Origin of the sequence: Pseudomonas sp. PICF141, assembly GCF_002286815.1 — a bacterium.
In the GTDB taxonomy this organism is placed as follows: domain Bacteria; phylum Pseudomonadota; class Gammaproteobacteria; order Pseudomonadales; family Pseudomonadaceae; genus Aquipseudomonas.
Genome location: NZ_MUNM01000087.1, coordinates 56589 through 113290, shown reverse-complemented (window position 1 = coordinate 113290; position 56702 = coordinate 56589). Strand labels below are relative to the sequence as shown.

Here is a 56702-nt window from a genome sequence, read left to right as displayed (position 1 = left end):
ACCGATCTCTTGCTGAGTCGAACCACCGAAACGGATGGTGCCGGCCAGCGGCGTGTACAAGCCCAGCAGTAACTGCACCAAGGTGCTTTTACCACCGCCGCTGGCGCCGACGATCGCGACTTTTTCGCCGGGGGCAATCGACAGGTTCATTTGGTTCAAGACCAATTCGTCGCCGTAGCCGAAACTCAATCCCTGAACTTCGATGCCCACCGTGTCGCGCCCCTGGAACGGGTCGACACTGCCCCTGTATTGCGGCTCATCGGCACGGGCCAGCAACTCGTTGATCCGCGACAGCGCACCGCCGGCGGCGTAAAAGGCGTATTGCAGGTTGAGCAGTTGTTCCACCGGACCGATCATGAACCACAGGTAGCTGAACACGGCCAGCATCTGGCCGATGGACAGGTCGGAAAACAGCACGGTGAGCATGGCCGCGGCGCGAAAAATATCGATGCCGAACTGGAACAGCAAACCGCTGGCACGGTTCGATGCATCGGTTTTCCATTGCGAGCTGACTGCGTAATCACGCACTTCACGCGCTCGCTGGCCCAACCGTCCGAGGAAAAACCCCTGTCGATTACCGGCACGCACTTCCTGGATGGCATCCAGGGTTTCGGTCAAGGCCTGGGTGAAGCGCGAGGTGCTGTCGTTCTCGAGTTTCTTCAGGTGTTTAACCCGCTTGCCCAACTGCACCGTGGCATAGATCACCAGCGGGTTGAACAGCAGGATCAGCAGCGCGAGTTTCCAGTGCATCCACATCAGGATCGAGGCGGTGCCCACCAGCGTCAGCATGGCCACGAGGAAACGACTGAGGGTTTCGCCGACGAATTTGTCCACGGTGTCCAGGTCGGTGACCAGGTGCGTAGTCACCGTGCCGCTGCCCAGGCTTTCGTATTCGCCCAGCGAGATGCACTTGAGCCGTTCGATCAACCGCACCCGGATCCGGTACACGATGTCTTTGGCCAGCGCCGCAAACAATTTCGCCTGCACCACGTTGAACAACAACGCCGCGCAGCGCAGTGCCAGAGTCACCAGCAGCATCAGGCCAATGTAGCCCGCGGCTTTCTGCCAGACATCGGGCAGCGCGTGGTTCATGATTTTCAGCGCAGTGTCACCATGGCCCAGCAGTACTTCGTCGACCAGCAACGGCAACAGCAAAGGGATCGGTACGCTGCACAGCGTTGCCAATACCGCGACGCCGTTGGCGATCCACAGGGATTTTTTATGGTGAAGGGCCAGACGACGGATTTCTGCCCAGCTCAGACGGTCGACACGTGCAGGGGCTGGAACGTCGTCGGGCAGGTCATGCACAGGCTGCGCGCTCCAGCCAGCGGCCGAGCAACGGTGACAACACATTCAACGGTTGATACCCATTGGTCAGCAACGCCAATTGACCATCACGCTCTGCCAGCAAGGTCGGGAAACCGGCAATGCCCAGGTCCTGGACCCAGGTGAAATCGGCAGCGGTGGCGGCGTGTTGATCGGCACGGTCGAAGGCGGCGGCGAACTCGATGCGTGGCAAACCGGCCTGCTCCGCCAGCTCCACCAACACGCTGGCATGAGTGACGTCGCGACCTTCAGCGTAGAAGGCCTGCTGGATCAACCCGAGCAGTTTCCACGCGCAATCCGGTGCCAGGCTGCGCGCCGTCACCAGCGCCCGACAGGCAGGCTCGGTGTCGTAGACAAAACCGTCGGGCAACGCGCCTTCAAACTTGAACGGTTGGCCGGTGGCCTCGTGGACCGCCTGCCAGTGCTCAAGGATATAGCGTCGAGTAGTCGGCTCCAGCGCCGAGCCGCTGCCGGTGCGCAAACCGCCGACCACCAAATGCACGTCCACCCCCGCTGCCTGCGCCTGCTCGACCAGCGCCTTGGCCACTGGCGCAAAGCCCCAGCACCAGGAACACATCGGATCCATCACATAAAGCAGGCGACATGCTGACATGGTTCAAGCCTCGGAAGGAGTTTGCTTGTAGTTGTAACCAATCGGGTGCGGCAGGTTGCGCGCCTTGGCCAGTTCGATCTGCTTCTGCCGGTCGATGGCGCTGCGACGGGTTTTCTCACTCAGCTTATCCCAGCAATGCGGGCAACTGATGCCGGCCACATAATGCTCGGACGCGCGGTCTTCGACGCTGACAGGCGTACGGCAGGCATGACATTGATCGTAGTCGCCCTCGCTCAGGTCGTGGCGCACGGTCACGCGGTTATCGAACACGAAGCAGTCGCCCTGCCATTTGGTTTCTTCCTGCGGCACCTCTTCGAGGTACTTCAGGATGCCGCCCTTGAGGTGATAGACCTCGTCGAAACCCTGGCTGAGCATGTAGCTCGAAGCCTTCTCGCAGCGAATGCCGCCGGTGCAGAACATCGCGACTTTCTTGTGCACGGCCGGATCGAAATTGGCTTTGATGTAGTCGGGGAACTCGCGAAAACTGGTGGTCTTCGGATCGATGGCGCCTTCGAAGGTGCCGATCGAGACTTCGTAGTCGTTGCGGGTGTCGATCAGCAGCACTTCGGGATCGCTGATCAGCGCGTTCCAGTTCTGCGGATCCACATAGGTGCCGACCTTTTTGTTCGGGTCCACGCCTTCAACGCCCAGGGTGACGATTTCTTTCTTGAGTTTGACTTTGGTGCGGTAGAACGGCTGCTCGTCGCAGTACGACTCTTTGTGATCGATGTCGTCCATGCGCGGGTCGTTCTTGAGCCAGGCCATCAGCCCGTCAATGCCTTCGCGGCTGCCGGACACGGTACCGTTGATGCCTTCTTCGGCGATCAACAGCGTGCCTTTGATGCCGTTGTCGACCATCGCTTGCAGCAGCGGCTCGCGCAGGGCGACGTAATCTTCCAGGGTGACGAACTTATACAGTGCCGCCACGACAATCTGTTGTGTCATGGGTGATTCTCCAGGTGGCTACCCTCGTAAGGGGTGAACCGGATGCGAAAAAAAACGCGCCGGGTGAGCGGCGCGTTGCGGATTCTAGCAAAACGGCAGCCTCAAGCGGCAAGCTTCAAGCTGCAAGTTCGAAGCACGCCTCTTTAACCTTGTAGCTTGCGGCTTGCGGCTTGCGGCTGCTTCTCTCCGCCCGCACAGGTCGGCGAGGCCGGGGCTGCGTCGATCTGTGCCCATTCCTGCGGCGTGTAGGTATGCAGCGCCAACGCATGGAACTCGCCCATCAGTTCACCCAACGTGCCGTACACCTTCTGGTGACGCTTGACGCGACTGAGGCCTTCAAACTGCTGGCTGACCACCACGGCCTTGAAGTGGGTCTGCAACCCACGGCTGTGCATGTGGCTTTCATCCAGCACTTGCAGGTGCTCAGGCTGTAACAACCCGAGCGTCGATTCGATGCGTTGTTGCATGGTCATCCCTAACTCCGCTCAAGGATTCTTCTTGGCAGGAGCGGCGCCTTTAGGCTCCAGCTCGGCCGTCATGTCAGCCAGCAGTTTGTTGACCACAGGCACCGCGCTTTCCAGCTTGGCCTGGGTCATCTGGGCCGATTGCTGAGTCAGCTGCGGCATTTTTTCCAGGACTTTCTTGCCCAGTGGCGACTTGTAGAACGCGACCAGGTCTTTCAGCTCGGATTCGCTGAAGTTGGTGGTGTAAAGCTTGACCATGTCCGGCTTCAGCTTGTTCCAGCCAATGGCTTGATCCAGAGCGGCGTTGGCCTTGGCCTGGTAAGTTTCCAGCAGGGCTTTTTTCGATTCAGGGGCTTTGGTTTGGGCAAAGCGCTGAGCGAACATTTGCTGCACTTGCATGTACACCGGAGTGCCCAATTTGTCAGCGTGCGCCAGGGTCAGGAAAGCTTCGGCACTGGCGTTGTGGCTGGCGGTATCGGCAAAAACCTGGCCGCTGGCGCAAACCAGTGTAACCGCGGTACAGATGGCACGAAGACGAGTCATCGAGTTTCCTTTTCTAGCAGGCGAGGCAAAACCTCAAGGGCGACCATTCTGCACCTAAAAAAGTGTGTCACTCAACCCCAAGCCTTGTCGCACCTGATTTAGAGGGGCTGAACGGTCAAATTCCAGACTGATGGAACCACGGCCGGCGATCAAGGCCTAAACTGCGCTATCAGACCGACAGGAGTGTGCATGATGAGCCGTATCGAAACCGACAGCCTGGGCCAGGTGGAAGTCCCGGACGACGCTTACTGGGGCGCTCAGACGCAACGCTCGCTGATCAACTTCGCCATCGGCAACGAGCGCATGCCGCTGGCCGTGTTGCACGCCCTGGCCCTGATCAAGAAAGCCGCGGCGCGCGTCAACGATCGCAATGGCGACCTGCCCGCCGACATCGCCCGGCTGATCGAACAGGCCGCCGACGAAGTGCTCGACGGTGACCACGACGAGCAGTTCCCGCTGGTGGTCTGGCAGACCGGCAGCGGTACCCAGAGCAACATGAACGTCAACGAAGTGATCGCCGGTCGCGCCAATGAACTGGCCGGCAACCCGCGCGGCGGCAAGACGCCGGTGCATCCCAACGATCACGTCAACCGTTCCCAGAGTTCCAACGATTGCTTCCCCACGGCCATGCACATCGCGACGGCTCAGGCGGTGCAGCAGCATTTGCTGCCGGCGATCAGCGAATTGTCGGGCGGGTTGGCGGAGTTGTCCGCGCGGCACATGAAGTTGGTCAAGACCGGTCGTACCCATATGATGGACGCCACGCCGATCACCTTCGGCCAGGAACTTTCGGCGTTCATCGCGCAACTGGATTACGCCGAACGGGCGATCCGCAGCGCCCTGCCGGCGGTCTGTGAGCTGGCGCAGGGTGGCACCGCGGTCGGCACCGGATTGAACTCGCCCCACGGTTTTGGCGAAGCGATCGCTGCTGAATTGGCCGCCCTTTGCGGCCTGCCGTTCGTTACGGCCCCCAATAAATTTGCCGCCCTGGCCGGCCACGAGCCGTTGGTTACGCTCTCCGGCGCCCTGAAAACCCTTGCCGTCACCCTGATGAAAATCGCCAACGACCTGCGCCTGCTGGGCTCCGGGCCGCGAGCGGGGTTTGCCGAAGTGAAACTGCCGGCCAATGAGCCCGGTAGCTCGATCATGCCCGGCAAGGTCAACCCGACTCAGTGCGAAGCCCTGTCGATGCTGGCCTGTCAGGTCTTGGGCAACGACGCTGCCATCGGGTTTGCGGCGAGTCAGGGCCACCTGCAATTGAACGTGTTCAAACCGGTGATCATCCATAACCTGCTGCAATCGATCCGCTTGCTCGGCGATGGCTGCAGTAACTTCCAGCAGCATTGCATCGCCGGGCTGGAACCGGACGCCGAAAAAATGGCCGAGCATCTGGAACAAGGCTTGATGCTGGTGACGGCGCTGAACCCGCACATCGGCTACGACAAGTCGGCGGAGATTGCCAAAAAGGCTTACAGCGAGGGGCTGACCCTGCGTGAGGCGGCGTTGCAGCTGGGCTATCTGACCAATGAAGAGTTCGATGCGTGGGTGCGGCCGGAGGATATGCTGGAGGCTGGCAAGCAGGGGTAAATCTGAAGTGATTGAGTGCCTGGCAGTCAGCCATCGCGGGCAAGCCACGCTCCCACAGTTTTGTGTCGATCCTCAATATTTGTGATCGACACCAAACCTGTGGGAGCGTGGCTTGCCCGCGATGAACGATAACGCGGTCTACCGTGTGACTGCCATCCGCACCCGCCGGGCACGAAGCCCGGCTATCAACGACGGCCCCAACGCCACCAGCGCCGACCCCAACACCACCAGCACCGCCCCGCCATACCCCAGGCCGTTGATCTGCTCTGCTTGCACATACTCCGGCCATAACCATGCGGCCACAGCCACGGCAGCAAAGGTCACCAGCGGCGTGATCGCCAGCGTGGCGCTGACCCGCGAGGCTTCCCAATGGGCCAGGGCTTCGGCGAAGGCGCCATAAGCGATCAGCGTATTCAAACAGCACGCCAGCAACAGCCAGCCTTGCAGCGGACTCAATTGCAGCGCTTCCAGCGGATGCACCCATGGCGTCAGCAACAGCGCACAGAACAGGTAAATCACCATCATCACCTGCAGCGAATTCCACACCGTGAGCAACTGCTTCTGGCCCAAGGCATAAAAGGTCCAGACCGTGGACGCCAACAGCACCATCAGCACGCCGGCGGTGTAATCGGTCAGGGAGGTGAGCAGTTCACTCAAGCGCTGATTGAAGAACAGCGCAAAGCCGATCAGCAGCACCAACAGGCCAATCCCCTGCCCCACGCTGAACCGTTCCTTGAACACGAACACACTGGCGACCAGCAACATGATCGGGCCCATCTGCACCACCAGTTGCGCGGTACCGGGGCTGAGCAGGTTCAGGCCCATCAGGTACAGCACGTAGTTGCCGACCAGTCCGAATACCGCCATCAACACCAGCCAGCCACCGCGCGGGCCGAGGACTTTGCGACTCGGCAGGCGTTTGCTCGCTGCCAGATAAATGAACAGGCAACCGCCGGACACCAGCAGGCGAAACCAGGTCACCGTCACCGGGTCCATCACCAGCAGCACTTGCTTGAGCTTGATCGGCAGGATTCCCCACAGCAAGGCGGTCAGCAAGGCCAGGCACAGACCATAAACCCAGCGACCCGATGAAATATGCATGCTGACCCCGAAGCCGATTGGCGAAAACGCTCATTCTAGGCTCAGATCGGAGTGCGACACAGGGACAGTTGCCGACAGGCCGCGAATGAAACTGTGCAGGTCGCCCCCTAAAGTTGACGATATGCCGTCGATCAGCTGCCCAGGCATGGCCAGTGGTTCATGCATAAGCTCATTGAAACCGTCACCCGCAGGAGATCGCCCATGTACGGCATGCGCGCCCAAGACAACGCCCCCGCCACCCACTTTCGTTGTGACCGCTTGTGTCGGGTGAATGGAGAGCTGTATTTCACCACGCGGGAACGCACGCTGGAGGGGCCGTTTGAAAACCGGGAAGCAGCGGCGCGTGAGATTCAGGCGTATATCGAGCGGATGCAGTTTTTGTGCATGGGCCGGTAACCGCGGCGCCTGCATCGCGGGCAAGCCCGCTCCCACAGGTTTTGTGGCGTTCGCAGGATTTGTGATCGCCGCTAATTACTGCGGGAGCGGGCTTGCCCGCGATAGCAATGCAACAGTCACTACAAAACCAGGGTACTTACCGCACCGCCTCAAACAACCCCGTCGCCCCCATCCCGCCTCCCACACACATGGTGACGATGCCGTAGCGCAAGCTACGCCGCTGCAATTCACGCACAATGTGCCCGACCTGCCGCGAACCGGTCATGCCGAATGGATGGCCGATGGCAATCGAACCGCCGTTGACGTTGTACTTGTCGTTATCGATTTCCAGCCGATTGCGGCTGTACAGGCATTGCGAGGCGAACGCTTCGTTGAGCTCCCACAGATCGATGTCGGCAACCTGCAATCCCTTGGCCTTGAGCAACTTCGGCACCGAAAACACCGGGCCGATGCCCATTTCGTCCGGCTGACACCCGGCCACGGCAAAACCGCGGAAGAAGGCTTTGGGCTTGAGCCCCAGCGCCAGGGCTTTTTCCAGGCTCATCACCAGGGTCATCGAAGCGCCGTCGGACAGCTGCGACGAGTTGCCGGCAGTTACCGAACCGTCTTCGGCAAACACCGGTTTCAACCCGGCCAGGCTTTGCAGCGTGGTGTCCGGGCGATTGCAGTCGTCGTGATCGACGGTGCCCTCGAGAATCTGCACTTGCCCGGTGGCCTTGTCTTCAACGCGATACTTCACCGTCATCGGCACGATTTCATCGTTGAACAACCCGGCGGCCTGCGCCAGGGCAGTACGTTGCTGGCTTTGCAGGGCGTACACATCCTGCTCCTGGCGACTGACAGCGTAACGACGCGCGACGATCTCGGCAGTCTGGCCCATGGGGAAATAAATACCCGGCACCTGCTCTTTCAGCAGCGGGTTGATCAGGTTGTCGGTGTTGACGCTTTTCATGGTCAGGCTGATCGACTCCACGCCACCGGCGACGATGATGTCGCTGCAACCCGAAGCGATCTGATTGGCGGCAATGGCGATGGCCTGCAAGCCCGATGAACAGAAGCGGTTAAGGGTCATGCCACCGGTGCCGATGCCCAGGTGCGACAGCACCGCGACGTTGCGGCCGATGTTGAAGCCCTGAGCGCCTTCGTTGGAGCCGGCGCCGACGATGCAATCCTCGACGCTGGCCGGGTCGACGTCATTGCGCGTGAGCAGCGCATTGACACAGTGAGCCGCCATGTCGTCCGGGCGGGTCATGTTGAACTTGCCACGAAAGGATTTGGCCAGGCCGGTCCGTACGCTGTCGACGATCACCACTTCACGCATGGCATACACCTCATTGTTGTTGTCAGTCAGGAGTGGGACCGAGCATAAGTCCACCCTATGACTGACCGCGACAATCATTCACCTCGCGTATGCGCCGCCATCGGTTCAGCGCTTGCGTTTTCGCAGTTTCTTTTCGCGTTTGTCGGACTTTTCGAACGCTTCTTCCAGCGCCTGGTTAAGGGTGCGCAGGACCTTGACCCGCGCCCAGCGCTTGTCGTTGGCTTCCACCAGGGTCCACGGTGATACCTCGGTGCTGGTGCGATCGACCATGTCGCCGACGGCGGTGCGGTAATCGTCCCACTTGTCGCGATTGCGCCAGTCGTCGTCGGTGATCTTGAAACGCTTGAAGGGGATTTCTTCACGCTCCTGGAAGCGCTCCAGTTGGGTCTGTTTGTCGATGGCCAGCCAGAACTTGACCACAATCACCCCGGCGTCGGCGATCTGTTCTTCGAAGTCGTTGATCTCACCGTAGGCGCGCAACCAATCCGCCTTGCTGCAATAACCTTCGATGCGCTCCACCAGCACCCGGCCATACCAGGAACGGTCGAACACAGTGAATTTGCCCCGGGCCGGGATATGCCGCCAGAACCGCCAGAGATACGGCTGGGCCCGTTCTTCCTCGGTAGGCGCGGCGATCGGCACGATGTCGTACTGGCGCGGGTCGAGTGCCGCGGCCACCCGACGGATCGCGCCGCCCTTGCCTGCCGCGTCATTGCCTTCGAACAATGCAATCAACGCGTGGCGACGCATGCGCTTGTCGCGCATCAACCCGGAAAACCGTGCCTGTTCGGTAATCAGTTGTTCCTCGTAATCGTCCTTGTCCAGGCTCAGCGTCATGTCCAGGCTGTCGAGCAAATTCACCTGATCGACGCTGGGGAACAAGGGCGCGGCGCTGACTTTGTCCGGGTGAATCCTGGGTCTTTTCAGTGCACTTTGCAGGCCATCGAGCAGAATCTTGCCGACTGCCAGGCTTCGATAATTCGCGTCCACGCCTGCAATCACATGCCACGGCGCATAGTCGCGGCTGGTGCGGCGCAGCACCCGTTCGCCGTATTTGACGAATTTGTCGTAGGTCTGCGATTGCTGCCAGTCCAGCGGGCTGATGCGCCAACTGTGCAACGGGTCATCAGCTAGCGCCTTGAGCCGCGCTTTCATTTGTTTTTTGGAGAGATGAAACCAGAACTTGAAGATCAGCGCGCCTTCATCGCACAGCATCTTCTCTAGCCGCTCGGCCCCGTTGATGCTTTGATCGAGTCGCGGATCCTTGAACAAGCCATGAACCCGTCCTTGCAGCATCTGGCTGTACCAGTTGCCGAAGAAAATCCCCATGCGGCCCTTGGCCGGGAGCATCCGCCAGTAGCGCCAGGCCGGCGGTCGCGCCAGTTCTTCGTCGGTCTGCTGGTCGAAGGTGCGAACCTCGATCGAGCGCGGGTCCATCCATTCATTGAGCAACTTGACGGTCTCGCCCTTGCCGGCCCCTTCAATGCCGTTGATCAAAATGATCACTGGAAAACGCTGTTGCTGCCGAAGTTCGAACTGCGCTTCGAGCAAAGCTTCACGCAGGGCCGGCACTTCGGCGTCATAGGTTTCTTTGTCGATGGTATGACCGATTTCGGCAGATTCGAACATGGAGCAGCTCCTTGGGGATTGAGCAAGACTAGCGGATTGGGCAGGTCGTCATCAGAGAAATTCCCAGGGGCGTTTTTTGTGGCGAAGGGGTGCCGCACCGCTCGCTCCTACAGGATTTTGGATCAAGCACCGCGGCAGCGATCGGCTAGAATGGCCACCTTGTCGTTGCCGAGCCTGCCATGAAACCTGTATTGCCCCACGCCCAACTCGATTGGGACGCTCAAGGTCGTCCGCGTTCGCGGGTGTTCGATGATGTGTATTTTTCCGACCAGTCGGGCCTTGAAGAAACCCGATACGTGTTTCTGCAGCAAAACGATTTGCACGAGCGTTTCGCCGCCTTGCCGGCGGATGGACGACTGGTGATTGGCGAGACCGGATTCGGCACCGGGCTGAATTTTCTCTGTGCCTGGCAGTTGTTCGAACAACAGGCGGTGGCCGGCGCGCGACTGCATTTTGTCAGCGTCGAAAAGTACCCGCTGAGCGCGCCCGATCTGCAACGGGCCTTGGCGTTATGGCCGGAACTCAAGCCGTTTGCCGATCAATTGCTGGCGCAATACGTCGCGATCCATCAAGGCTTTCAGCGCCTGGTGCTGGACAACGGCCGCGTCACCCTGACCTTGCTGATCGGCGATGCACTGGAGCAGTTGCCACAACTGGATGCGCAGATCGACGCCTGGTTTCTCGACGGTTTCGCCCCGGCGAAAAACCCCGACATGTGGACCGCCGAATTGTTCGCCGAACTGGCGCGCCTGGCGGCACCCGGCTCGACCATCAGCACCTTCACCAGCACCGGTTGGGTGCGCCGCCTGCTGAACGCGGCAGGTTTCAAGATGAAGCGCACCCCGGGCATCGGCCATAAATGGGAAATTCTGCGGGGCACGTTCCTCGGTTGGCCTGAAGAGACCGCTAAACCAGCCATGGCAAAACCCTGGTTCGCTCGCCCACAGCCGCTGACCGGCGAACGCCGCGCCTTGGTGATCGGTGCCGGGCTGGCCGGTTGCGCCAGTGCCGCCAGCCTGGCCGCGCGGGGTTGGCACGTGAGCTTGCTGGACCGCCACGCAGCACTGGCGCAGGAAGCCTCGGGCAATCCTCAGGGCGTGTTGTACCTCAAGCTTTCGGCCCACGGCACAGCGTTGTCGCAATTGATCGTCAGCGGTTTTGGCTACACCCGCCGTCTGCTGGAACAACTGCAGCGTGGCGTCGACTGGGACGATTGCGGGGTCTTGCAACTGGCCTTCAATGCCAAAGAAGCCGAACGTCAGGCGCAATTGGCCTCGGCCTTTTCACCGAGCCTGGTGCACCTGCTCGATCAACCCCAGGCCCAGGCCCGGGCCGGCATCGAATTGGCCCACGGCGGCTTGTTCTACCCTGAAGGCGGCTGGGTTCATCCGCCCGCGTTGTGCCAGTGGCAGGCGGGCTCAGCGAACATCCAGTGGCTGCCCCATCGCGACGTGCTGGAACTGCGCAAGGTCGATGATCAGTGGCAAGCCTGGAACGGCGATACGTTGCTGGCCAGTGCGCCGGTGGTGATACTGGCCGGCGCCGCCGAGATCAAGCGTTTTCCTCAAAGCGCCGATTTGCCCCTCAAACGCATTCGCGGCCAGATCACCCGACTGACGCAAACCCCTGAAAGCCAGCGCCTGGCCACCGTGGTCTGCGCAGAAGGCTATGTAGCGCCCGCACGCCTGGGCGAACACACCCTCGGCGCCAGTTTCGATTTCAAAAGCGATGAGCTCGCCCCAACTGTCGCCGAACACCTCGGCAACCTGGCGTTGCTCGAGGAAATTTCCACTGACCTGGTCGCCCGTCTGCATGCTCCAGAACTGGACCCGCAACAGCTTGAAGGACGCGCGGCATTTCGCTGTACCAGCCCGGACTACCTGCCGATCGTCGGACCGTTGGCCGACCAGGCTGCCTTCGTCCAAGCCTATGCCGCGCTGAGCAAAGATGCCCGGCAAGTGCCCGATGCGCCCTGCCCATGGCTTGAGGGGTTTTACGTCAACAGCGGTCATGGTTCTCGCGGCTTGATCACCGCGCCATTGTCTGGCGAGTTGTTGGCGGCATGGCTTGAAAATGAGCCGCTGCCCTTGCCCAGAACCGTGGCCGAGGCCTGCCATCCCAACCGTTTTGCCTTGCGCCAGTTGATTCGCGGAAAAGCCTGATCCATGGGCATATAACTTATCGGTCTAAAACTCCAGGGGTTCAGCTGGGTCAGTTTCCGGGTACCCGCCGTTTTTGGCGAGGTATCGATTGACCCTCCCCAACGGAAAAACCGGTAAGGACTTATGTGCGGATTAGCTGGAGAATTACGTTTCGACCATCAACCTGCGGACCTCGCAGCCATTGAACGAATCACCCATCACCTGGCCCCTCGTGGCCCCGACGCATGGGGTTTCCACAGCCAGGGGCCGATTGCCCTGGGCCATCGGCGCCTGAAAATCATGGACCTGTCGGACGGCTCGGCCCAGCCGATGATCGACCACCAACTGGGCCTGTCCCTGGCCTTCAACGGCGCGATCTACAACTTCCCGGAACTGCGCACTGAGCTTGAAAACCTCGGTTACGCCTTCTACTCCGATGGCGACACCGAAGTGCTGCTCAAGGGGTATCACGCCTGGGGCGAAGCTCTGTTACCCAAACTCAATGGCATGTTCGCCTTCGCCATTTGGGAGCGCGACGCCAAGCGTCTGTTCATTGCCCGCGACCGTCTCGGCGTGAAGCCGTTGTACCTGTCGCGCACCGGTCAACGCCTGCGCTTTGCCTCCTCCCTGCCGGCCTTGCTCAAGGGCGGCGACATCAACCCGATCCTCGACCCGGTGGCGCTCAATCATTATCTGAATTTCCACGCCGTGGTTCCGGCCCCGCGCACCTTGCTGGCGGGCATCGAAAAGCTGCCCCCGGCGAGCTGGATGCGCATCGACGCGGACGGCAGCACCGAGCAGAACACCTGGTGGACCCTGCCCTACGGCCCACATGCCGACGAAGTGAACCTGACCCTCGAAGACTGGCGCGACCGCGTACTCGACAGCACCCGCGATGCGGTGGCGATCCGTCAACGGGCGGCGGTGGATGTTGGCGTGCTGCTTTCCGGCGGCGTCGATTCAAGTCTGTTGGTAGGCCTGTTGCGCGAAGTCGGGGTCGAAAATCTGTCGACCTTTTCCATCGGTTTCCAGGATGCCGGCGGCGAGCGCGGTGACGAATTCCAGTATTCGGACCTGATCGCCAAACACTACGGCACGCAACACCATCAACTGCGCATCGACGAAAAAGAGATCATCGAGCAACTGCCCGCGGCGTTTCGCGCCATGAGCGAGCCGATGGTCAGTCATGACTGCATCGCGTTCTATCTGCTGTCGCGGGAAGTGGCCAGGCATTGCAAGGTGGTGCAAAGCGGCCAGGGCGCAGACGAGTTGTTCGCCGGGTATCACTGGTATCCGCAGGTGGATGGTGCGAGCGATCCGTATGCGGCGTATCGCGATGCGTTTTTCGACCGCAGCTACGCCGATTACGCCGCCACGGTGCAGCCGAAGTGGCTGACGGCCAACGACGCGGCCGGCGACTTCGTGAAGGAGCATTTCGCCCAGCCCGGTGCCGACGCAGCCGTGGACAAAGCCTTGCGCCTGGACAGCACCGTGATGCTGGTGGATGACCCGGTCAAACGCGTCGACAACATGACCATGGCCTGGGGTCTGGAAGCGCGTACGCCGTTTCTCGACTATCGCCTGGTGGAGTTGTCGGCGCGGGTGCCGGGCAAGTTCAAACTGCCCGATGGCGGCAAGCAAGTCTTGAAAGAAGCGGCGCGGCTGGTCATTCCCAGTGAAGTGATCGACCGCAAAAAGGGTTACTTCCCGGTCCCCGGCCTCAAGCATTTGCAGGGCGACACGCTGAACTGGGTGCGCGAACTGCTGCTCGATCCGAGTCAGGATCGTGGCCTGTTCAACCCCGCCATGCTCGACCGTCTGCTGACCGATCCACAAGGTCAACTGACCCCGTTGCGCGGCTCCAGGCTGTGGCAATTGGCAGCCCTGAACCTGTGGCTCAGTGAACAAGGAATCTGATCGATGAAACCTCACGCCACGGCTTATAGCCAACGCTTGTTGCGCGGTCAGACGCCCTCTTATGAACGCCTGCAAGCGCGCCTGGCCGAAGACGGCAGCGAATTGGGCGCCGCGCCAATCGCGGTGCATTGCGGTTGGGGCCGGCTGCTGATCGGCCACACCTTTCCCGATGCGGCGAGCCTTGCCCAAGAGTTGCTCAATGAGCAACCCGGTGAGCGGGACATCGCCTTGTACGTTGCCGCGCCCCAGCAAGTGTTGGGGCTGGAGCCGGCGCAACTGTTTCTTGACCCCTCCGACACCTTGCGCCTGTGGTTCAGCGATTACCGTCAGGCCACCCGAGTGTTTCGCGGCTTTCGCATCCGTCGGGCGCAAAGCGAGGCGGACTGGCAGGCCATCAATCAGCTGTATCAGGCACGCGGCATGCTGCCCATCGATGCGAATTTGCTGACGCCCCATCACCAGGGCGGCCCGGTTTACTGGCTGGCCGAGGATGAGGACAGCGGCACCATCATCGGCAGTGTCATGGGCCTGAATCATCACAAGGCCTTCAATGACCCGGAAAATGGCAGCAGCCTGTGGTGCCTGGCGGTCGATCCGCACTGTTCGCGCCCAGGCGTCGGTGAGGTGCTGGTGCGGCACTTGATCGAACACTTCATGAGCCGTGGCTTGAGTTACCTGGACCTGTCGGTGCTGCACAACAACCGTCAGGCGAAATGTCTTTACGCCAAGCTCGGTTTTCGCAATTTGTCGACCTTCGCCATCAAGCGCAAGAACGGCATCAACCAGCCGTTGTTTCTTGGCCCTGGCCCGCAAGCCGAGTTCAATCCGTATGCGCGGATCATCGTCGAGGAGGCGCATCGGCGCGGCATTGATGTGCAGGTGGATGACGCGCAAGCCGGCTTGTTCACCTTGATTCACGGCAGTCGTCGGGTACGTTGCCGCGAATCCCTGAGCGACCTGACCAGCGCCATCAGCATGACGTTGTGCCAGGACAAAAGCCTGACCCACAAAGTGCTGAAAAACGCCGGTCTGGCACTGCCCGCCCAACAACTGGCGGGGAGCGTGGACGATAATCTGGCGTTTCTCGACGAGCACCAACGGGTGGTGGTCAAACCGCTGGACGGTGAACAGGGCCAAGGGGTGGCGGTGGATTTACGGACCATCGAAGAGGTCCAGCAAGCCATCGAAAACGCCCGCACCTTCGACAGTCGAGTGCTGCTGGAAAGCTTCCATGAAGGCCTCGACTTACGGATTCTGGTGATCGGCTTCGAAGTGGTCGCCGCCGCCATTCGCCGACCGGCGGAAGTGGTGGGCGATGGTCAGCATTCCATCGGTGCGCTGATCGAGGCCCAGAGCCGTCGCCGTCAGGCAGCAACCAGCGGTGAAAGCAAAATTCCGCTGGACCACGAGACCCAGCGCACCGTGCAGGCGGCAGGTTACGACTACAGCAGCATTCTGTCGGCTGGTGAGCATCTGTTCGTGCGGCGCACGGCCAATCTTCATACCGGCGGCATTCTGGAAGACGTCACGGCGATTTTGCATCCAACCTTGGTGGACGCGGCGGTGCGTGCGGCGCGGGCGCTGGATATTCCGATGGTCGGGCTCGACCTGATGGTGCCGGCCGCCGACCAGCCGCAGTATGTGTTTATCGAAGCCAATGAACGCGCCGGGCTGGCCAACCATGAACCGCAGCCGACGGCCGAGCGGTTTGTGGATTTGTTGTTTCCGCATAGTCATCCGGCGGCCTCTTAGTAATGCAGTGCCTGGACGGGCGTCTTCGCGGGCAAGCCTCGCTCCTACAGATATGAGGCGACGATACCAATTCTGTAGGTGCGAGGCTTGCCCGCGAAGGCGGCCTGACAGGCAACGTAGATTTCCTTTCATGATCATTCCCACGCTCTGCGTGGTAATGACTCCTCGGACGCTCCGCGTCCACTTGGGACGCAGAGCGTCCCTGGCTGCATTCCCACGCAGAGCGTGGGAACGATCAGCTCTCAACCCATCAGGAGTTTCCATGACCCGCAAGATTCCCGAACCGGATCTCGATTATCTGCAAAAAGTCCTGCTGGAAATGCTCGCCATTCCCAGCCCCACCGGCTTCACCGACACCATCGTGCGTTACGTCGCCGAGCGTCTCGAAGAGCTGGGCATTCCCTTTGAGATGACCCGTCGTGGCACCATCCGCGCCACCCTCAAGGGCAAGAAAAACACCCCGGACCGTGCCGTCTCCGCCCACCTGGACACCATTGGCGCGGCGGTTCGCGCGATCAAGGACAACGGTCGCCTGACCCTGGCGCCGGTCGGTTGCTGGTCCAGCCGTTTTGCCGAAGGCAGCCGTGTCAGTCTGTTCACCGACAACGGCGTGATCCGCGGCAGCGTGTTGCCGTTGATGGCTTCCGGGCACGCATTCAATACTGCCGTGGATGAACTGCCGATCAGTTGGGATCACATCGAATTGCGCCTGGACGCCTACTGCGCCACCCGCGCCGATTGCGATTCGCTGGGGATCAGCGTCGGCGATTTCGTCGCCTTCGACCCGTTGCCGGAGTTCACCGAAAGCGGCCACATCAGCGCCCGTCACCTCGACGACAAGGCCGGCGTTGCCGCACTGCTGGCGGCGCTCAAAGCCATTGTCGACAGCGGCGAAGAACTGATGATCGACTGCCATCCGCTGTTCACCATCACCGAAGAAACCGGCAGCGGTGCAGCGGCTGCGCTGCCTTGGGATGTCAGTGAATTCGTCGGCATCGACATCGCGCCGGTCGCGCCCGGCCAGCAGTCCAGCGAACACGCGGTGAGCGTGGCGATGCAGGATTCCGGCGGGCCTTATGACTATCACTTGTCACGCCACCTGCTGCGGCTTGCCAGCGACAACGAACTGCCGGCGCGTCGCGACCTGTTCCGCTATTACTTCAGCGATGCTCACTCTGCCGTTACGGCCGGCCACGACATTCGCACCGCCCTGCTCGCTTTCGGTTGCGATGCCACCCACGGTTATGAACGCACCCACATCGACAGCCTCGCCGCCCTCAGCCGCCTGCTCGGCGCCTACATCCTCAGCCCGCCAGTGTTCGCCAGCGATGCACAACCGGCCAAGGGCTCACTGGACCGGTTCAGTCATCAGCTCGAACACGAGACGCAGATGGAAAGCGATACCCGGGTGCCGTCGGTGGACAGCTTGATCGGGCAGCGTTCAGACGGTTGATTGTTTCCTACGAACGTTCCCACGACGCAGCCCGGGTCGCTCCGCGTCCCTTCCGAGAGCTGGAACGCGGAGCGTCCCCTGAGGCATTCCCACGCAGAGCGTGGGAACGATCAAGACGCAATATCCCGCACGACGCGTACCTGTAGGAGCGAGGCTTGCCCGCGAAGGCGGTAGATCAGGCGCCACGTGAGCCCCAGGCTAGCCGCAATCGCCCATTCGCCGTAGCATCGCGCCATTGTTTAGCCGAGGTGCCTTATGCTGATTCCCCACGACCAACTTGAAGTCGACACGCTGACCCGCCTGATCGAGGATTTCGTGACCCGCGACGGCACGGACAATGGCGATGACACACCGCTGGAAACCCGCGTGCTGCGCGTTCGTCAGGCATTGACCAAGGGCCAGGCGTTGATCGTCTTCGATCCGGAAAGCGAACAATGCCAATTGATGCTCAAGCACGACGTGCCCAAGCATCTGTTCGACTGAGACCTTTAACGGGCTTTGGCTTTGGCCTGTTTGATCTGGATGCGCTCATAGACTTCGGCGCGATGTACGTTGACCTCCTGCGGCGCTTCGACACCGAAGCGCACGCTGCTTCCGTTGACGGCGAGAACCCGCACGGAAATGTTGTCACCAATGGAAATCAACTCGCCCACAACGCGACTCAGTACAAGCATGGCCTTCATCCTTCAGGGTTACCGGCCCTTGAAGATGCCCGGCGCGTAGCGGGTCTTCAATGCAACGGCAGCAAAACAGTCTTGCCCTACAACCCAAAAGGCTTTGCCCTGACGGACGCGTCTGACAACCGGTTGAATGAAGGGCCGATTCTTCAGGAAGCGGAAAAGCGCGGGCCAAACAGAATGACGCCCGCCCCCATCACACACAACGCCATGCCAATCCAGTCCGAGCCCAGCGGACGAATCCGCTCGACCACCGCCAGCCAACCGATTGACGCAATGATGTAGATGCCACCGTAGGCGGCGTAGGCGCGGCCGGCGTAGCTTGCTTCGACCCGGGTCAGCAGCACCGCGAACAGGATCAGGCTGACCAGCGCCGGGACGATCCATAAAGCGCTTTTACCCTGGCGCAACCACATCCAGAAGGCGAAGCAGCCGGCGATTTCGAACAGCGCGGCGAGGAAAAACCACAGGTAATTGAGCATGCAAATGTCTCGTGAGGATGGCCGGTTGCGGCCACCCTAACGACGGTCTTGCGCACGGGCAAGTTCAGCCTGCGGATTGTTTGGCCTTGGCGCGCATTTTGTCCGCCATGACGGTCATTTCGTTGTAGAGCAATTGCGGATCTTTCTGTTTGATCGCCCAGGCCATGCGGCCCTGCTCGTGAGGCAGAATCAGGAATTGGCCGACGGCGACTTGCTGATAGATGTAATCGGCAATATCGGCAGCGGTGATCGGCGAGCTTTCCAGCAACTTGCCGACCTGGGCTTTCATGGCTGGAGTCGGGCCGCGAAAAGAGTCCAGCAAGTTGGTCTGGAAGAATGACGGGCAGACCACATGCACGCTGACTTGCTCATGGGCCAGTTCGATCAACAGACTTTCGGACAACGCCACCACACCCGCCTTGGCCACGTTGTAGTTGCTCATGGCCGGGCCTTGCATCAGTGCGGCCATCGAGGCGATGTTGATGATCTTGCCTTTGCTTTTCTCCAGCAGTGGCAGGAAGGCCTTGCAACCCTTGACCACACCCATCAGGTTGATTGCGATCTGCCAGTCCCAGTCTTCCAGCGACAATTCACTGAAGAAACCGCCCGAGGCCACGCCGGCGTTGTTGACGATGACATCGATGCCGCCGAACTTCTCTTCACAGGCTTGGGCGAATGCCGTCAGTTGGCTGTAGTCGCGCACATCACAACGCTGAATGAAACCATCACCGCCGGCTTCGCGAACCCGCTTCAGGGTTTCTTGCAGGCCGGGTTCACTGACATCCGACAAGGCCAGCTGCCAGCCTTCACGCGCCCAGCGCAGCGCGATTTCGCGACCCAGGCCTGAGCCCGCGCCAGTGATCATCATGCGATTTTGCATAGCAAACAGCCTTGTTGTTCCGGGGAAGATGCACCGAGTGTAGCGAAGGATAATGCGCGACCCACGCTCCATCAGATTGCTGAATGGCCAGCGATGAACCACGGCGCGGTCCGGTTGTTTCAACTTTGAGACGCAATAAAAGAAATAAACGTACTTGCCAAATACATTAAAAAAACCTGGAATTTTTCTTCATATCCATGAGTCGGATTTTGTAAGCAGCTAGGATTAATACAAGTCCTGCTGATGGCTCAAACGCCAGGTCAAATCCACAACCAACAAGGAAATAGACATGGGCACAATTCTTATCATTATTCTTATCCTGTTGCTGTTAGGTGGTCTGCCGGTCTTCCCATACTCCAGAAGTTGGGGTTACGGCCCGTCCGGTATCATCGGCGTGGTGTTGGTGGTGCTATTGATCCTGCTGCTGCTTGGCAAGATATAAAGGTTTTGCCGGCAAAAAAAAGAGGCCCTGCGAAGGGCCTCTTTTTATTGCACCGAAACTTAATCCGGCTTGCCGTCAACGACACCGGCGGTGTTATCAATCAGGCTTTTGGTAGCCGTCTGGATGAACGACTCGAGCTTTTGCTTGAGCGCCGCTTCGTCAGCCGATGCCGGGATCACTTCACCTTTGGGATTGGCGCCCAGTTCATATTGATACAACTTCGGCGGCATTTCCTTGGGCAATACCAGCACACGATCCCCGGTGAGCAATGCAACCGTCTGATCGCTGCCCGACGGCTTGATCACGCCAAAACCCTTGTCGCCTTCCGGCAGGTTCAACAAGTCTCGACCCCAGCATTGATGAGCCACCTCTCCACCAATACGGCCCATGATGGTCGGCACGATGTCGATCTGGGTGCCGACGGTGTGGTCGACCTGGCCGAATTTTTCCTGGACGCCCGGCCCGATCAGCAACATTGGAACGTTGAAGCGACCCAAGTCCATTTCAGTGATCTGCTGTTCGTTGCCAAAACCGTGGTCGCCGACCACTACAAACAGGGTTTCCTTGAAATACGGCTCTTTGCGGGCCTGTTCGAAGAATTGACCCAACGCCCAGTCGGAGTAGCGCATGGCGGTCAAGTGGTCGTTGAGGTTGCCGCGATCGGTCACAGGCTTCACCGGCAATGGCGTCGGCAAAGCGTACGGCGTGTGGTTGGACAGCGTTTGCAGCAAGGCATAGAACGGTTTCTTGTCCTTGCCATCACGGGCCTTCAACTCTTCCAGGCCACGGTTGAACATGTCCTGGTCGGACACGCCCCAGGTTGCATCGGAAAACACCGGGTTGACGAAGTCATTACGCCCGATGAAGGTGGTCATGCCCTGGTTGCTGAAGAAGCCCGACTGGTTGTCCCAGGCGAAGTCGCCGTTGTAGACGTACACATCATCGTAGTCCCGGGCGCTGAGCAATTGCGGCAGGCCGGACAGTTTGTGACTGCCTTCGGGTGTCTGCATCAGGTATTCGAAACCCGGCAAGTTCGGGAAGCAGGCCATGGTGGCGAACATGCCCTGGTGGGTATGGGTGCCGTTGGAGAAGAAACGATCGAACAACAGGCCTTCTTTCGACAGTTTGTCGAAGTACGGCGTGATGTCACCCGGACGACCCAGGGCGCCCACCGAGTGACCGGCGAAGCTTTCCATCAGGATCACCACGACGTTCTTGATCGGCAGTGTCTTGTTGGTGTCGGGGCTGAAATTGCGACGCACCGCGGCGGTCTCGGTATCGATCAGCTTGTCACTTGGGGTCAACAACAAATCGCGCACAGTCTGCTGGGCCTGAGGCTGTGGCAATGTGGCCTTCCAGACATTGTCGCGATGTTCGGACAGCCGGCTTTTGGCCGCTGCAATCAACGACAGCGTGCCATTGAGGCCCAACTGATTGGCGAAGTTCGAATCGGTGGTGTACACGTCACCCCAACGCATTGGCGGCCCTTGACGCAGGGTGCCACGCGCAGCGACCACGCAAATCAGCAGGCAGACCAGGAACACCGCGCCACGCGTATACCACGGAGCAACCTGTCGCGTACTGATGCTGCCACCGCTGAACGGCCCGCGAGGACGCGTGGCACGGTCGGCGCCCTTGAACGCAAGCGTCAGAATCAAGGTGCCCACGCCCCACGCCAGCAGGTAGCGAACCACCGGAAAACCGTACCAGAGCATGCTCATCACGGTTTTCGGGTCTTCCTTCACGTACTGGAAGACCAGACCGTTGAGGCGCTGGTGGAACTCGCGGTAAAAGTCCATCTCCATCAGGCCGAGGAACAGCGCGATGCTTGAGACAACGGTCAGCCACAGCCGGAAAAACCCGCGGGCGGCCATCGCCCTGGCGCTGAACAATGCCAGCAGCAGCGGAATGCTGAGGTAAACCACCAGACGCAAGTCGAAACGCAGGCCGTTGGCGAACGCTTCCAGAAAGGTCGAAGCCGGTGTATCGAGGATCATCGAGCTGTTGTAGACCAGCAGCGCCACGCGCAGCAGGCTCAACATGACCATCATGATCACCGCACACATTAGCGTGTAGGCCAGATGCGATTTGACGGTCGGTTGCAGCAGGCGACTAGAAGCTCGCTGCTGACTCAGGGCGTCCGGGTTTGCCATGTCGTTTCAGGACCCATTGGAAGTTGAAGTTTCAAAAAATACAGCGGCGCCTTGCCTGAGGCTGGTCGGTTAACTGGGATTGCGTTTAACTGACCGGCACCCGCTGTCTTGCCCTCTGTTGGCCACCTTCGGCCCCGGGGCTTGCGCGGTGCGCAAATGTTGCACGATCAACCGCGGATTACCATGGATTACTGGCCCACGGCCCCCGAGTGTCGCTTGCAGCGTTGTGGGACAAGAGGCGTGGCGTAAAGTTGCGCAGGCTTACGGGTTGGCCGCGGGCGAATTGTCTTGGAGGCTTTGTGAAAATTTCGTTCAACGCATATCCAGAAACAAAATAAAGCCCCCGCCAGGACCTATGGAAAGAGTACGCGGTTACTTCTCGGCGCGTTCTTTCAGGGCTTTGAGGGTATTGAACGGCGCGTCGACCACAAACTTGTTGGCCAACCACGACGGCACGCTGCCACCGGGTTCGGTATGGGCCTGATAAGTCACTTCGACTTGATCGCCTTTAGGCACGAGCTTCCACAACCCTTTGACCTGAGCGACCCGAACAAAACCTTTTTCTTGCGCAAAGTACTGGGGTTGCCCTTCCAGCTCACGGGTCAGGCTGCCATCGGCGCCTTCAACGGTGGTGATATGCAACACGGAGTCGCGAGGGGTGACCGGCCAAGGGGTATTGAACTGGGTGTAGGTCCAGCTCTGGTTACCTTCATGTTTAAGCAACTTCTGAGTCTTGCACTCGTGAATCCATGCACAGGCACCCGGCACGTCTTCCTGCAATGCACGCAGTTTGGCCATGGTGGTCTTCATGACGGTCACGCCACGGTATGCCTTGTATTGGGAACCGGCCACTTCACTCAACGATACCTTGATGCCCTGTTCTTCCTTGGCGGTTTTCCATTCTTCGGCCTGGGCCGTGGAGGCCAGTAGAACCGTCAAACCACACAGCACAGCCATACGATGCAGCGAACCCATAGTCTTTTCCTTATTGTTGAAGTTCCATTCGTCGAACACATCACGCGGCCGTCATTTGCTCCCACCAGCCCAGCAACTTGATCGCTTCGTCGCTGCTGCTTCCGCAGACTTCGACATCGGCTTCAAATGCCGAACACACCGCAGGACGCTCCGGCTTGCCGAAAATGCTGCACAGGTTATCGGCAGACAGCTGGACGCAACGTTCTCCGGCGGCTTTGCCATTGGGCATGCCGGGGATCGGCGAACTGATGGAAGGGGCAATGCAACAGGCGCCACAGCCTTCACGGCATCTCATGACGACAAGCTCCTCGCGACGGGTAAAGGGACGTGGCACAGAGTAACGGCTAAAACGGCTGTTTAAAATTACCTGAGCCCGGGTTTTTTCATTCAAACGAAGGTGACCGACCAGTCTCCGACAAAGCGTCTGGTCCACGGGTCACGATGGGGAGGAAATTACTGCTTGAACTCGAATTCCAGCGCCGCGCCTTCAACTTCCCGCCGCTCTTCATTGCGCAGTTGCAGCTGCATTTCGTTGCTGAGCAGGCGACCGTTGAGCTGGAACGGGCTGCTCTTGTCGCCAAACATTTGTGGCAACAGCGTATCGCGTGGGGGCAAGGTGACCGTGCCGACCGGTTTCAGTTCTTCGACCATGTCCTTGGGCAGGCTCAAGTCGAGATCTGCCGAAGGGAGTCTGGTTTTCACGACCTCACTGGCCGGTTTCGACTTGGCGGCAATGGGGGAACGCTTCTTTACCGCTGCTGCCTTCTTTTTGGCCGGCGCAGCTTTTTTGACCGGTGCGGCTTTTTTGACCGGTGCCGCTTTTTTCGCAGGGGTACTGGCTGTGGGTTTTTCCTGAACGGAAGCCGCCATGACGCCTTCCGGGTGACAGGTCATTAGCAGGCAGATCAACAACCAGATGGCAGGAAAAATCGGCTTCATGGACCCAACGGCGTGAACGGCAGAAGTCTGTATGCTCGCCTGTTGGAGACGACAAGACAAGCGGGCCGTTCACCACTGCCCGACCGGTCAAAAACCGCTTGCCGTCTCCTGACAAAGTTGCGTCGCCAGCAACCCCAGCGTCATCAATGCACGCTCGGCCTCGCGGTTCCAGGGGATGCCACAATTCAGGCGAATGCAGTGATTGAACTGCTCGGTATTACTGAAAATCAGCCCCGGCGCAATGCTGATGCCCTGCTGCAACGCCCGCACATGCAGTTCTTGCGTATTCACCCGCCCCGGCAGGCTGACCCAAAGAATGAAGCCGCCGGTGGGCCGGGTCATCTGCGTACCTTCCGGGAAGTACTGCTGCACCGCCAATTGAAAAGCGCTGAGGTTCTTGCGGTACTCCTGACGGATGTAACGCAAATGCCGGTCGTAGCCACCGTTTTCCAGATAGGCCGCGATACCCATTTGCGTGACGCTGCAGGCCGAATGGGTGCTGAAAGTCTGCAAACGCTGGATTTCCTGCTGGTACTTGCCGGCAATCATCCAGCCGATGCGCACACCGGGCGAGAGGGTTTTGGAGAAGCTGGAGCAATAGATCACCCGATCCAGCCGGTCGTAGGCCTTGAGCGATTTGGTGCGCCCCTGCTCGAACATCAGTTCGCCGTAAATGTCGTCTTCGACGACCTGGATATCGAAATCCGAGGCCAGGCGCAGCAATTGTTTCTGCCGCTCTTCGGGCATGGTGCCGCCCAGGGGATTGCTCAGGCGCGTGGTCAGCACCAGCGCCTTGATCGACCACTGGTTGGCCGCCAGTTGCAGGGCTTCAAGACTCATGCCGGTGGCTGGATCGCTGGGAATTTCGATGACTTTGAGCCCTAGCAGGTCGGCCAGTTGCAGCAAACCGTAATAGGTTGGCGACTCGGCGGCGATCAGGTCACCCGGTCGGGTCAACACGCGCAAGGACATTTGCAGCGCATCGACGCAGCCGTGGGTGATCACCACTTCCGACGGGTCGACCACCACGCCGGCGTCGCGCATGCGGATCGCCACTTGCCGACGCAAGGGCTCGAAACCGGGGCTGAACATGTAGCTGAACGCCCGCGGACTATGGAAACGGGTGACTTTGGCCAATTGCTGATGCAGCGCCCGCACTGGCAGATAGTCAACGCTCGGTACGGCGGCGCCCAACGGGAAGACGCCTTCGCGGCGCGATTCGACCAGGACTTGCTGAATAATGCTGCTGCGGGTGACAAGGCCTGGTCGTTCGACCCGGGCAATATCCGGGGTTGGCGCCGTGAGCGCCGGCGTCTGGTGCACGTAGTAACCGGATTGCGGCCGGGCTCGAATCAGCCCCTGATCTTCAAGGTTGGCATAGGCCTGCAACACCGTTGCATGGCTGACGTTGAGCTGCGAGCTCATCTTGCGCACCGAAGGCACGCGCTCCCCTGGCTGGTAAACACCGCGGCGGATGTCTTCGGCCAGCTGCTGAGCAATACGTTGGTAAAGCAAGAGATTGGTCATGACGCAGCACTCGATTTCACGGGCATTTTATTCTTGTGTGAAACAATACCGGAACAGTTTGGAAGTGTACTGGGACAGTTATCACAATAGTCGACCGTACAGTGCATTGTCAGCAAAAAACTGTACTGTTTTTTGGCAGGCGTTAAGGATTTGGCAGGCACAAAAAAACCCGGCGCTGCTGACAGGCCGGGCTTTCCAGTAACGCAGCCCTTTAGCGGGCGGCGCCGAGCTGGCCTTTTTCGTCGGAGAACACAATTTCTACCCGACGGTTCTGCGCACGACCACGCTCTGAGGCGTTTGCATCTACCGGGTATTCATCGCCGTAGCCTTCGACCTTGATACGTTTGTCGTCGATACCCAGGTCCATCAACACATCCGCCACCGATTGCGCACGGTCGCGGGACAGCTTGAGGTTTTCCTGTTTACCGCCAGTGCTGTCGGTATAGCCCTCGATCCGCACCACTCGCTTGGGGTTGAGCTGCAAAAACTGGACGATCTTCAGCACCACACGGTTTGCCGAGCTTTTCAGCTCTGCTTCACCGGTATCGAACAGCACATCGCCCAAGGTCATCACCAGACCCCGGTCGGTTTGGGTAGTGGCCAACGCCACGATCTGCTCTTCGAGCCACTTGCCCTGTTGCTGCACGCTGAGCAACTTGGACTCACGCAGGGCCAGTTGCAGGCGCTGACGCTCGAGTTCGAGCTTCGCCGCGCGCTCCTCGTTGAGCACTTGATTGGTGTGTTCCCGGGCGATTTCGCTGTAGCGCCGGCTCAGGTAGGCGTAATGCACAACGTCCGAACCGCTGCCCCAGTAGCTGGACAGACGATCGGCCCGGGCCAGCGACTCGCCGGCGCGGATCACGTCCTTGGGCGCAATGCGCAGCACATTGGAGTCTTCCTTGACCTTCTGAAAGTCAGTGCCCGCCTGCTGGATTGCGGCTTCGCTGTGTTGACCGGCGCAGCCATAAAGGCTTGCACAACCGGCCAGGATCAAGCCGCCGAGTGCTTTGGTTTTCAGGCTCATTGGGCATCTCCCAGTTGCTTGCGCAAACGAGTGATACGGGTATTGAGCACGTTCAACTGCTCCTCACTCTTGAGGGTCAGAACCCGGGCTTCGGCCAGACGCGCGTCCAGCTCGGCCTGCTCGGCCCGCATGCGCGCATGCTTGAAGGACTGGTCGGCCATGTTGCCCTTGGCCCGCTTGAACTTGTCTTCAGCCAGTTTCAGCTCCGGCACTTCGTCGGCGGTAGCACCCACGGCCTTCGCTTGTTCAAGGGCTTGCTCGGTCAAGCGTATTTGTTCATTCGGCGCCGGATCGGCTGCACAACCCGCCAGAGCCAGAACGGCCAGGGCAGCGAAAAGAGGTCGAATACTCACTAAGAATCCCTACTGTTTTGGGGTACTGACAGGTTGTGGCTGCGGTTGTGAGCGCTGTGCCTTCCAACGCTCGATATTGCGCAGCAGCGCAGCTTCTGTCAGTCCGGACGCGGGCAATTCTGTCATCTTTTTGGCCAGCTGTCCGCGCAACCAAGGATCGTTGCAGGCAGAGTTATGGGAAACCGCAAGATACAGGCCCGGTTTATCGATGGGGTGTGGGTGGGCCATCAAGTCATTGGCCATCCCCAGCGTTTGCACCATGGCCATGCCCGAATAGCGGCCGGCGAGAACAAATTCCACCTCGTTCAACAGCAATTTCTGAAAGGCCTGGGTCAGATTGGGCGTACGCAACAGGGTCAATTGCTGTTCGGCAAAAATACCGAATGCGGGGGTTATACGAGCCTTTTCCGACAACGCGCCGGAATGACCGCGAAGGTCCTGGGCTTCGTTGTAGACCAGTAACGAATCGTTGCGAGTCCAGACCAGGTAATCGTTCTCCAACAGCGGTGGATGGACGTAATCCAGATTTTCCAGCTCACTGACCAACAACGGCGCATCGGCCAGCATGTCCATTCGTCCGCTGCGCACTTCCTCCAGGGCCTGGGAGCGTTTACCTGCGTAAAGCAGCTCGACCTTGATGCCCAACTCCCCCGCCACGTGCTGCAACAGATCAGCGCTGGCGCCCATCAGATGCCTGGGGTTTTGCGGGTCTTGCCACAGGTACGGCGGCGCGTCCGGGCTGCCGGTCACTACCAGGCGCTCGCATTTGCCCGCAGCTATGGACAGCCCCGGCAACAGCGTCAGGCCCAGCAGCAGTGACCAGCCACACACGTGGCGTAAATCCATGGCGAAACACCCCTCAAAAAACAAAAAAAAGCCCGACCAAAAGGTCGGGCTCTTTATAAGTCAAGCCGCCGGATTAGACCAGCTTCTCGAGCTCGGGGATGGCTTCGAACAAATCCGCCACCAGGCCGTAATCGGCCACCTGGAAGATCGGCGCTTCTTCGTCCTTGTTGATCGCCACGATCACTTTGGAGTCTTTCATGCCGGCCAGGTGCTGGATCGCGCCGGAGATACCGACGGCGATGTACAGCTGTGGCGCAACGATCTTGCCGGTCTGACCGACCTGCATGTCGTTGGGTACGAAACCTGCGTCGACCGCTGCGCGGGAAGCGCCGACGGCAGCGCCCAGCTTGTCGGCCAAGGCGTACAGGTGCTTGAAGTTGTCGCCGTTCTGCATGCCGCGACCGCCGGAAACGACGATCTTGGCAGCGGTCAGTTCCGGACGATCGGACTTGGCCAGTTCTTCGCCAACGAAGCTCGAAGTGCCAGCGTCGTGAGCAGCCGCAACGGCCTCAACAGCCGCCGAACCACCTTCAGCGGCAACCGGATCGAAACCGGTGGCACGCACGGTGATCACTTTGACCGCCGCGTTCGATTGAACGGTAGCAATGGCGTTACCGGCGTAGATCGGACGCTTGAAGGTGTCAGCGCTTTCGACCGAAATGATCTCGGAGATCTGGTCAACGTCCAGCTGCGCGGCAACGCGTGGCAGGATGTTTTTGCCGTTGGAAGTCGCAGCAGCCAGGATGTGGCTGTAGCCCTTGCCCAACTCGGCTACCAGCGGAGCAACGTTTTCCGGCAGTTGATGAGCGTAGGCAGCGTTGTCGGCTGTCAGCACTTTGGATACGCCAGCAATTTTTGCAGCGGCTTCAGCTACGGGGCCAGCGCCCTGACCTGCAACCAGAACGTGGATATCACCACCGATCTTGGCGGCAGCAGCCACAGTGTTCAGCGTGGCCGGGGCCAGCACTTTGTTGTCGTGTTCAGCAATAACCAAGATAGTCATTTAGATTACCTTCGCTTCGTTCTTGAGTTTTTCAACCAGTTCAGCCACCGACTTGACCTTGATACCCGCGCTGCGTGCAGCCGGCGCTTCGACTTTCAGGGTCTTGTTGGTGGAGGCGGTGGAAACGCCCAAAGCGTCCGGAGTCAGCACTTCGAGAGGCTTCTTCTTGGCTTTCATGATGTTTGGCAGAGACGCGTAGCGCGGCTCGTTCAAACGCAGGTCGGTGGTGACGATGGCCGGCAGTTTCAGGGAAACCGTCTGCGCGCCGCCGTCGATTTCGCGGGTCACGGCAACGCTGTCGCCGGACACTTCGACTTTAGAGGCGAAGGTGCCCTGACCGTAGCCGCTCAATGCCGCGAGCATCTGGCCAGTCTGGTTGTTGTCGCTGTCGATGGCTTGTTTGCCGAGGATCACCAGCTGAGGCTGTTCCTTGTCGACAACGGCCTTCAACAGTTTGGCAACGGCCAGGGAAGTCAGATCTTCTGCGGATTCGACGAGGATGGCGCGGTCGGCACCCAGAGCCAGCGCGGTGCGCAGTTGCTCCTGAGCGGTGGACGGGCCGATGGAGACGACGACGATTTCAGTCGCAACGCCTTTCTCTTTCAGGCGTACGGCTTCTTCCACTGCGATTTCGCAGAACGGGTTCATCGACATCTTGACGTTGGCGAGGTCGACGCCGGAATTGTCCGCCTTGACACGAACCTTGACGTTGTAATCCACAACGCGTTTGACAGCTACAAGAACCTTCATGGATTCCTCGTTACTCTCCGGTGAAAAGAAAGTCGCCTAGGCGAACCTGGCGGTTGATGCTCATCGGCGCAAGGGCACCTCTAAAAACGCTGGCAGGTGTAAAGGGTGAACCTTGCTCACGAGGCGGATAACCGTTCGTCAGTGGTGACTGACGAGTCATTCATTATCGTGGCGTGTAAACTGCGCGAAAAACCTGCGCGGCGCATCACCTTGTACTGCCATCGCCCTGTCTTTAGAGGTGCTCTTGAAACCAACAGTAAGCCTACGGCGAGCGCAAAACCGCCCGTATCTTGACCGGAACGCCTATTCCGGTCAATACGGCAAAATGACCACTCATAAGCCGCGGTGACTTTGATTTATCTGGCTTTGAGCCAATTCAAACAAACGTTTGTATTGGACGCTAGGAGTGGTGTAGATATAATGCGCCACCTAGAGAGAAAGGTGGATCATCCATTGTCCCTTCCGGCTTGCCGGAGGAAATAATGGATGCAACGCCAAACCTCCAATTAGAAAAAAAACTGTTGAGCCTTGAGTAGGAGATAGCCTGTGGAACGCGAATACATGGAATTCGACGTGGTCATCGTCGGTGCCGGCCCCGCTGGCTTGTCTGCCGCCTGCCGCTTGAAGCAGAAGGCCGCCGAAGCCGGTAAGGAAATCAGCGTCTGCGTGGTCGAAAAAGGCTCCGAAGTCGGTGCTCATATCCTGTCCGGTGCCGTGTTCGAACCACGCGCCCTGAACGAACTGTTCCCGGACTGGAAAGAACTCGGCGCGCCGCTGAATACGCCCGTCACACGCGATGACATCTTCGTTCTGAAAAACGCCGACAGCGCGCAGAAGATTCCTGACTTTTTTGTGCCCAAGACCATGCACAACGAAGGCAACTACATCATTTCCCTGGGCAATCTGTGCCGCTGGCTGGCTCAGCAGGCCGAGAACCTGGGCGTGGAAATCTACCCGGGCTTCGCTGCCCAGGAAGCCCTGTTCGACGAGAACGGCGTGGTTCGCGGAATCATCACCGGTGATCTGGGCGTTGACCGCGAAGGCAATCCGAAAGAAGGCCTGTACACTCCGGGCATGGAACTGCGTGCCAAGTACACGCTGTTCGCCGAAGGTTGCCGCGGCCACATCGGCAAGCAACTGATCAAGCGCTTCAACCTCGACAGCGAAGCCGACGCCCAGCACTACGGCATCGGCCTGAAAGAAATCTGGGAAATCGACCCGGCCAAGCATCAGCCAGGCCTGGTGGTTCACACTGCCGGTTGGCCGCTGGACATCATGGGCACCGAAAACACCGGAGGCTCGTTCCTCTATCACCTGGAAAACAACCAGGTGGTGGTCGGTCTGATCGTCGATCTTTCCTACAGCAACACCTTCCTTTCGCCGTTCGATGAGTTCCAGCGCCTCAAGCATCACCCGGTGCTCAAGCAATACCTGGAAGGTGGCAAGCGCATCAGCTACGGCGCACGCGCTATCTCCAAAGGCGGCTTGAACTCGCTGCCGAAGATGGTCTTCAAGGGCGGCGCACTGATCGGTTGCGACCTTGGCACCCTGAACTTTGCCAAGATCAAAGGCAGTCACACCGCAATGAAGTCCGGCATGCTCGCCGCTGATGCCGTGGCCGATGCGCTGTTCGCTGACCTGGACGGCACGCAAGAGCTGACCCCTTACGTCGACGCCTTCAAGAAGAGCTGGCTCTATGACGAACTGTTCGCCAGCCGCAACTTCGGCCCGGCTATTCACAAGTTCGGCGCCATCGTTGGCGGCGGTTTCAACTGGCTCGATCAGAACATCTTCGGCGGTAAACTGCCGTTGACCTTGCACGACACCAAGCCGGATTACGCTTGCCTGAAACTGGCGGCCGACTGCAAGAAAATCGATTACCCGAAACCGGACGGCAAGATCAGCTTCGACAAACTCAGCTCGGTGTTCATCTCGGGTACCAACCATGAAGAAGAACAGCCTTGCCACTTGAAGCTGACCGACCCAAGCATTCCGATCGCCAAAAACCTGCCGATGTACGATGAGCCCGCCCAGCGTTACTGCCCGGCCGGCGTGTACGAAGTGGTGACCAAGGAAGACGGCGAAAAGCGCTTCCAGATCAATGCCCAGAACTGCGTTCACTGCAAGACCTGCGACATCAAGGACCCTGCACAGAACATCACCTGGGTGGCGCCGGAAGGGGCTGGCGGCCCGACTTACCCGAACATGTAAGTTCAATTGCTGAACATCAAGGCTCCCGATACGGGGGCCTTTTTGTTGCCCGCAATCTTGTGGGAGCGGGCTTGCCCGCGATGAGGATTTATCATTCAACATTGAAGTCGACTGACCCACCGTAATCGCGGGCAAGCCCGCTCCCACAGGGATTCATGGTGTATCACGCGACGCGCTCATCCCCCGGATTACGTTCGAAGTAGCGCTTGTACTCACGGCTGAACTGCGACGTGCTCTGATACCCCACCCGATGCGCCACCTGAGCCACACCCAAGCCTTCGCCCACCAACAACTGCTGGGCCCTGAGCAAGCGCAAACGCTTCAAATACTGCACCGGCGACAACAACGTGCAGCGCTTGAAATGCTCATGAAATGTCGACGCGCTCATGTTCGCGCAACTGGCCAGGGTCTCGACATTCAGCGGCTCGGTGTAATGCCCATGCAGATGACTCAGGGACGCCGCGATCCGGGCGAACTGCCCCTGTTGTTCCACCAGCGCCCGCAACACATCCGCTTGCGGCCCGCGCAACGCCACAAACAACAATTCACGCAAGCGCGCCGGGCCCATGATCTGGCATTCCAGCGGATCGTGCAGGCAGCGCAACAACCGCTCCACACAACCGCGCATGGCATCGTCGAGCACTGCCGAAGTCATGGACTCGGGCGTCTGCGCGGGAACAGTGCGCCCCGGCGACAGCCCCATGGCCAGCACCAACTCACCCAGCATTACCCGGTCGATGGCGATGGAAACGCCCAGCATCGGGCCATCCGGCGCCGAAAACGTCTCGCACTCGAAGGGCACCGGCAACGCCTGAATCAGGTAATGCCCGGCACCGTATTCCAGCGTACGCGGGCCCAGATACGCCAATTTGCTGCCTTGGGCGATGATGACCAGGCTCGGCTCGTAGATTTGCGGGCCGCGGGCGACATCACAATTGGCGCGCAAAACCTGCACCCCAGGCAATGCGGTGGGCGCGAAACCATCGCGAAGGGTCAGCGGCTGGATCAGCGAAACCAGCGTGGCGTTGGCATCGAGATGACGGGTCAACAACATGAGGGAGCTCTTCAAAAGAAGTCGCGAAAAAAGTCGCAAAAAAAGGGATGAAAGCATCATCGCAGGTCTGCACGCCATTGCGACCAATCAACGATGCATGCCGGAGGATTAGGCATGACACCCGGAGGAATCGCCATGGCCGGTCACCCGTGCGGCGCCCAGAATGGCTCGCCTCACCTGTCACCGCTTTTGCGAGGTTCACCATGTACACCGCCATCGGATACGCCGCTCAGTCAGCCACCACTCCCCTCGCCCCAATGAAATTCGAACGCCGCAGCCCACGGGCCGACGACGTTGCGATCGACATCCTCTACTGCGGTGTCTGCCATTCCGACATCCATCAGGCACGCAACGAGTGGGGCATTGCTGTTTACCCGCTGATGCCCGGCCATGAGATCGTCGGAAAAGTCACCGCCATCGGTGCGAACGTTACCCAACACAAAGTCGGCGATCTGGTCGGAGTCGGTTGCATGGTCGACTCATGCCGTCACTGCGAAGCCTGCCAGGCGGATCTGGAGCAATACTGCCTGGAAGGTCCGACCATGACGTATGCCACCCCGGACCGGGTCGATGGCAGCAACACCATGGGCGGTTACTCCGACAGCATCGTGGTCAGCGAGCACTTTGTCGTGCGTATTCCGGAGCAACTCGACCCGGCCAGCGCCGCGCCCATTCTGTGCGCCGGCATCACCACTTATTCGCCGCTCAAGCACTACGGCGTCAAGGCCGGTGACAAGGTCGGGATTCTCGGCATGGGTGGCCTCGGTCACATGGGCATCAAGTTCGCCAAGGCGATGGGCGCTGAGGTGACGTTATTCACCCGGTCGGCGAGCAAGGCTGAAGAAGGTCGTCGTCAAGGCGCGGACCACGTGATCGTGTCCACCGATGCCGAGCAGATGAAAGCCGCCGCAGGACATTTCGACTTCCTGCTGGACACCATTCCGGTGCAGCACGACCTCAATCCCTACCTCGATACCTTGCGTTTCGACGGCGTACACATTCTGGTGGGCTTGATTGAACCGATCGAGCCACCGGTGCACGCTGCCAAACTGGTATTGGGTCGTCGCGTGTTGGCCGGATCCCTGATCGGCGGCATCGCCGAAACCCAGGAAGTGCTGGATTTCTGCGCCGAACACGGCATTACCTGCGACATCGAAATGCTCGACATCCGCCAGATCAACGAGGCTTACACCCGCATGATTGCCGGTGACGTGAAGTACCGCTTCGTAATCGACATGGCGACGCTGAAGGTTTAAACCTTCAAGCCAAGCTCCGCCGACAGCCGGGCTGTGACCCCTTTGATCAGGGGAATCAGCTCGGCCATTTTTTCCAGTGGCATGTACGGCACGGTGCTGGCGATGCTGATACCGGCGACGATGCGCTTGCTGGCATCGCGAATCGGTGCCGCCACGCAGCGGATCGACGGTTCGTTGTCTTCCAGGTCGAAGGCGTACCCGCCAGCCACGTACTCGATCATGCGCTGCTGGAACTGCTCCCAGGATTGCTCCGGGTGCTGCGGCCAGAACTGATTTTTCCCACCCACCGGCAAGCTGATTTCGTACAGCCGTTGCCACTCTTCCTGTGTGTCATCGAGCATCAGCGCCTTACCGATCCCGGTACGTGCCAATGGCATGCGATGACCGACCCGCGAACGCATTTCCGGACCGTTGCGCCCCGGATTCTTGTGCAGGTACAGCACCTCATCACCCTCACGAATCGCCAGGTGAATGGTGTCGCCGGTCAGCGCCGATAACTCATCCAGATACGGCCCGGCCAGTGTGACTAGCGGCAGCTCTTCACGTGCCTGGAAACCCAGCTCGATCAGTTTCGGCCCCAGCAGGTAACCGACTTGCGGCACCACCCGCAGATAACGCTCGTCCACCAGGCAACTGGCCAGACGATGAGTGGTGCTGCGTGTTGTGCCGATCAGCCGGGCGATTTCCTTGAGATCGCGGGCGCCACTGGCCACGGCCTGAACCACGCCCAAACCACGAAGCAGTGTCTGGGTGCCAGTCGGCGCGGCGTCCTTGGCGATTTTTGGGGCGTCTTCCTGCATATCCAGCCTTTACCGTTGAGCGAGTGAACGGACGGCATTATGGTCGCCCGATGGCTGCGACTACAACTTGATACGCTCGACCTTGCCCACCAGCAACACGTAGGAAAGCGCCCCCAACAACGCCAGAACCGAGATATAGGTTATCGCCGGGGCAAACGAATCGCCGGAAGCGAGGAAGCCGATGACGATCGGCGTGGTAATCGCTGCCAGGTTGCCGATGAAATTGAACACCCCACCGGTCAATCCAAGCAAACGCGCCGGGGCCAGGGTCGATACCAGCGACCAGGTGATCGAGGCCAGGCCATTGCCGAAGAAGGCCAGCGCGAGGAAGGCAATCACCAGTGGCGTCGATTCGACGAAATTGGCGCCGATGATCGAGGTGGAAATCAGCAAGCCACCAATGATCGGCAACTTGCGGGCGAAACCCACCGTGTAACCGCGCCGGATTAAAAAGTCCGAGAAAAAGCCCGAACACAGCACGCCGACGAAGGCCGCCAGAAACGGTAGCGACGCCAGCAAGCCCGACTTGATGAAGTCCATGCCGCGATATTTCACCAGGTAGGTCGGGAACCACGTCAGAAAAAACCACAACGTCGAATTGAGGCAGAACTGACCGAGGTAAATGCCCCACAACTTGCGTTTGCTCAGGACAATCCCGAGGTCGATCCAGCTGAATTTCGCCTTGGCCTTCGCGGCTTCAGCCTGGATATCCACCAGCCCGCCGCCCTCGCGAATCAGCTCGATCTCAGCGTCATTGGCGCCCTTGAAATCCCGGGGCTCGCGATACACCGCGTACCAGATCACCGCCCAAATGATGCCCACCGCGCCGGTGCTGATAAACACCATGTGCCAGCCATATTGATGTTGCAGCCATGCAAGTACCGGCGTCAGGAACGCCAGCCCGACGAACTGCCCTGAGGTGTAGAAACCGATGGCTGTGGCGCGTTCACGCTCGGGGAACCAGGTCGTCACCACACGGCTGTTGATCGGGTACGCCGGTGCTTCCAGCGCGCCGACGGCCATGCGCAGCACGAACAGCGCGATGAAACTGGCAGCGAAGCCAAGCATCACCGTGGCCAACGACCACAGCAGTAATGCGACGCTATACAGGATGCGCGGCGGCACCCGGTCCACCAGCCAGCCGCCGGGGATCTGCATGGCGGCGTAGGTCCAGCCGAACGCGGAAAAGATCAGCCCGACATGGATCGGATCGATGCCCAGATCACTGGTCAGCGCCGGGGCGGCAATGGACAGGTTACTGCGGTCCAGATAGTTGATCACCACCGTGATGAACAACAGGACCATGATGAAAAAACGCTTGCGGCTCGGCGTCACCAAAGACGCCTGCCCGGTGAGGGTTTGCGGTTGCATGGGGGGTGCCTCTTTTTATGTTTATTGAGGTCAATGGACGAAACGCAACAAAATCTGTAGGAGCGCGGCTTGCCCGCGAAGGCGTCAGTGGGAACGCCGATGAGAATCAAGCAGACCGAGGCGTGGCCTTCGCGGGCAAGCCTCGCTCCTACAAGGACGGTGTCAAATCACCACTCGGCAAAGCTGCCATCGGCATGGCGCCAGATCGGGTTGCGCCAGCGATGGCCGACGGCGGCGCGTTCGATCACGTATTGCTCGTTGATCTCGATACCCAGGCCCGGGCCGTTAGGGATCTTCACGAAGCCTTTGTCGTAATCGAATACCCGTGGATCTTTCACATAATCGAGCAGGTCATTGCTCTCGTTGTAATGGATGCCCAGGCTCTGTTCCTGGATGAATGCGTTGTAGCAAACCGCGTCCAGTTGCAGGCATGCCGCCAGGGCAATCGGGCCCAACGGGCAATGCAGCGCCAGTGCCACGTCGTAGGCTTCGGCCATGTTGGCGATCTTGCGGGTTTCGGTGATGCCGCCAGCGTGGGAAGCATCCGGCTGGATGATGTCGACGTAGCCTTCGCTGAGCACCCGCTTGAAATCCCAGCGCGAGAACAACCGCTCGCCGAGGGCAATCGGTGTACTGGTCAGCGGTGCCAGTTCTTTCAGCGCTTCGTAGTTTTCGCTGAGTACCGGCTCTTCGATGAACATCAGTTTGTACGGGTCGAGTTCCTTCATCAGCACTTTGGCCATGGGCTTGTGCACCCGACCATGGAAGTCCACGCCGATGCCGACATTCGGGCCGACCGCATCGCGGACGGCGGCGACGTTGGCAAGCGCGAGGTCGACCTTGTCGAAGGAATCGAGAAATTGCAGCTCTTCGGTGCCGTTCATTTTCACCGCCGTGAAACCACGGCTCACCGCTTCTTTCGCAGCGCGTGCGGTGTCCGCCGGGCGATCACCACCGATCCACGAATAAACGCGAATCTTGTCCCGCACCTGACCACCCAACAGATCGCTGACTGACACACCCAGAGCCTTGCCCTTGATGTCCCACAACGCCTGGTCGATGCCGGCCAGAGCGCTCATGTGGATCGCGCCGCCTCGGTAAAAACCGCCACGGTAAAGCACGGTCCAGATGTCTTCGATGTTGCGTGGGTCTTTGCCGATCAGGTAGTCGGACAATTCCTCAACCGCTGCAGCGACCGTGTGCGCGCGGCCTTCGACCACGGGCTCACCCCAACCGGTCACGCCCTCGTCGGTTTCGACCTTGAGGAAGCACCAGCGCGGCGGAACGATGAAGGTAGTGAGTTTGGTGATTTTCATCTATTGCCTCTCTTATTAGATGCAGCGCTCGCAGCGCCAAGAAGTCTTACTGCAATGCATTCCAGGCAGCGACATACGCCTTGGCGTTCACTGCGACCTGTTCAGGTGTCATGCCCGGTTTGAACAACCCGGAACCGAGGCCGAAACCTTTGACCCCGGCCTCGATAAACACCGGCATGTTGTCTGGCGTAATCCCGCCCACCGGCACCAGCACCGTCCCTGCCGGCAACACCGCCAGCCAGGCTTTCACAACGGCGGGGCCCATCTGTTCGGCCGGGAACATCTTCAGCACATCCGCGCCCTCGGCCAATGCAGCAAAGGCTTCGGTTGGCGTCGCCACGCCCGGTGACAGGAACAGCCCCGCCGCTTTCGCCGCGCGCAACACCTTGGCATCACTGTGGGGCATGACGATCACTTGGCCGCCCGCCGCTTTCACTTGCTCGACCTGTTGCGGCGTCAACACCGTGCCCGCACCGATCAGGCAATCGGCGGGCAAGCTACTGCGCAGGATGCGGATACTTTCGTACGGCTCGGGGGAGTTAAGCGGCACTTCGATGACGCGAAATCCCGCCGAATACAGGACTTCGCCGACGGCTGCCGCTTCCTGCGGGCGCAGGCCACGCAGGATCGCGATCAGTCCGTTTTGTGCCAGTGCTTGCTTGAGCATGTCAGACCTCCAGTCAGGTTTAACGGGATGGGGGTGTGGTGATCAGTCCGGCGGCGAGCGCCAACTGCCACAACCCGCGTTCGGTGGCCTGCTCGGCCAGGGTCACCCGGGCAAAACCGCAGGCGTCGAGCGCACGGCTGTAGCGGGCACAGAGTTGGGCGTTACCGATGAGGATGATCGACGGCAGATGAACGCTGTTGCGCCGACGCCGCTGAACGTTGGCCAGCGCCGCCAGTTCATGACCGATCAGCAAGCCCGACAGGTAGTCCGGTTGCGCCGTGGCGCTCAGTTCACCGGTCAGCCCCAGACTGCGGGCACTGAACAACGTCGACAGCGGCCCGATCTCGCCGTCCGCCGACAGGGCCACCCGCACGCCACGATCAAATGCTTCGCCATCAAAAGAGGCGCCGCGCTGCTGAGTGCGCCCCAGAATGCTGTGTTCGCTGAGAACGGCGAAGATTTCGCCGGTCATGAACGTATCGAAATGCACGATGCAGCCGTCGGCCACTTCCACCCATTTCGAATGGCTGCCCGGCAAGCCGATCAACAGATCGTTGTCCGCCCCGCCCGGCAGATTCTGCAACGCGCCGAGAACCTGGGTTTCCTCGCCGCGCATCACGTTCGGCAAGCGCGAACGCTGAATCACGCCCGGCACGATGTGCACCTCGACACCGCGAAGACTGCGAACGGTTTGTAGGGAAGTTCCGAGATTGGCGACATTCGCCGGCGTGTCGCAGTAGGCCGCTTCACGCCAGCCCTGAGCACTGCCGACCATGCCGCAAGCAATCACCGGCAAATCGGGCTGCGCATCGAGCCAGTCACCGCACGCTTCATCGAAGGCCAATTCAAAACCGTCGGCACATGCCTGACCGGCGATGGTTCGCGGCGTCTTGGGCAGCTGCATGATGCCGGACGACAGCGTACGCTGTTCCAGCACCTGGCCACCGAAGCCGAGTTTGTAAGCACGTAATGAGGTTGTCCCCCAATCGAGCGCGATCAATTGCGCCAGCATCGCTTCACCTGTTTTGTTTTTTGGCAGTGAGTGAGCTGGACTATAAACCTGGACGTACGTAAATCTCAATATATAAATATCAATCCCATATATTGAGACAACACAAAAAAAGATCGCAGCCTTCGGCAGTTCCTACAGATCGATGTACGACGCAATAGCGCGGTCGAACACAATCTGTGAGCTGCCGAAGGCTGCGATCTTTCAGGGAATCAATTGCCCTCGGCAAAATCCCTTAACACCGCCCCATCCATCCGATACCGCACCCACTCTTCTTGCGGCTGTGCGCCGAGGGATTTGTAGAAGTCGATCGCCGGTTTGTTCCAGTCCAGCACGCTCCATTCGAAACGGCCGCAGTCATTGGCGCAGGCGATCTTTGCCAGGTGGCGCAGCAAGGTTTTACCCGCGCCGCCGCCTCGTTGTTCGGGGGTGATGTAGAGGTCTTCGAGGTACAAGCAGTTGCTGCCCAACCAGGTGGAATAACTGAAAAAGAACACCGCAAAGCCGATCGGCAGGCCATCGCGCAGGCAAATCAGGCCATGGGCAGTGGCGCCTTCGCTGAACAGGCTACGCTCGATGTCGGCGACGCTGGCGATGACTTCGTGGCGGGCACGTTCGAAGTCCGCCAGTTCAGTGATGAACGCGAGGATTTGCGGAGCATCGCTGGGGGTTGCCGGGCGGATTTCGATCGTCATGGACGTACCTTGTCAAAAGTTGAAAACGCCATACTAAGTCCGCGCGCGGCGCTCGTCACATTTGAAATGGTGGAGCGGGGTTTTGGGGCTATTGTCGATACGTTAAGAAATCACAATCGCAACATACTCTATGTAGCAGCTGCCGAGCCTGCGAGGCTGCGTTCGGCTGCGAAGCAGTCGTAAAACCAGGCATTGCGGTGCTTCAGACAAACCGCGCCAGCCGGATTCACGACTGCTTCGCAGTCGAACGCAGCCTCGCAGGCTCGGCAGCTGCTACGGATCGCATTTACGGCTTAACTTACTGGGATTGGGGCAAGCCCCAAGTCACAAAAGTGTTCCCACACTAAAGGACTTTTATGACCACTGCCGCTTTCGCACCGCTGCACACTCTGGCTTATGAATTGCTGCCCCACGCGCTGGAACCTGGCGAGGATGGCGCCCATGATCTGTCGCACTTGCAGCGGGTGTGGCACAACGTGCGCACGCTTCATGCCGAAGAAGGCGGTGATCTTGAGGTGCTGCTGGCCGCTGTGCTGTTGCACGATTGCGTGGCGGTGGAGAAGAACTCGCCGCTGCGCTCACAGGCATCACGACTGGCGGCGCAGAAAGCTTCGACCGTACTGACAGCCCTGAACTGGCCTGACGCAAAAATCACGGCTGTCGTTCACGCCATAGAAGCCCACAGCTTCAGCGCCAACATCGCGCCCATCACCCTCGAAGCGAAAATCATCCAGGACGCCGATCGCCTGGACTCCCTTGGCATGCTCGGCGTGGCCCGCACCTTCTACACCGCCGGGCGCATGGGCAGTGCGTTGTATGACCCTTTGGACCCGGAGGCAAAAGAACGGGACTATGACGACAAGCGCTTTTGCCTCGATCATTTCCAGACCAAGTTGCTGCATTTGGCGGACGGTTTCCAAACGGTTACCGGTCAACGTCTGGCACAGATTCGCCACCAACGCCTGAAGGGTTTCATGAAGCTGTTCAAGGAAGAAATCGGCGTCGATCAATAAGTCCGGGTGGCACCGCTCGTCGTTCATCAGGCACCAATCCAGGTCAGCGAGGACCAATATCGGGTAAGGATTCTAATCAACGGAGACGACACCATGACCACGTCCCGACTGACCGCCCTCGCTCTTACCACGCTGCTTTGCTCTGTCGCATTCGCCGCGACCAGCACTTCCGGGGCCGACCCGAACGATCCACTCCAAAGCTCTGAATCTGCGACCACCGATGGCATGGACAGCGGCCGCTCTCCTTCTCCGACGGACACAGACCCACGGATTTATCACGACGACGCGGACGCTCAGAGCGGGATGGAGACACCCGGCCCCCAGACTCCCGACAACGCCGGAACCGGCATCGGCTCAAAAACCACCACCGGAGGCTCGGGTTCCGAAGGCCTTGGCACCCGTCCATAAGTTCGCCCATGCGAGCCACGTGCAGTACCTGTCGAACCTGACGAAGAGGTAACCATGAACGATGATGAAAACCTGGAAAAAGAAGTCCTGACCCGCCTGCTACACGCCCACCCAAGTGGCTTGGGCAAGGAGGTTCTGGACAATTACCGGGGGGAGAAAACCGTGGCCAGCGCCCTCGCCACTCTGCAAGATCGCGGGTTGATTCAGCACGGTCATGTGACCCGCAACGAAGCGGGTGAGCACTCGCTGAATTTGCCGATCAAACTCAGCGCCGCAGGGGTGGAAGCGGCGCGCAAGCTGGATGTCTAACCGATAGGCGCTGCAACAGGCGCGTCTTTCGCCTGTGCATGTTTGAAGAGCAAAAGCTCGCAGGCTTTGCCAGCGCCGACAACCAGGAGAAATCCCATGCCTCGTGGAAGCAAAGACAAATACACCGCCGAGCAAAAACGCAAGGCCGAACATATCGAAGAAAGCTACGAGCAAAAAGGCGTGTCCAAAGATGAAGCCGAAGCTCGCGCCTGGGCCACGGTGAACAAGCAGTCGGGCGGCGGTGAACGCGCCGGCGGCTCGGGGCGCAAGAAGCCGGCCAGCGCCAAGTCTGCGGATCGCAAGGAATCAGCCCGACGCGCGGTGGCCACCCGTGAAGGCAAACCGCGCAGCAGCAAGGCTTCGCGCGATACGCAAACGGTGGACAGCCTGATGAAAGAAGCCCGGGCGAAGAAGATTCCGGGGCGCTCGAGCATGCGCAAGCAAGAGTTGATCGAGGCGTTGCGCAGGGCGGGCTAAAGGTCAGGATTGAGGGTGGATTCGAGGGCCTCATCGCGGGCAAGCCCGCGCCCACAGGGGATCGTTCACGGTCCAGTGTGGGAGCGGGCTTGCCCGCGATAGCGGCTGATCAGGCGCCGAAAGTATCGCGAATGAATGCATCCAGTTCAGCCGCCCCCGGCGAAGTCGCTGGCCCCCAACGAGTGACGGCCAAAGCAGCTGCCGCGTTGGCCCGCCGCGCCGCGTCTATCGCCGACAAACCTTGCGCCAACCCCGCAACCAACACCCCGGCATGGGCATCCCCCGCACCGTTGCTGTCGACGGCCGTGACCTTGAATCCCGGTACATGCTGACGGTCACCATGCTGGCTGATCCAGCACCCTTGCGGCCCATCGCGCACCACCGTCATTACCTCGGCGGGCAGATGCTCAGCCAACCGATGCAATGCTTCGCCAATGTCCGTCGTCCCGGTAAACCGCTGTGCCTCGACACCGTTACTGGTCCACAGATCGATGCGCGGCAACAAGGCCTTCATCAGCGGCGCGTCTGGCGATTCCACCAACGGCCCCGGATCGAACACCACCTTGATCCCATAAGGCAAATCCAGCACCCAATTCACCAGCGCCTGAGCCTTGCCGCCATGCAGCAGGCTATAGCCGCTGACATAGACAAAATCGCCCGCCTCGGCCGGCACACTCGCCAGCTCCTGGGCGGTCAATTCGCCCTCGGCACCGATGCAGGAAATAAACGTTCGCTCGGCCGAAGCTTCGGTCAGCGCAACACACAGCCCGGTGTCGCGCTCGGTGCTCTGTTCGATGCCGATGCGAATGCCTTCAGCCGTCATCGCCTCTCGGGCCATGTCGCCGAAACGGCCCTTGCCATGGCCACCGAGGTAGACCACCGGCAAGCCGTTTCGCCGGGCGGCGGCCATCACATTGAAGCCACCACCCGTCTCGAAACGGGCAGATTGCGCCAACACATCACCACCCGATTGAGGCAATTTATCCACGGCCATGACCAGGTCGATCATGACCTGGCCGGTGTGCAACAGCTTAGGCATGAGCCGGCTCGATCAACGCAGCGCGACGGTCCCTGGCACCGCCGAGTACCCAGTAAATGCCACCGGCCATCACCAGCGTGACGATCCAGCCCAGGCCGTTGTGGCCTAGCCAGGAGTCGGACAGAAAGCCCCGGAACCAGACATCTTGTTCAGTGGTGCCAATGGTGGTGAAACTGAAGCCCGACACGATCGCCAGCGCCCATGCACCGAAGGCGCGCCACTCGACGCCGCCGCGATACCAGTAGGCGCTGCTCGGGCTGACGTCCAGCAGGTCTTTGGGGCTGTAGTAATGCCGGTGAATCAGGTCGATCAAAAAGATCCCGACCCACGCCGTGATTGGCACCGCCAGCAAGGAAATGAAGGTGATGAACGGGCCGTAAAAGCTCTCGGCGATCAGCATGAAGTAGATCGAACCGGCGAAGATCGCAATGATATCGAGCACCACCGCATACACACGCTTGACCTTCAGGCCGAGGGTCAGCGTGGTCAAGCCGGCGGAGTACACGGACAGGTTATTCGACAGCAGCAGCCCGCCGAATGCGGTGATCAGGTACGGCACGGCCATCCAGGTCGGCAGCATGTCGCGGATCGCCACGATCGGGTCAGTGGCCGAGGCCAGATCATTATTGCCCACCGATAGCAGACCGCCGAGGGTAATCAGCAGTACCAACGGAATCCCTGCACCGAACGCCGCCGACGCCACCAGGCGCATGGCTTTGACACTGCGGTGCTGGTAGCGCGACATGTCGGCACCGGCGTTGGCCCAACCGATGCCGGTGCCGGCGGCCATGGTGCCAATGCCAATGATCATTGCACTCAGGGGCGCTGGCGTGGCGTTGAATACGGCGCTCCAATCGATGGTCGCGCAAAGGAAACCGCCGACCAGGATGTTCAACCCACCGAACACGTAGGTCGCCCACCTCTGGATGACCAGCAGCGTGGCGTGACCGAGGCCGGACACCGACAACGTCAGCAGTACAAAAATCGCGATAAACACCAAGGTCAGCAGCGGCGAGCTTTTGGCTTCCACCGGCGAGCCGAACACAATTGAGCACAGCGACAGCAAGACGAAAGCGGCGGTGGTGGTGTTGACGGTTTCCCAACCCAGTCGTGACATCAGCGAGACCAGTGTGGGGCCAATATTGCCGCGCACCCCGAAGATGGCTCGCGACAGCGTCAGGCTCGGTGCGCGCCCACGGCGCCCGGCAATGGAGATGATCCCGACCACCGCGAACGAACCGGCGGCACCGAGGATGGCGACGATGATCGCCTGCCAGATGGCCAGGCCGCGGAAGGCCACCAGCGTGGCGCCCAACGGTAAGCCGAGGATGGAAATGTTGGCGGCAAACCAGACCCAGAACAGTTGCAGCGGATGACCGTTGCACTCCCCTTCCGGCACCGGCTCGATGCCACGGGTTTCCAATTGCCCGGCACTTTGTCCGGTGTTCGATGAACTCATGAAAACTGCTCCTGTTGCCATTGTTGTGGTTGTGGGCAATTGGGAAGTCGACATGACTTTCCGGCGATCCTTGCCATATCTGTGCGCTCCATTGCGGGTGAAAAATTCAAGTATGCGGCGCGCCTATCGCGGGCACGCCCGCTCCCACAGGAATGGTACAAACCTTGAGATGTACGCCGCACCTGTGGGAGCGGGCTTGCCCGCGATGACGTCAGTACAGTCAACGCAAGGCCAGAAGCCCCTGCACCAACGGCTCCAGTTGCAAATCATTGACTGCTTTAACCTGCTCGATCATCGCCACAGGCCAACTTTCAAGCCCCAGGCAGGCCCCAAGCATGGCGCCGAGAATCGCCGCGATGGTATCGGTATCTCCGCCCAGACCGGCCGCCATGCACACCGCCTCGAAGGCCGTCATCTGCCCGATCGCCACTTGCCGGGCCAGCGCAAACGACACCACCACCGATTCCTGCGAGGCCACCGACGTGCCGATCACCTCGTACAGCAAATCTGCCAGCAACGCCTTGTCGCAGTCGACGCTGATGCTCCACGCCCAACCGATGCGCGCCGCGATACGTCCGCCAGCGACCCAGTGACCGTGGCTTTCGGCTTGCCGGGCGATCTGCTGGCCAAGGTGCAATGCCTCGCTCAGGTCCATGCCATTGATCCCTGCGGAAACCACAGCCGCCACCGCCGCCGCACTGGCTATTCCCAGCGAGGTGTTGTGGGTCACCTGGCAGGCTTGCACCACAGCGCGGATGAAACGCTCGGGATCGGCAATATCGGCCGCAATCCCCACCGGCGCAATGCGCATGGCCGCACCATTGGTGGTGCCGTGGCGGCCTGCCTCTTCCAGCGAATAGCCGGCGAGGATCATCTCGATAGCGTGTTTGGTCGAGGGGCCGAGCAAATCCTGCGAGCCCTTGGCCCGCATCCTGGTTTCCCATTCGATCAGCCGTTGGGCCAGCTCCGCCGGTTCGATCCGGCCCTTGCCTGCGATCAACAATTGGCCGAGCAGAATCGCCTGCTCGGTATCGTCAGTGATCGAACCTTTGGGCATATTGGCGGCAATCGGTTGATCGGGGCCCGCGTCTTGCAGATCGGTAATCTCACCGAAACGTGCCTTGATCTCGGCGCGGCTCAGGGATTGGGTCGGCATGCCCAACGCATCGCCCAGGGCCAGTCCATAGAATGCGCCGAGGGCACGGTCGTGCGCGGTCATTTTGAAGTTCCAATTTGCAAGTGCAGACGAAAGCGCACCGGATCGAGCAGGCTTTCGACTTGTTCCATGAAGCGGTTCTGACGGTCGTAGGTGGTACGCAGGGCCTTGAGGAACACCGTGCCCTCCGGGCGTCCGAGCAATTCGGCGTCTTCGGCATTCAAGGGTTCGGCGCCGATCCACTGATCCCCGTGGTCACCGATGTAGCCGTAGGCGGCCAATGTGATGGTCAGGGAATCATCGATCAGACCGACTCGCGGCAGCCCTTCCAGGCCTCCGGTGGCGGGCATCAATGAGCGCTCAAGGGAGACCAGCGTGCCATCGGTGCCGCGCCGTCGCCGGTCGAGCGTGATGAACTGATCGGTGCCGAAACGGGGCAGCAGGTCCGATCGGGTCACCGCCTCCAGTCGCAGCACTTCGGTATTGATCAGCGCCCCGTTGTCGGCCAGCGCTTGGGCCCAGCCGTTGCGCTGATCGAGCACCACACCATCGAACGTGACGATGGACCCCACTGCGCCTTGCGTAGCGATGTCGTGGCGTCGCTTGAGTTCGACCAGGGCTTCACGCAGCGTGCCGCGGCTGACCTTGAATTCTTGAGCCAACTGATGTTCGCCCGGCAATGGAACGCCGTCCTCCATGAGGCCGTTTTCGATGCGCCGGACGAGCTCGTCGACCACCTGTTGTTTCTTGTCAATTCGTAGCGGTCTAATCATGTACACCTCGGGTGTACCGTCATAGCTGAAACGGGTTGGGACGGGCAAGGAATATTTTGTGAAAGTGGGTGAAGAATCTTTTAAATGATCGTTCCCACGCAGAGCGTGGGAATGATCGGTAAAGGAATGTCCGTCAGCGCTGTTTCAACCGGTCAATCACCACCGCCAGCAACAGAATCGAACCGCGAATCACGTACTGATAGAACGTATCGATATTCTTCAGGTTCATCGCGTTCTCGATGATTGCCAGAATCAGCACCCCGGCAATCACATGCCGAATCATCCCGATCCCGCCGCTCAGCGACACCCCGCCAAGCACACAGGCCGAAATCACCGTCAGCTCGAAACCCTGGCCAATCATCGGCTGACCGGACGTCATGCGCGACGCCAGGATCACCCCGGCCAACGCACCGATCAGACCGTGTACGGCGAAAATAAGAATCTTGGTCCGGTCGACATTGACCCCGGCCAACAACGCCGCTTCCTGATTGCCGCCGATGGCCATGGTGTTGCGCCCATAGGTGGTGTAATTGAGCAACCAGCCGAAAAACAGAAAGCAGACGATGGTGATCAGAATCGGCACCGGCACACCGAACAACTGACCGTTACCGAAGACGAAGAACTGTTCCTGGGAAACGCCCACCGCTTTGCCGTTGGCAAAAATGTAAGCCAGGCCACGCACGATCTGCATCGTGGCCAGCGTGGTAATCAACGCATTGACCCGCAGCTTGGCGATCACGATCCCGTTGATCAGCCCGACAATCAGCCCCATCACCAGCGCTGCACTGACCCCGAGGAACACGCTGTCGGTGTCGCGCATCACCACTGCCGCAACCACGCCGGCGCAGGCAATCACCGAGCCCACCGACAAGTCGAAATGCCCGGACGCCAGGCAATACAACATGGTGCACGCGGCAATCCCGGTCGTGGAAATCGCCAGGCCCAGACCGCGCATGTTCAGCGGCGACAGGAAGTTGTCGATCAGCAAGGTGCAAAGCACGAAGATCCCGACGGCCGCCAGCAGCATCACCCAGTCATCGAGAAAGCGCCGCAGGTCCAGCGGTTTGCGCGGGGTTGGCAAAGCGTTGTTTTGGATAGTCATAGTCACCTCTCAGTTCGCCACGTCGGCAGCGCGTTGGCGTGGCAGCGCCAGTTGCAGCAGGTTGGATTCATTGGCATGTTCGCGGGTCAGTTCGCCGCGCATCGCGCCTTCGCAAAGCACCAGGATGCGGTCGGAAATGCCCATGACTTCCATCAGGTCGCTGGACACCACAATCACCGCGATGCCGCTGGCCGCCAGGTTATGGATGATCTGGTAGATCTCGGCTTTGGCCCCGATGTCGATGCCCCGGGTGGGCTCGTCGAGCAGCAGGACTTTCATCGGCATCGACAGCCAGCGACCGAGAATCGCCTTCTGCTGATTGCCGCCAGACAGGTACATGATTTTCTGCGCCGCGCTGGGCGTCTTCACCTTCAGCGCCTTGATCTGCTGGTCGGCATTGTCCTTTTCCCACAGGCCGCGCAACAGGCAGCCGAAGGTGGAATGGGCGCTGCGAGCGCTGATGTTGATGTTCTCGGCGACGCTTGCCAGCGGCAGGATGCCCTCCTTCTTGCGGTCCTCGGGGCACAGCAGAATCCCCGCCGCGATGGCATCGCGCGGCGAACGCAGTTTCAGTTCACGACCGCGCAACTCCAGGCGCCCGGCGGTGTTGCGCGTGAGCCCGCTGAGCATCCGGAACAGCTCGGTGCGCCCGGCCCCGACCAGGCCGAACAGCCCGAGAATCTCCCCCTTGTGCACCTCGAAACTCACCGGTTCACGCAAGCCCGGCCCCAGTAACTTGTCGACCTTGAGTGCCACCGCGCCACGCGGACGGCTGCGGTAATCGTAGATATCCTGAATGTCGCGACCGACCATGCACGTCACTAACTGATCATGGGTCAGCGCGCTCATGTCCTCGAAAGTGCGCACGAAGCGACCGTCCTTGAACACGGTCACCGCGTTGCAGATGCGGAATACTTCTTCCATGCGATGGGACACGTAAAGCACTACTTTGCCTTCGTCGCGCAGGCGCCCGATGATCGCCATCAAGCGATCGATTTCCCGTGCCGACAGGCTGCTGGTGGGTTCGTCGAATGCAATCACATGCGCGCCACGGGACAACGCCTTGGCGATTTCCACCAGTTGCCGCTGACCGAGCGACAAGCGCCCCACTTTCTCTTGCGGATCGATTTCATCGGCCAGGCCTTTGAGGCAGGCCAATGCCTGTTGCCGCAAAGCGCCGCGATTGATCAGGCCGAAACTCGCCGGCAAATGGCCGAGAAACAGGTTCTCGGCGACGGTCATTTCCGGCACCAGGTGCAGCTCCTGATGGATCACCGCGACCCCGCTGCCAATGCTGTCGGCGGTGGATTTGAAAACCCTCGTTTGCTCGCCGATCCGCAAATCGCCGCTACTCGGCGTGTAAGCACCGCCGAGGATTTTCAGCAGCGTGGATTTGCCGGCACCGTTCTCGCCCATCAAGGCGTGAACCTGCCCCGGATGGGCGACGAAACTGATGCCGTCCAGTGCCTTGACCCCGGGAAAGGTTTTACCGATTCCATTGAAGCGCAGGCTGCCGCCAGTGCCTTGTTCATTTGTTTGTACGTGCGCGTGCATAACACCACCTCATCACACCGGTCAGGCAGCCCCGTCGCCAGGGCCGCCGATGAAATCAACCACGCCTCAGTTCCACAGGCCGATTTTTTCCAGTTCCTGCTTGAAGTTGTCGCGCGTGATCAGCGTGACGTCGTCCATTGCGGTGTATTTGGGCGGTTCTTTGCCGGTGGTGACCCACTCGTACATCATGCTCGCGGTGTTGTAGCCCTCGAGGTGCGGGCTCGGCAGCATTGAGCCGAAGAAGCCGCTGTCGGGTTTTTTCAGTTCGCCGATGGCATCGGTGCCGTTGATGCCGATGCCGATCACGTTGGCCGCGGCAAAACCGGCACTCTCCGTGGCGCGCACGCCGCCCAGAACGGTGTTGTCGTTCATGCCGCCGATGATCAGGTTTTTCGCCGCGCCCGGTAGCTTCACCAAGGCCGAGTTGGTGGCGTCCATGCTGCCCGGTACGTCGAGGGTTTTCAGTGCGGAGAAGAGGATGTGGTCTTTGGGCATGCCGGCGTCTTCCAGCGCTTTGACGGAGCCGTCAGTGCGCTTCTTGCCGGTGTCGAGTTCATTGTAGGTGTTGATCACCGCGTAAGTGTCTTTCCAGTCCCAGCCGCGTTTTTTCGCTTCAGCGGCCATGGCGGCGCCCTGCTTCTGGCCGACTTCGAAAGCCGCCATGCCCAGGTACGGAACGTCTTCCATGAACTTGCCGCCGGCATCGACGAAACGGTCATCGACGGCAATCACTTTCAAACCGTTGAGCTTGGCCTTGGCCATGATTGCCGGGCCGAGGGACACGTCCGGCGGGCAGATCACGAAGCCCTTGGCGCCGTTGGCCGCCAGACTGTCGATGGCCGAGAGGGTTTTCTCGCCATCAGGCACGGCGATCTTGATGACGGTGAAGCCCTTGTCCTTACCGGCCTTTTCGGCGAAAGCCCATTCGGTCTGGAACCAGGGTTCTTCCGCTTGTTTGACCAGAAAACCGATCTTCACTTCATCGGCCGCCAGCAATGTGCTGCTCAGGCTGACCGCGGTAACCGCCAAAGCGGCACAGCACAGGGAACGGATCCCACGACGACGTTTCATAAGCTGACTCCTTGTTATTTTTTTTGAGCGTTATTTGAAAGCCAATACAGCGGTCGAAGCACGCAACCAATAGTCATATCGTATGATGATTGGATTTCAGACGTAGTTTCGCGCTTGAAATCCTGAGCATTCAGTCGTGGTACATGACCGAACGCCCACCATCGATGGTGATGCATGAAGCGTTAATGAACGGCGCTTCATCGCTGGCCAGGAACACAGCGGTCATCGCCACTTCAATCGGCTGGCCGATGCGCTGCGGTGGATGCAGGTCAAAGGCCCGCTGACGTTCGGCATGGGGGTCGGCAAAACCGTTCCAGTAATCGACGTTCAGCTGGGTTTCGATATAGCCCGGCGCGATGGCGTTGACCCGAATGCCTTTGGGTGCGTATTCGATGCCCAAGGCGCGGGTCAGCCCGAGCAAGCCATGCTTGGCCACCGGGTACGGGAAGCAGCCGGGAATGATGTGAGTGGAATGGGTGGAGGCGATGTTGATGATGCTGCCGATGCCCTGCTCGATCATCTGCGGCAACACAGCTTTGCAGCCATACCAGGCGCCGTCCAGATCGATGGCGAAGCAGCGACGCCAATCTTCTTCGGTCATTTGCAGCGGGTCGCGGAATACGTTGACCCCGGCGCAATTGACCAACACGTCGATTCGACCGTGAAGCTCAATGGCCAGTCCGGCCATGGCCTGCAGGTCTTGCTGGCGCGACACGTCGGCCTTGATCGCCACGACATCCGCGCCTTGTTCACGCCAGTGCGCCGCGACTTTTTCGACTTTTTCGCCCTGGATATCGCTGATGATCAGCTTGGCCTGTTGAGAGGCGAAGGTCGCGACAATCGCTTCGCCGATGCCCTGAGCGGCACCGGTCAGCAGCACCACCTTGTTTTTCAGCCGCTCGCCCTTGGGCGGTTCGGGCACCGGTGGCAAGGAAAGAGGTTCAGCCATGGATCAACACTCCTGTTGGAAGGCACGACGAAAACCGGAGATCTGTCGATGTCCGGTCAAAAAGCTGTTGGGAACAGGCAGGCAGGCGCGAAAACGCCCGGGCGCCGAGGCGGCCTGAAGCACTGACTCCAGAAAGGAGTGCGGTGGAATATCGCTGCATCACTTCACCTGTTTTGTTTTTTTAAGTGTGAGTGCGTGTAACTGATGGGGCCGACTATAAACCCGACCGCCAAATAATCTCAATATATAATTTTACATCCCATATTCTGGGATTTACCCAGAAAATCGCTGACAGGCTTTTCCGGGTACATCCACTCGAATCGATAACAGCGCGCCATCCAGCGGATGATTGAGCGGGCTTGCGGCGCTGGTGATGTACAGGGTTTTGAAGTCTTCGCCACCGAACACGCAACTGGTGGGACGGCTGACCGGCAGTTCGATCACGCGATCCACATGACCGTCGGGGTTCAACCTGAGCAGACAACTGCCATCCCATCGAGCGTTCCATATATAGCCCTCGGCATCCATCGCCGAGCCGTCGGGACCGCCACGTTCATGGGGGCCAAACCAGACATGGGCGGTGTCCAGGTTGCCGTCGGCGTGGATGAAATGCTGGTAAAGCGTTTTGTCGAGGCTGTCGGCGAAATACAGGGTGGTGCCGTCGTCACTCCACAGCAACGTGTTGGGGATGCCTAACCCTCCAAGCAGCGGCGTGACCCGAGCATCGCGGTCGATGCGAAACAGGCCGCCGGACCGGCGCACGATGGGTAAGTCTTCGCCCTGCTCCCCGATGTTGTTTTGCATCGTGCCCAGCCAGAGCCGGCCCTGAGCATCGCAGCGGGCTTCGTTGGGGCGATTGCCGGGTTGTGGATCGGCAACGCAAAACAAGGTCAGCCGGGGTTCCAGGCCGGGAGAATCCAGATCCAGCCGATAAACCCCACTGCTCAATGTCACCAAGGCATCACCGCTTTCGCAGGGGATGAATGCGGACACGTGTTCCGGCATCTGCCAGATGTCCACATTGGCACCGATCAGCCTGAGCGCTTGTTTGCCAGCGATATCCACCCAATACAGGGCCTGGGTCGGAGCATCCCAGAACGGGCTTTCGCCGAGTTGCGCACGGTGTCCGGTAACCGCAGTCCACGTCATGAAACCTCCTGCATTGTTCTTGTTTTATGTGTGCGAGCCTGTGTGGCGAGGGGGCTTGCCCCCTTGCCACAAAGCCCGCTCCCACAAGGGTTCTTTATCGTTAGCCAGCCTTCTTGTCGGCCATGACTTGGGGGTAGAAGCGTTTGATCGCCAGGTCAGCGTTATCGATCAGGGTCATGCAGGCCCATACTCCCCGCGCGGCATCCCGGGCGGCGATGGCGTCGGCCATGTCTTTGTGGATTGGCAAGGTTCGGCGCAGCTCGTCCGGGTCGGCGGCCGACACCTCGAAAGACACGGCCAGCAACGCGCCGAGGGCCGGGACCATTTGTTCGATGAATTGATTGTGGCTGGCGGCGAGAATGCACTCGTGGAAGAACTGATCGGCGCGGTTGTAATCGACGCCGCTGTCCACTGCCCGCTCCAGCGCGTTATACGCCTGAAGCACCGCCTGGACTTGCTCGACGGTGGCACGCTCGCAGGCCCAGCGCACCGCCATCGGTTCGATGGTGCGGCGCAGGTCGAGCAAGTCGTCGACAAAGTTTTCCGGCAAGCCGCTGCGTGACAGCCAGCCGACGACTTGCGGATCGAAGAGATTCCAGCGCCGCACCGGCAATACGCGTGTGCCGACCTTCGGCCCGACTTCGAGCATGCCTTTGGCCACCAACGTCTTGATGGCTTCGCGAATGACCGTACGACTGACACCGAGCTGCTCGCCCAAGTCGGCCTCGACCTTGATGGTTTGGCCGGGTTTGACCTGGCCGGCAGCAATCCAGCACCCCAGCCAGTCGACCGTCGACGCATGAAAACTGCTGGACATGGGTACCTCGTCGACCGGTGATAAAAAATAAACGACACAAAGCCGTTCGCAATGGATGCCCACGCTAATCATCATATGATTAGGTGTCAATTGGATTTTTCAAAGGCATCGCCATACCGACATGGCTGTTCGTCCGAATCCTGCTCGAAGCGCTTTGATCCCCTCCACTTTGTAAACTACGGTTAGCCGCTACAGATCGGCCAGTCTGCGGTCTGTTCCCCTTCAAAATCCGCTATCGACAGGTATGAACATGGACATGGACATGGATGCGTCTACCAAATACCCCATTGTGTTGGTCCACGGCCTTTTCGGCTTCGACAGAATCGCCGGTTACCCCTATTTTTTCGAAATTGAGGAAGCGCTGGAACGCGCCGGCGCTCAGGTGTTTGCGGTCAATATTCCAGCCGTCAACGGCAATGAGGAGCGTGGTGAAAAACTGCTCGAGCACGTCAACCGCATTTTGCTGGAAACGGGCGCTGCCAAGGTCAATCTGATCGGCCATAGCCAAGGCCCCCTGGCTGCACGCTACGTAGCTGCGCTGCACCCGGAAAAGGTCGCGTCGGTCACATCGGTCAGTTGCCCCAATCATGGCTCCGAGATTGCCGACCAATTGCATAAGGCACTGACGCCCGGCGAATTGCCCGAAGCGTTCGTACTGGCCCTGCTGGGCGCGGTTGGCACCTTCATTTCGCTGATCAGTGGCCACCCGGAAAACCCGATTGACGCTGAAGCGGCATTCGAATCGTTGACCAGCGCGGGGTTGGCTGCCTTCAATCGCAAATACCCGCAAGGGATGCCGAAGGTTTGGGGTGGTGAAGGCAAGGAAGTTGAAAACGGCGTGTATTACTACTCCTGGAGCGGGATCGTGCAGAACTTTCAAAGCCTGCAACCACTCGACCCGAGTCATTTGAATACTGTCGTGCTGTCGAAGTTGTTTTATAAAGAAAAGCGCGAAAACGATGGGTTGGTCGGCCGCTACAGCTCGCATCTGGGCAAAGTGATTCGCTCGGATTACCCGATGGACCACTTTGATGCCGTCAATCAGATGGCTGGGATCACCAGCTGGAACGTGAGCCCGGTCAGGCTCTACCTGGAACATGCTGAGCGACTCAGAAGCAAAGGTTTGTAAGCCCCAAAAAAAACGGCCCGTTGCAATAACGGGCCGTTTCGTTTCTGAAGCTCAATCGACTAGGGCTCAAGCCCGATCGGGAAGAATTCGCCGTCGCTCCACACGCCCAACCAGCGCTGCCCGTCGATTTCACGACTCACCGCCAGCTCCACCAATTGGTAGAACACATTGCGATGAATCAACGCTTCAAGGTTGGTGCGCACATGCACGTACGGCGCGGGTTCCTGAGTCACCGGATCGATCACCACGCGTATAGGGTGCTCGGCGCCTGCATCGGCCGTTTCATCGACGTTGGTGGTAAAGCGCAAGACCTGGGCCTCCCCTTCGCCTTCGACCTCCACGGCAATCGCCACGAACGGCGCGTCGTCGACCTTGATGCCAACCTTTTCGACCGGGGTAATCAGAAAATAATCATCGCCATCGCGGCGAATGATGGTGGAGAACAGCTTGACCATCGGTTTGCGCCCGATCGGCGTGCCCAGGTAATACCAGGTGCCGTCGCGGGCGATGCGCATGTCGATGTCACCGCAGAAGTCGGGGTTCCACAAGTGGACCGGCGGCAAGCCTTTGGTTTTGGGGATTTGCCCCAACAGATCGTTGGCTTTTTGCGGGCCACTCATGGCGTTCTCCTGTCAATTACTGGTCGCTGAGCCCCAGCAGGCTACGAGCATATTGCTCCAGCGGCGGGCCCAGCAAGTCTTCGGGCTTGTTGTCGTGGAACGTCAGTAAACCGCCACGACTCTTGATACGTGCAGTATCAATCAAATACTGGGTGCTGGTCTCGATCAACATGATTTGAATCACGCCGTTGTCGATTCCGAGGCGATCCACGTGTTCCTGGTCGAGCCATTCGTCCGAGTTGCCGATGCGGTCGTCGGCCTTGGCGAAACGCGTGTAAAGCAGGTAATGGGCACCGGCGGCACGGGCTTCGCCCATGGCAGCATCGAGCCCTTCCGGGGCGCGGGCGCGGCGAACCATCGGGAAATATTCGATAAAGCCGTTGAAGGCTTCTTCGGCCACCACGTTAGGACGCGGGTAGGCGCTGCCCGGTGGCGCGAAGGCACCTTGAGCGATGTAGATGAACGAATCCGGCTGAATGCGGATGTTATTCACGCGACGGCTGTCGCTGTGGTCCAGCAGGCCCGCGTCGCTCATGTGGTAGCGAGTCCCTTCGGCCATATCGCTGACATTCATGCAGCCACCAAGCGCCAAAACGGCCAGCAGCAAAACCAGGCTACGCATCCTACCCTCCAAAGGCCGGTGACGGAAAACCGGCGAATGGCCATGGGATGCAGCTTCCGCGCCAGTCCCTGGAACTCATATCATTTCAAGCGTGAACTGTGGCGAGGGGGCTTGCCCCCGTTCGGCTGCGTAGCAGCCGTAAAACCGATACATGCGGTGCTTCTGACACAATGGGGAGAATGGTTTTAGGGCCGCTTCGCGACCCAACGGGGGCAAGCCCCCTCGCCACAACAGCTCTCTCGCCACAGGGGGGCTGATCAGCCGCCGATGATTTTCATGATGGTCGCGCCGCCGGAGAACGCCACTTCCTGCTTGTCGCCCAAGGCTTTCACCAAGAGCCGCTGCAACGCCGGCAGCGCCTGATGACGAGGTTTGTCCAGTAAATCACCGACATAGTGACGATTGCTCGACGACAGGCAACCATGCAGCCACCCTGTGGACGACAGGCGTAGGCGCGAGCAGGTGCGGCAAAACGGAACGCTTTCGTTGGCTATCACGCCGAAGTGGCCCCCCCCCGGAATCTGGTAACGCATCGCCGTGGCATCGACCGGCGCATCGGCCTGAAGGTACTCGTAGCGTTCGCCGATCAGGCTCAGCAACTGCTGAAGGCTGACGAACTGTTGCAGGAAGGCATTGGAGTCGCTGGCCAAGTGGCCCATGCGCATCAACTCGATGAAGCGCAACTCGTAGCCGCGCTCCAGGCAGTAATCGAGCAGCGGCATCACCTGATCAAGGTTCTGCCCGCGCAGCGGCACCATGTTGACCTTGATCTTCATGCCGGCTGCTGCGGCCTGGTCCATGCCGTCGAGAACGGTCGCCAGATCACCGCCGCGCGCAATGCTGCGAAAAGCGCTGGCATCCAGGGTATCGAGGGAAACGTTGATGCGCCGAAGGCCGGCATCCACCAGCAGTGGCAGCTTCTTCGCCAGCAGTTGACCGTTGGTGGTCAGGCTGATATCCGCCAGGCCCATTTGGCCGACGGCAGTCATGAAAGCTTCGAGCTTGGGACTGACCAATGGCTCGCCACCGGTAATGCGCAAACGCTCGATGCCCGCCGCCTCGATCAGATAGGCCACGCCGCGCGCCATGGCCTCGGCCGACAATTCATCCTGCGCAGCCACCAGTCGCTTGCCATTGGGCACGCAGTAGGTACAAGCGTAATTACAGGCTGAGGTCAGACTGATCCGCAAATTGCGAAAACGCCTGCCTTGACGGTCAACGATCATGGATCACTCCGGCGCAAGAAGATTCGAACGCGCAAAACTTGACTCACAAATCAAGTTTTAGCAAGCCCTAAGCCTGAGTATATTCCTGCGGTACTGCGCCATGTAGCTAAAATCATGGCGCAAGAAGGCAACTGACGGGTTCAGTTGCTCGGAGTGTCGCTATCGCGCTTGCGCTTGTTGCCCATGCGCACGCCAATGTCCATCAGGAACT

57 protein-coding genes (2 of these 57 cut by a window edge) are annotated in these 56702 nt (G+C 59.7%); 15 read left to right on the top strand and 42 right to left on the bottom strand.

Annotated features, from left to right (window positions below; genetic code table 11):
- The 5 genes from BZL43_RS26225 to BZL43_RS26205 all read right to left on the bottom strand — a co-directional run.
- Positions 1–1308, bottom strand: the 5' portion of a protein-coding gene (locus BZL43_RS26225) for an ABC transporter ATP-binding protein (RefSeq protein ID WP_095634959.1). Its footprint begins 510 nt before the window's first position; only the first 1308 of its 1818 coding nucleotides appear in the window; its start codon is at positions 1306–1308; its stop codon lies beyond the left edge, outside the window.
- Positions 1301–1903: a DsbA family protein gene (locus BZL43_RS26220; protein ID WP_177409356.1), complete on the bottom strand. Its 603-nt coding sequence runs from the start codon at positions 1901–1903 to the stop codon at positions 1301–1303. The genes BZL43_RS26225 and BZL43_RS26220 overlap by 8 nt, the downstream gene beginning before the upstream one ends.
- Before the next feature lie 39 nt (positions 1904–1942).
- A complete protein-coding gene (locus tag BZL43_RS26215; RefSeq protein WP_095634957.1) occupies positions 1943–2884 on the bottom strand; it encodes a rhodanese-related sulfurtransferase in 942 nt (313 codons plus the stop codon).
- A gap of 143 nt (positions 2885–3027) precedes the next feature.
- A complete protein-coding gene (locus BZL43_RS26210) occupies positions 3028–3357 on the bottom strand; it encodes a BolA family transcriptional regulator (RefSeq protein ID WP_095634956.1) in 330 nt (109 codons plus the stop codon).
- 12 nt (positions 3358–3369) lie between these two features.
- A complete protein-coding gene (locus tag BZL43_RS26205) occupies positions 3370–3891 on the bottom strand; it encodes a DUF2059 domain-containing protein (RefSeq protein WP_095634955.1) in 522 nt (173 codons plus the stop codon).
- A gap of 192 nt (positions 3892–4083) precedes the next feature.
- On the opposite strand from BZL43_RS26205, the gene BZL43_RS26200 reads away from it, so the two are divergent.
- Entirely contained in the window at positions 4084–5478 is a 1395-nt protein-coding gene (locus BZL43_RS26200; RefSeq protein WP_095634954.1) for a class II fumarate hydratase, read from the top strand.
- Between the two features lie 138 nt (positions 5479–5616).
- Here BZL43_RS26200 and BZL43_RS26195 read toward each other — a convergent pair whose 3' ends face one another.
- Complete coding sequence (locus BZL43_RS26195) at positions 5617–6579, bottom strand: DMT family transporter (RefSeq protein WP_095634953.1); 963 nt, start codon at positions 6577–6579, stop codon at positions 5617–5619.
- A 201-nt stretch (positions 6580–6780) separates the two neighbouring features.
- Between BZL43_RS26195 and BZL43_RS26190 the strand changes: the two genes are divergently transcribed.
- Entirely contained in the window at positions 6781–6975 is a 195-nt protein-coding gene (locus tag BZL43_RS26190) for a DUF6316 family protein (protein WP_095634952.1), read from the top strand.
- A 136-nt stretch (positions 6976–7111) separates the two neighbouring features.
- Here the strand turns inward: BZL43_RS26190 and BZL43_RS26185 are convergent, their stop codons facing one another.
- Positions 7112–8296 (bottom strand): thiolase family protein, encoded by a 1185-nt coding sequence (locus BZL43_RS26185; protein ID WP_095634951.1) that lies wholly within the window; start codon positions 8294–8296, stop codon positions 7112–7114.
- A 105-nt stretch (positions 8297–8401) separates the two neighbouring features.
- Positions 8402–9925 carry a polyphosphate:AMP phosphotransferase gene (gene pap / locus BZL43_RS26180; RefSeq protein WP_095634950.1) on the bottom strand — a complete coding sequence of 508 codons (1524 nt, stop codon included), beginning with the start codon at positions 9923–9925 and terminating at the stop codon, positions 8402–8404.
- A gap of 179 nt (positions 9926–10104) precedes the next feature.
- Between pap and mnmC the strand changes: the two genes are divergently transcribed.
- The 5 genes from mnmC (at position 10105) to BZL43_RS26155 (ending at position 17671) form a co-directional block, all read left to right on the top strand.
- Positions 10105–12087, top strand: a complete 1983-nt coding sequence (gene mnmC, locus BZL43_RS26175; protein ID WP_095634949.1) for a bifunctional tRNA (5-methylaminomethyl-2-thiouridine)(34)-methyltransferase MnmD/FAD-dependent 5-carboxymethylaminomethyl-2-thiouridine(34) oxidoreductase MnmC — start codon at positions 10105–10107, stop codon at positions 12085–12087.
- Between the two features lie 123 nt (positions 12088–12210).
- Positions 12211–13983 (top strand): N-acetylglutaminylglutamine amidotransferase, encoded by a 1773-nt coding sequence (locus BZL43_RS26170; protein ID WP_095634948.1) that lies wholly within the window; start codon positions 12211–12213, stop codon positions 13981–13983.
- A 3-nt stretch (positions 13984–13986) separates the two neighbouring features.
- Positions 13987–15735, top strand: a complete 1749-nt coding sequence (gene ngg, locus BZL43_RS26165) for an N-acetylglutaminylglutamine synthetase (protein ID WP_095634947.1) — start codon at positions 13987–13989, stop codon at positions 15733–15735.
- Between the two features lie 262 nt (positions 15736–15997).
- Positions 15998–17188 carry an osmoprotectant NAGGN system M42 family peptidase gene (locus tag BZL43_RS26160; RefSeq protein ID WP_095634946.1) on the top strand — a complete coding sequence of 397 codons (1191 nt, stop codon included), beginning with the start codon at positions 15998–16000 and terminating at the stop codon, positions 17186–17188.
- Between the two features lie 255 nt (positions 17189–17443).
- Complete coding sequence (locus tag BZL43_RS26155) at positions 17444–17671, top strand: YheU family protein (protein WP_003199186.1); 228 nt, start codon at positions 17444–17446, stop codon at positions 17669–17671.
- A gap of 5 nt (positions 17672–17676) precedes the next feature.
- On the opposite strand, the gene csrA is transcribed toward BZL43_RS26155, so the two are convergent.
- The 3 genes from csrA to BZL43_RS26140 all read right to left on the bottom strand — a co-directional run bounded on the left by csrA (position 17677) and on the right by BZL43_RS26140 (position 19227).
- Positions 17677–17862 carry a carbon storage regulator CsrA gene (gene csrA / locus BZL43_RS26150; RefSeq protein WP_095634945.1) on the bottom strand — a complete coding sequence of 62 codons (186 nt, stop codon included), beginning with the start codon at positions 17860–17862 and terminating at the stop codon, positions 17677–17679.
- A 152-nt stretch (positions 17863–18014) separates the two neighbouring features.
- On the bottom strand, positions 18015–18347 hold the full coding sequence (locus BZL43_RS26145; RefSeq protein WP_095634944.1) for a YnfA family protein: 333 nt from the start codon (positions 18345–18347) through the stop codon (positions 18015–18017).
- Positions 18348–18411: 64 nt separating this feature from the next.
- On the bottom strand, positions 18412–19227 hold the full coding sequence (locus tag BZL43_RS26140; protein ID WP_095634943.1) for an SDR family oxidoreductase: 816 nt from the start codon (positions 19225–19227) through the stop codon (positions 18412–18414).
- 283 nt (positions 19228–19510) lie between these two features.
- Here BZL43_RS26140 and BZL43_RS26135 point away from each other — a divergent pair, with 283 nt between their 5' ends.
- Positions 19511–19669 carry a DUF3309 family protein gene (locus BZL43_RS26135; RefSeq protein WP_177319020.1) on the top strand — a complete coding sequence of 53 codons (159 nt, stop codon included), beginning with the start codon at positions 19511–19513 and terminating at the stop codon, positions 19667–19669.
- A gap of 59 nt (positions 19670–19728) precedes the next feature.
- On the opposite strand, the gene BZL43_RS26130 is transcribed toward BZL43_RS26135, so the two are convergent.
- The 10 genes from BZL43_RS26130 to BZL43_RS26085 all read right to left on the bottom strand — a co-directional run bounded on the left by BZL43_RS26130 (position 19729) and on the right by BZL43_RS26085 (position 29239).
- Positions 19729–21822 carry an LTA synthase family protein gene (locus BZL43_RS26130; RefSeq protein WP_095634942.1) on the bottom strand — a complete coding sequence of 698 codons (2094 nt, stop codon included), beginning with the start codon at positions 21820–21822 and terminating at the stop codon, positions 19729–19731.
- Between the two features lie 372 nt (positions 21823–22194).
- A complete protein-coding gene (locus BZL43_RS26125) occupies positions 22195–22797 on the bottom strand; it encodes an START domain-containing protein (protein ID WP_095634941.1) in 603 nt (200 codons plus the stop codon).
- Positions 22798–22837: 40 nt separating this feature from the next.
- A complete protein-coding gene (locus BZL43_RS26120) occupies positions 22838–23092 on the bottom strand; it encodes a YkgJ family cysteine cluster protein (RefSeq protein ID WP_019582607.1) in 255 nt (84 codons plus the stop codon).
- Between the two features lie 158 nt (positions 23093–23250).
- Complete coding sequence (locus BZL43_RS26115; RefSeq protein ID WP_095634940.1) at positions 23251–23736, bottom strand: translation initiation factor 2; 486 nt, start codon at positions 23734–23736, stop codon at positions 23251–23253.
- Positions 23737–23823: 87 nt separating this feature from the next.
- Positions 23824–25263 carry a PLP-dependent aminotransferase family protein gene (locus BZL43_RS26110; protein WP_007903895.1) on the bottom strand — a complete coding sequence of 480 codons (1440 nt, stop codon included), beginning with the start codon at positions 25261–25263 and terminating at the stop codon, positions 23824–23826.
- A 211-nt stretch (positions 25264–25474) separates the two neighbouring features.
- A complete protein-coding gene (locus BZL43_RS26105; RefSeq protein WP_095634939.1) occupies positions 25475–26287 on the bottom strand; it encodes an OmpA family protein in 813 nt (270 codons plus the stop codon).
- Positions 26284–26640: a DUF4398 domain-containing protein gene (locus tag BZL43_RS26100; RefSeq protein WP_095634938.1), complete on the bottom strand. Its 357-nt coding sequence runs from the start codon at positions 26638–26640 to the stop codon at positions 26284–26286. Before BZL43_RS26100 ends, BZL43_RS26105 begins: the two co-directional genes overlap by 4 nt.
- Before the next feature lie 9 nt (positions 26641–26649).
- Complete coding sequence (locus tag BZL43_RS26095) at positions 26650–27486, bottom strand: ABC transporter substrate-binding protein (RefSeq protein ID WP_095634937.1); 837 nt, start codon at positions 27484–27486, stop codon at positions 26650–26652.
- A 73-nt stretch (positions 27487–27559) separates the two neighbouring features.
- Positions 27560–28489: an electron transfer flavoprotein subunit alpha/FixB family protein gene (locus tag BZL43_RS26090; protein WP_095634936.1), complete on the bottom strand. Its 930-nt coding sequence runs from the start codon at positions 28487–28489 to the stop codon at positions 27560–27562.
- A complete protein-coding gene (locus tag BZL43_RS26085) occupies positions 28490–29239 on the bottom strand; it encodes an electron transfer flavoprotein subunit beta/FixA family protein (protein WP_003226982.1) in 750 nt (249 codons plus the stop codon).
- A 546-nt stretch (positions 29240–29785) separates the two neighbouring features.
- Here BZL43_RS26085 and BZL43_RS26080 point away from each other — a divergent pair.
- Positions 29786–31450 carry an electron transfer flavoprotein-ubiquinone oxidoreductase gene (locus BZL43_RS26080; protein ID WP_095634935.1) on the top strand — a complete coding sequence of 555 codons (1665 nt, stop codon included), beginning with the start codon at positions 29786–29788 and terminating at the stop codon, positions 31448–31450.
- Between the two features lie 163 nt (positions 31451–31613).
- Here BZL43_RS26080 and BZL43_RS26075 read toward each other — a convergent pair whose 3' ends face one another.
- Complete coding sequence (locus BZL43_RS26075; RefSeq protein WP_095634934.1) at positions 31614–32504, bottom strand: AraC family transcriptional regulator; 891 nt, start codon at positions 32502–32504, stop codon at positions 31614–31616.
- Positions 32505–32707: 203 nt separating this feature from the next.
- On the opposite strand from BZL43_RS26075, the gene BZL43_RS26070 reads away from it, so the two are divergent.
- Positions 32708–33760, top strand: coding sequence for an NAD(P)-dependent alcohol dehydrogenase (locus BZL43_RS26070; protein ID WP_095634933.1), 1053 nt, complete (start codon positions 32708–32710; stop codon positions 33758–33760).
- Here BZL43_RS26070 and BZL43_RS26065 read toward each other — a convergent pair.
- The 6 genes from BZL43_RS26065 to BZL43_RS26040 all read right to left on the bottom strand — a co-directional run bounded on the left by BZL43_RS26065 (position 33757) and on the right by BZL43_RS26040 (position 39618).
- Positions 33757–34560: an IclR family transcriptional regulator gene (locus BZL43_RS26065; protein ID WP_008012044.1), complete on the bottom strand. Its 804-nt coding sequence runs from the start codon at positions 34558–34560 to the stop codon at positions 33757–33759. The genes BZL43_RS26070 and BZL43_RS26065 overlap by 4 nt on opposite strands.
- 60 nt (positions 34561–34620) lie before the next feature.
- Positions 34621–35931, bottom strand: coding sequence for an MFS transporter (locus tag BZL43_RS26060; protein ID WP_095634932.1), 1311 nt, complete (start codon positions 35929–35931; stop codon positions 34621–34623).
- A gap of 167 nt (positions 35932–36098) precedes the next feature.
- Positions 36099–37247 carry a galactonate dehydratase gene (gene dgoD / locus BZL43_RS26055; protein WP_095634931.1) on the bottom strand — a complete coding sequence of 383 codons (1149 nt, stop codon included), beginning with the start codon at positions 37245–37247 and terminating at the stop codon, positions 36099–36101.
- A 46-nt stretch (positions 37248–37293) separates the two neighbouring features.
- Complete coding sequence (locus tag BZL43_RS26050; protein ID WP_095634930.1) at positions 37294–37914, bottom strand: 2-dehydro-3-deoxy-6-phosphogalactonate aldolase; 621 nt, start codon at positions 37912–37914, stop codon at positions 37294–37296.
- Between the two features lie 19 nt (positions 37915–37933).
- Complete coding sequence (locus tag BZL43_RS26045) at positions 37934–38926, bottom strand: 2-dehydro-3-deoxygalactonokinase (RefSeq protein ID WP_095634929.1); 993 nt, start codon at positions 38924–38926, stop codon at positions 37934–37936.
- Positions 38927–39135: 209 nt separating this feature from the next.
- Positions 39136–39618 carry a GNAT family N-acetyltransferase gene (locus tag BZL43_RS26040; RefSeq protein ID WP_095634928.1) on the bottom strand — a complete coding sequence of 161 codons (483 nt, stop codon included), beginning with the start codon at positions 39616–39618 and terminating at the stop codon, positions 39136–39138.
- 356 nt (positions 39619–39974) lie between these two features.
- Here BZL43_RS26040 and BZL43_RS26035 point away from each other — a divergent pair, with 356 nt between their 5' ends.
- The 4 genes from BZL43_RS26035 (at position 39975) to BZL43_RS26020 (ending at position 41825) form a co-directional block, all read left to right on the top strand.
- A complete protein-coding gene (locus BZL43_RS26035; protein WP_095634927.1) occupies positions 39975–40631 on the top strand; it encodes an HD domain-containing protein in 657 nt (218 codons plus the stop codon).
- 93 nt (positions 40632–40724) lie between these two features.
- Positions 40725–41039, top strand: coding sequence for a hypothetical protein (locus BZL43_RS28680; RefSeq protein ID WP_095634995.1), 315 nt, complete (start codon positions 40725–40727; stop codon positions 41037–41039).
- A 54-nt stretch (positions 41040–41093) separates the two neighbouring features.
- Complete coding sequence (locus tag BZL43_RS26025; RefSeq protein WP_095634926.1) at positions 41094–41348, top strand: hypothetical protein; 255 nt, start codon at positions 41094–41096, stop codon at positions 41346–41348.
- A 96-nt stretch (positions 41349–41444) separates the two neighbouring features.
- Positions 41445–41825: a Rho termination factor N-terminal domain-containing protein gene (locus tag BZL43_RS26020; RefSeq protein ID WP_095634925.1), complete on the top strand. Its 381-nt coding sequence runs from the start codon at positions 41445–41447 to the stop codon at positions 41823–41825.
- A 109-nt stretch (positions 41826–41934) separates the two neighbouring features.
- Here BZL43_RS26020 and BZL43_RS26015 read toward each other — a convergent pair whose 3' ends face one another.
- The 10 genes from BZL43_RS26015 to BZL43_RS25970 all read right to left on the bottom strand — a co-directional run bounded on the left by BZL43_RS26015 (position 41935) and on the right by BZL43_RS25970 (position 52894).
- The gene (locus tag BZL43_RS26015) at positions 41935–42864 is read right to left on the bottom strand and encodes a PfkB family carbohydrate kinase (protein WP_095634924.1); all 930 of its coding nucleotides are present in this window, start codon (positions 42862–42864) and stop codon (positions 41935–41937) included.
- A complete protein-coding gene (locus BZL43_RS26010) occupies positions 42857–44323 on the bottom strand; it encodes a cytosine permease (protein ID WP_095634923.1) in 1467 nt (488 codons plus the stop codon). The genes BZL43_RS26015 and BZL43_RS26010 overlap by 8 nt, the downstream gene beginning before the upstream one ends.
- Positions 44324–44543: 220 nt before the next feature.
- Positions 44544–45542, bottom strand: coding sequence for an ADP-ribosylglycohydrolase family protein (locus BZL43_RS26005; RefSeq protein WP_095634922.1), 999 nt, complete (start codon positions 45540–45542; stop codon positions 44544–44546).
- The gene (locus tag BZL43_RS26000; RefSeq protein WP_095634921.1) at positions 45539–46252 is read right to left on the bottom strand and encodes a GntR family transcriptional regulator; all 714 of its coding nucleotides are present in this window, start codon (positions 46250–46252) and stop codon (positions 45539–45541) included. The genes BZL43_RS26005 and BZL43_RS26000 overlap by 4 nt, the downstream gene beginning before the upstream one ends.
- Before the next feature lie 133 nt (positions 46253–46385).
- Positions 46386–47354 carry an L-arabinose ABC transporter permease AraH gene (gene araH, locus BZL43_RS25995; RefSeq protein WP_095634920.1) on the bottom strand — a complete coding sequence of 323 codons (969 nt, stop codon included), beginning with the start codon at positions 47352–47354 and terminating at the stop codon, positions 46386–46388.
- Between the two features lie 9 nt (positions 47355–47363).
- Positions 47364–48908 carry an L-arabinose ABC transporter ATP-binding protein AraG gene (gene araG / locus BZL43_RS25990; RefSeq protein ID WP_095634919.1) on the bottom strand — a complete coding sequence of 515 codons (1545 nt, stop codon included), beginning with the start codon at positions 48906–48908 and terminating at the stop codon, positions 47364–47366.
- Positions 48909–48974: 66 nt separating this feature from the next.
- Positions 48975–49979: a substrate-binding domain-containing protein gene (locus BZL43_RS25985; protein ID WP_095634918.1), complete on the bottom strand. Its 1005-nt coding sequence runs from the start codon at positions 49977–49979 to the stop codon at positions 48975–48977.
- A 130-nt stretch (positions 49980–50109) separates the two neighbouring features.
- A complete protein-coding gene (locus BZL43_RS25980) occupies positions 50110–50928 on the bottom strand; it encodes an SDR family oxidoreductase (protein ID WP_095634917.1) in 819 nt (272 codons plus the stop codon).
- Between the two features lie 273 nt (positions 50929–51201).
- The gene (locus BZL43_RS25975) at positions 51202–52077 is read right to left on the bottom strand and encodes an SMP-30/gluconolactonase/LRE family protein (RefSeq protein ID WP_095634916.1); all 876 of its coding nucleotides are present in this window, start codon (positions 52075–52077) and stop codon (positions 51202–51204) included.
- A gap of 100 nt (positions 52078–52177) precedes the next feature.
- Positions 52178–52894, bottom strand: a complete 717-nt coding sequence (locus tag BZL43_RS25970; protein ID WP_095634915.1) for a FadR/GntR family transcriptional regulator — start codon at positions 52892–52894, stop codon at positions 52178–52180.
- 256 nt (positions 52895–53150) lie between these two features.
- On the opposite strand from BZL43_RS25970, the gene BZL43_RS25965 reads away from it, so the two are divergent.
- The gene (locus BZL43_RS25965) at positions 53151–54023 is read left to right on the top strand and encodes a triacylglycerol lipase (protein WP_095634914.1); all 873 of its coding nucleotides are present in this window, start codon (positions 53151–53153) and stop codon (positions 54021–54023) included.
- A 59-nt stretch (positions 54024–54082) separates the two neighbouring features.
- Here the strand turns inward: BZL43_RS25965 and BZL43_RS25960 are convergent, their stop codons facing one another.
- From BZL43_RS25960 to BZL43_RS25945, 4 genes are all read right to left on the bottom strand, one after another.
- On the bottom strand, positions 54083–54643 hold the full coding sequence (locus BZL43_RS25960) for a DUF1285 domain-containing protein (protein ID WP_095634913.1): 561 nt from the start codon (positions 54641–54643) through the stop codon (positions 54083–54085).
- 16 nt (positions 54644–54659) lie between these two features.
- The gene (locus BZL43_RS25955) at positions 54660–55265 is read right to left on the bottom strand and encodes a DUF4823 domain-containing protein (protein ID WP_095634912.1); all 606 of its coding nucleotides are present in this window, start codon (positions 55263–55265) and stop codon (positions 54660–54662) included.
- A 257-nt stretch (positions 55266–55522) separates the two neighbouring features.
- Positions 55523–56491, bottom strand: a complete 969-nt coding sequence (locus BZL43_RS25950; RefSeq protein WP_095634911.1) for a GTP 3',8-cyclase MoaA — start codon at positions 56489–56491, stop codon at positions 55523–55525.
- A 140-nt stretch (positions 56492–56631) separates the two neighbouring features.
- Positions 56632–56702, bottom strand: the end of a protein-coding gene (locus tag BZL43_RS25945) for a TetR/AcrR family transcriptional regulator (protein ID WP_095634910.1). The gene runs 568 nt beyond the window's last position; 71 of the gene's 639 nt are visible here — the last part of the coding sequence; its start codon lies beyond the right edge, outside the window; its stop codon occupies positions 56632–56634.

Coding starts and splice junctions, on each gene's coding strand:
- BZL43_RS26220 (WP_177409356.1), bottom strand. CDS start 1,903: ATGTGTTCCTGGTGCTGGGGCTTTGCGCCAGTGGCCAAGGCGCTGGTC.
- BZL43_RS26215 (WP_095634957.1), bottom strand. CDS start 2,884: ATGACACAACAGATTGTCGTGGCGGCACTGTATAAGTTCGTCACCCTG.
- BZL43_RS26210 (WP_095634956.1), bottom strand. CDS start 3,357: ATGACCATGCAACAACGCATCGAATCGACGCTCGGGTTGTTACAGCCT.
- BZL43_RS26205 (WP_095634955.1), bottom strand. CDS start 3,891: ATGACTCGTCTTCGTGCCATCTGTACCGCGGTTACACTGGTTTGCGCC.
- BZL43_RS26200 (WP_095634954.1), top strand. CDS start 4,084: ATGAGCCGTATCGAAACCGACAGCCTGGGCCAGGTGGAAGTCCCGGAC.
- BZL43_RS26195 (WP_095634953.1), bottom strand. CDS start 6,579: ATGCATATTTCATCGGGTCGCTGGGTTTATGGTCTGTGCCTGGCCTTG.
- BZL43_RS26190 (WP_095634952.1), top strand. CDS start 6,781: ATGTACGGCATGCGCGCCCAAGACAACGCCCCCGCCACCCACTTTCGT.
- BZL43_RS26185 (WP_095634951.1), bottom strand. CDS start 8,296: ATGCGTGAAGTGGTGATCGTCGACAGCGTACGGACCGGCCTGGCCAAA.
- pap (WP_095634950.1), bottom strand. CDS start 9,925: ATGTTCGAATCTGCCGAAATCGGTCATACCATCGACAAAGAAACCTAT.
- mnmC (WP_095634949.1), top strand. CDS start 10,105: ATGAAACCTGTATTGCCCCACGCCCAACTCGATTGGGACGCTCAAGGT.
- BZL43_RS26170 (WP_095634948.1), top strand. CDS start 12,211: ATGTGCGGATTAGCTGGAGAATTACGTTTCGACCATCAACCTGCGGAC.
- ngg (WP_095634947.1), top strand. CDS start 13,987: ATGAAACCTCACGCCACGGCTTATAGCCAACGCTTGTTGCGCGGTCAG.
- BZL43_RS26160 (WP_095634946.1), top strand. CDS start 15,998: ATGACCCGCAAGATTCCCGAACCGGATCTCGATTATCTGCAAAAAGTC.
- BZL43_RS26155 (WP_003199186.1), top strand. CDS start 17,444: ATGCTGATTCCCCACGACCAACTTGAAGTCGACACGCTGACCCGCCTG.
- csrA (WP_095634945.1), bottom strand. CDS start 17,862: ATGCTTGTACTGAGTCGCGTTGTGGGCGAGTTGATTTCCATTGGTGAC.
- BZL43_RS26145 (WP_095634944.1), bottom strand. CDS start 18,347: ATGCTCAATTACCTGTGGTTTTTCCTCGCCGCGCTGTTCGAAATCGCC.
- BZL43_RS26140 (WP_095634943.1), bottom strand. CDS start 19,227: ATGCAAAATCGCATGATGATCACTGGCGCGGGCTCAGGCCTGGGTCGC.
- BZL43_RS26130 (WP_095634942.1), bottom strand. CDS start 21,822: ATGGCAAACCCGGACGCCCTGAGTCAGCAGCGAGCTTCTAGTCGCCTG.
- BZL43_RS26125 (WP_095634941.1), bottom strand. CDS start 22,797: ATGGGTTCGCTGCATCGTATGGCTGTGCTGTGTGGTTTGACGGTTCTA.
- BZL43_RS26120 (WP_019582607.1), bottom strand. CDS start 23,092: ATGAGATGCCGTGAAGGCTGTGGCGCCTGTTGCATTGCCCCTTCCATC.
- BZL43_RS26115 (WP_095634940.1), bottom strand. CDS start 23,736: ATGAAGCCGATTTTTCCTGCCATCTGGTTGTTGATCTGCCTGCTAATG.
- BZL43_RS26110 (WP_007903895.1), bottom strand. CDS start 25,263: ATGACCAATCTCTTGCTTTACCAACGTATTGCTCAGCAGCTGGCCGAA.
- BZL43_RS26105 (WP_095634939.1), bottom strand. CDS start 26,287: ATGAGCCTGAAAACCAAAGCACTCGGCGGCTTGATCCTGGCCGGTTGT.
- BZL43_RS26095 (WP_095634937.1), bottom strand. CDS start 27,486: ATGGATTTACGCCACGTGTGTGGCTGGTCACTGCTGCTGGGCCTGACG.
- BZL43_RS26090 (WP_095634936.1), bottom strand. CDS start 28,489: ATGACTATCTTGGTTATTGCTGAACACGACAACAAAGTGCTGGCCCCG.
- BZL43_RS26085 (WP_003226982.1), bottom strand. CDS start 29,239: ATGAAGGTTCTTGTAGCTGTCAAACGCGTTGTGGATTACAACGTCAAG.
- BZL43_RS26075 (WP_095634934.1), bottom strand. CDS start 32,504: ATGTTGTTGACCCGTCATCTCGATGCCAACGCCACGCTGGTTTCGCTG.
- BZL43_RS26070 (WP_095634933.1), top strand. CDS start 32,708: ATGTACACCGCCATCGGATACGCCGCTCAGTCAGCCACCACTCCCCTC.
- BZL43_RS26065 (WP_008012044.1), bottom strand. CDS start 34,560: ATGCAGGAAGACGCCCCAAAAATCGCCAAGGACGCCGCGCCGACTGGC.
- BZL43_RS26060 (WP_095634932.1), bottom strand. CDS start 35,931: ATGCAACCGCAAACCCTCACCGGGCAGGCGTCTTTGGTGACGCCGAGC.
- dgoD (WP_095634931.1), bottom strand. CDS start 37,247: ATGAAAATCACCAAACTCACTACCTTCATCGTTCCGCCGCGCTGGTGC.
- BZL43_RS26050 (WP_095634930.1), bottom strand. CDS start 37,914: ATGCTCAAGCAAGCACTGGCACAAAACGGACTGATCGCGATCCTGCGT.
- BZL43_RS26045 (WP_095634929.1), bottom strand. CDS start 38,926: ATGCTGGCGCAATTGATCGCGCTCGATTGGGGGACAACCTCATTACGT.
- BZL43_RS26040 (WP_095634928.1), bottom strand. CDS start 39,618: ATGACGATCGAAATCCGCCCGGCAACCCCCAGCGATGCTCCGCAAATC.
- BZL43_RS26035 (WP_095634927.1), top strand. CDS start 39,975: ATGACCACTGCCGCTTTCGCACCGCTGCACACTCTGGCTTATGAATTG.
- BZL43_RS28680 (WP_095634995.1), top strand. CDS start 40,725: ATGACCACGTCCCGACTGACCGCCCTCGCTCTTACCACGCTGCTTTGC.
- BZL43_RS26025 (WP_095634926.1), top strand. CDS start 41,094: ATGAACGATGATGAAAACCTGGAAAAAGAAGTCCTGACCCGCCTGCTA.
- BZL43_RS26020 (WP_095634925.1), top strand. CDS start 41,445: ATGCCTCGTGGAAGCAAAGACAAATACACCGCCGAGCAAAAACGCAAG.
- BZL43_RS26015 (WP_095634924.1), bottom strand. CDS start 42,864: ATGCCTAAGCTGTTGCACACCGGCCAGGTCATGATCGACCTGGTCATG.
- BZL43_RS26010 (WP_095634923.1), bottom strand. CDS start 44,323: ATGAGTTCATCGAACACCGGACAAAGTGCCGGGCAATTGGAAACCCGT.
- BZL43_RS26005 (WP_095634922.1), bottom strand. CDS start 45,542: ATGACCGCGCACGACCGTGCCCTCGGCGCATTCTATGGACTGGCCCTG.
- BZL43_RS26000 (WP_095634921.1), bottom strand. CDS start 46,252: ATGATTAGACCGCTACGAATTGACAAGAAACAACAGGTGGTCGACGAG.
- araH (WP_095634920.1), bottom strand. CDS start 47,354: ATGACTATCCAAAACAACGCTTTGCCAACCCCGCGCAAACCGCTGGAC.
- araG (WP_095634919.1), bottom strand. CDS start 48,908: ATGCACGCGCACGTACAAACAAATGAACAAGGCACTGGCGGCAGCCTG.
- BZL43_RS25985 (WP_095634918.1), bottom strand. CDS start 49,979: ATGAAACGTCGTCGTGGGATCCGTTCCCTGTGCTGTGCCGCTTTGGCG.
- BZL43_RS25980 (WP_095634917.1), bottom strand. CDS start 50,928: ATGGCTGAACCTCTTTCCTTGCCACCGGTGCCCGAACCGCCCAAGGGC.
- BZL43_RS25975 (WP_095634916.1), bottom strand. CDS start 52,077: ATGACGTGGACTGCGGTTACCGGACACCGTGCGCAACTCGGCGAAAGC.
- BZL43_RS25970 (WP_095634915.1), bottom strand. CDS start 52,894: ATGTCCAGCAGTTTTCATGCGTCGACGGTCGACTGGCTGGGGTGCTGG.
- BZL43_RS25965 (WP_095634914.1), top strand. CDS start 53,151: ATGGACATGGATGCGTCTACCAAATACCCCATTGTGTTGGTCCACGGC.
- BZL43_RS25960 (WP_095634913.1), bottom strand. CDS start 54,643: ATGAGTGGCCCGCAAAAAGCCAACGATCTGTTGGGGCAAATCCCCAAA.
- BZL43_RS25955 (WP_095634912.1), bottom strand. CDS start 55,265: ATGCGTAGCCTGGTTTTGCTGCTGGCCGTTTTGGCGCTTGGTGGCTGC.
- BZL43_RS25950 (WP_095634911.1), bottom strand. CDS start 56,491: ATGATCGTTGACCGTCAAGGCAGGCGTTTTCGCAATTTGCGGATCAGT.